Annotated in this window: 39 protein-coding genes and 1 pseudogene (1 of these 40 only partly in view); 26 read left to right on the plus strand and 14 right to left on the minus strand. The window is 45.7% G+C overall.

Annotated features, from left to right (window positions below; genetic code table 11):
* Positions 1-157: 157 nt before the first annotated feature.
* Together msrQ and msrP are read right to left on the minus strand one after the other, a co-directional pair.
* Complete coding sequence (gene msrQ / locus KFE26_RS12355; protein ID WP_212600560.1) at positions 158-820, minus strand: protein-methionine-sulfoxide reductase heme-binding subunit MsrQ; 663 nt, start codon at positions 818-820, stop codon at positions 158-160.
* Between the two features lie 46 nt (positions 821-866).
* Positions 867-1,901 (minus strand): protein-methionine-sulfoxide reductase catalytic subunit MsrP, encoded by a 1,035-nt coding sequence (gene msrP, locus KFE26_RS12360; RefSeq protein WP_212600561.1) that lies wholly within the window; start codon positions 1,899-1,901, stop codon positions 867-869.
* A 253-nt stretch (positions 1,902-2,154) separates the two neighbouring features.
* Here msrP and rmuC point away from each other — a divergent pair, with 253 nt between their 5' ends.
* From rmuC to KFE26_RS12410, 10 genes are all read left to right on the plus strand, one after another.
* Complete coding sequence (gene rmuC, locus KFE26_RS12365; protein ID WP_212600562.1) at positions 2,155-3,729, plus strand: DNA recombination protein RmuC; 1,575 nt, start codon at positions 2,155-2,157, stop codon at positions 3,727-3,729.
* An 81-nt stretch (positions 3,730-3,810) separates the two neighbouring features.
* Positions 3,811-5,736 carry a transglycosylase SLT domain-containing protein gene (locus KFE26_RS12370; protein ID WP_212600563.1) on the plus strand — a complete coding sequence of 642 codons (1,926 nt, stop codon included), beginning with the start codon at positions 3,811-3,813 and terminating at the stop codon, positions 5,734-5,736.
* A gap of 239 nt (positions 5,737-5,975) precedes the next feature.
* On the plus strand, positions 5,976-6,680 hold the full coding sequence (locus KFE26_RS12375) for an EAL domain-containing protein (RefSeq protein WP_212600564.1): 705 nt from the start codon (positions 5,976-5,978) through the stop codon (positions 6,678-6,680).
* Between the two features lie 185 nt (positions 6,681-6,865).
* Complete coding sequence (locus KFE26_RS12380) at positions 6,866-7,777, plus strand: AAA family ATPase (protein ID WP_028760026.1); 912 nt, start codon at positions 6,866-6,868, stop codon at positions 7,775-7,777.
* A 71-nt stretch (positions 7,778-7,848) separates the two neighbouring features.
* Positions 7,849-8,955 (plus strand): DUF58 domain-containing protein, encoded by a 1,107-nt coding sequence (locus tag KFE26_RS12385; protein ID WP_212600565.1) that lies wholly within the window; start codon positions 7,849-7,851, stop codon positions 8,953-8,955.
* Complete coding sequence (locus KFE26_RS12390; RefSeq protein WP_212600566.1) at positions 8,952-11,111, plus strand: DUF3488 and transglutaminase-like domain-containing protein; 2,160 nt, start codon at positions 8,952-8,954, stop codon at positions 11,109-11,111. Before KFE26_RS12385 ends, KFE26_RS12390 begins: the two co-directional genes overlap by 4 nt.
* 155 nt (positions 11,112-11,266) lie before the next feature.
* The gene (gene recC, locus KFE26_RS12395) at positions 11,267-15,067 is read left to right on the plus strand and encodes an exodeoxyribonuclease V subunit gamma (protein ID WP_212600567.1); all 3,801 of its coding nucleotides are present in this window, start codon (positions 11,267-11,269) and stop codon (positions 15,065-15,067) included.
* The gene (gene recB / locus KFE26_RS12400; protein WP_212600568.1) at positions 15,064-18,852 is read left to right on the plus strand and encodes an exodeoxyribonuclease V subunit beta; all 3,789 of its coding nucleotides are present in this window, start codon (positions 15,064-15,066) and stop codon (positions 18,850-18,852) included. The genes recC and recB overlap by 4 nt, the downstream gene beginning before the upstream one ends.
* Positions 18,849-21,065 carry an exodeoxyribonuclease V subunit alpha gene (gene recD / locus KFE26_RS12405; protein WP_212600569.1) on the plus strand — a complete coding sequence of 739 codons (2,217 nt, stop codon included), beginning with the start codon at positions 18,849-18,851 and terminating at the stop codon, positions 21,063-21,065. Before recB ends, recD begins: the two co-directional genes overlap by 4 nt.
* Before the next feature lie 91 nt (positions 21,066-21,156).
* Complete coding sequence (locus KFE26_RS12410) at positions 21,157-21,552, plus strand: hypothetical protein (protein ID WP_249195710.1); 396 nt, start codon at positions 21,157-21,159, stop codon at positions 21,550-21,552.
* 164 nt (positions 21,553-21,716) lie between these two features.
* Here the strand turns inward: KFE26_RS12410 and KFE26_RS12415 are convergent, their stop codons facing one another.
* A complete protein-coding gene (locus KFE26_RS12415; protein WP_212600570.1) occupies positions 21,717-22,187 on the minus strand; it encodes a GNAT family N-acetyltransferase in 471 nt (156 codons plus the stop codon).
* Between the two features lie 321 nt (positions 22,188-22,508).
* On the opposite strand from KFE26_RS12415, the gene KFE26_RS12420 reads away from it, so the two are divergent.
* Positions 22,509-23,522: a D-alanine--D-alanine ligase gene (locus KFE26_RS12420; RefSeq protein ID WP_212600571.1), complete on the plus strand. Its 1,014-nt coding sequence runs from the start codon at positions 22,509-22,511 to the stop codon at positions 23,520-23,522.
* Positions 23,523-23,728: 206 nt separating this feature from the next.
* Here the strand turns inward: KFE26_RS12420 and KFE26_RS12425 are convergent, their stop codons facing one another.
* The 4 genes from KFE26_RS12425 to KFE26_RS12440 all read right to left on the minus strand — a co-directional run bounded on the left by KFE26_RS12425 (position 23,729) and on the right by KFE26_RS12440 (position 30,536).
* The gene (locus KFE26_RS12425; protein WP_212600572.1) at positions 23,729-25,993 is read right to left on the minus strand and encodes an EAL domain-containing protein; all 2,265 of its coding nucleotides are present in this window, start codon (positions 25,991-25,993) and stop codon (positions 23,729-23,731) included.
* A gap of 148 nt (positions 25,994-26,141) precedes the next feature.
* Positions 26,142-27,356 carry an RsmB/NOP family class I SAM-dependent RNA methyltransferase gene (locus KFE26_RS12430; RefSeq protein WP_212600573.1) on the minus strand — a complete coding sequence of 405 codons (1,215 nt, stop codon included), beginning with the start codon at positions 27,354-27,356 and terminating at the stop codon, positions 26,142-26,144.
* A gap of 144 nt (positions 27,357-27,500) precedes the next feature.
* A complete protein-coding gene (locus KFE26_RS12435) occupies positions 27,501-28,772 on the minus strand; it encodes a sugar MFS transporter (RefSeq protein WP_212600574.1) in 1,272 nt (423 codons plus the stop codon).
* Between the two features lie 141 nt (positions 28,773-28,913).
* Entirely contained in the window at positions 28,914-30,536 is a 1,623-nt protein-coding gene (locus tag KFE26_RS12440) for an alpha-glucosidase (protein WP_212600575.1), read from the minus strand.
* A 496-nt stretch (positions 30,537-31,032) separates the two neighbouring features.
* On the opposite strand from KFE26_RS12440, the gene KFE26_RS12445 reads away from it, so the two are divergent.
* From KFE26_RS12445 to KFE26_RS12465, 5 genes are all read left to right on the plus strand, one after another.
* Complete coding sequence (locus KFE26_RS12445; protein WP_212600576.1) at positions 31,033-33,855, plus strand: TonB-dependent receptor; 2,823 nt, start codon at positions 31,033-31,035, stop codon at positions 33,853-33,855.
* A 120-nt stretch (positions 33,856-33,975) separates the two neighbouring features.
* Entirely contained in the window at positions 33,976-36,225 is a 2,250-nt protein-coding gene (locus KFE26_RS12450; RefSeq protein ID WP_249195712.1) for a glycoside hydrolase family 13 protein, read from the plus strand.
* Positions 36,222-38,402, plus strand: coding sequence for an alpha-amylase family protein (locus tag KFE26_RS12455; protein ID WP_212600577.1), 2,181 nt, complete (start codon positions 36,222-36,224; stop codon positions 38,400-38,402). The genes KFE26_RS12450 and KFE26_RS12455 overlap by 4 nt, the downstream gene beginning before the upstream one ends.
* 143 nt (positions 38,403-38,545) lie before the next feature.
* Positions 38,546-38,929 (plus strand): VOC family protein, encoded by a 384-nt coding sequence (locus tag KFE26_RS12460; protein WP_212600578.1) that lies wholly within the window; start codon positions 38,546-38,548, stop codon positions 38,927-38,929.
* Between the two features lie 185 nt (positions 38,930-39,114).
* Positions 39,115-39,324, plus strand: coding sequence for a hypothetical protein (locus KFE26_RS12465; protein WP_212600579.1), 210 nt, complete (start codon positions 39,115-39,117; stop codon positions 39,322-39,324).
* Between the two features lie 139 nt (positions 39,325-39,463).
* Here KFE26_RS12465 and KFE26_RS12470 read toward each other — a convergent pair whose 3' ends face one another.
* The 3 genes from KFE26_RS12470 to def all read right to left on the minus strand — a co-directional run bounded on the left by KFE26_RS12470 (position 39,464) and on the right by def (position 41,884).
* A complete protein-coding gene (locus tag KFE26_RS12470; protein ID WP_212600580.1) occupies positions 39,464-40,090 on the minus strand; it encodes a LysE family translocator in 627 nt (208 codons plus the stop codon).
* Positions 40,091-40,316: 226 nt separating this feature from the next.
* Positions 40,317-41,162, minus strand: a complete 846-nt coding sequence (gene rhlP / locus KFE26_RS12475; protein ID WP_212600581.1) for a rhombotarget lipoprotein — start codon at positions 41,160-41,162, stop codon at positions 40,317-40,319.
* 230 nt (positions 41,163-41,392) lie between these two features.
* Positions 41,393-41,884 (minus strand): peptide deformylase, encoded by a 492-nt coding sequence (gene def / locus KFE26_RS12480; protein ID WP_212600582.1) that lies wholly within the window; start codon positions 41,882-41,884, stop codon positions 41,393-41,395.
* Positions 41,885-42,428: 544 nt separating this feature from the next.
* On the opposite strand from def, the gene KFE26_RS12485 reads away from it, so the two are divergent.
* Both KFE26_RS12485 and KFE26_RS12490 read left to right on the plus strand, forming a co-directional pair.
* Positions 42,429-42,857 (plus strand): MGMT family protein, encoded by a 429-nt coding sequence (locus tag KFE26_RS12485; RefSeq protein WP_212600583.1) that lies wholly within the window; start codon positions 42,429-42,431, stop codon positions 42,855-42,857.
* Positions 42,858-43,072: 215 nt separating this feature from the next.
* Positions 43,073-43,864, plus strand: a complete 792-nt coding sequence (locus tag KFE26_RS12490) for a DUF3108 domain-containing protein (RefSeq protein ID WP_212600584.1) — start codon at positions 43,073-43,075, stop codon at positions 43,862-43,864.
* Between the two features lie 306 nt (positions 43,865-44,170).
* Here KFE26_RS12490 and KFE26_RS12495 read toward each other — a convergent pair whose 3' ends face one another.
* Positions 44,171-44,950, minus strand: a complete 780-nt coding sequence (locus KFE26_RS12495; protein WP_212600585.1) for a class II glutamine amidotransferase — start codon at positions 44,948-44,950, stop codon at positions 44,171-44,173.
* A gap of 244 nt (positions 44,951-45,194) precedes the next feature.
* Here KFE26_RS12495 and fadE point away from each other — a divergent pair, with 244 nt between their 5' ends.
* Positions 45,195-47,642 carry an acyl-CoA dehydrogenase FadE gene (fadE, locus tag KFE26_RS12500; RefSeq protein ID WP_028760048.1) on the plus strand — a complete coding sequence of 816 codons (2,448 nt, stop codon included), beginning with the start codon at positions 45,195-45,197 and terminating at the stop codon, positions 47,640-47,642.
* Positions 47,643-47,757: 115 nt separating this feature from the next.
* Here the strand turns inward: fadE and KFE26_RS12505 are convergent, their stop codons facing one another.
* On the minus strand, positions 47,758-49,737 hold the full coding sequence (locus tag KFE26_RS12505) for a sodium:proton antiporter (RefSeq protein WP_212600586.1): 1,980 nt from the start codon (positions 49,735-49,737) through the stop codon (positions 47,758-47,760).
* A gap of 508 nt (positions 49,738-50,245) precedes the next feature.
* Entirely contained in the window at positions 50,246-50,665 is a 420-nt protein-coding gene (locus tag KFE26_RS12510; RefSeq protein ID WP_212600587.1) for a PRC-barrel domain-containing protein, read from the minus strand.
* A gap of 285 nt (positions 50,666-50,950) precedes the next feature.
* Between KFE26_RS12510 and KFE26_RS12515 the strand changes: the two genes are divergently transcribed.
* The 7 genes from KFE26_RS12515 to KFE26_RS12545 all read left to right on the plus strand — a co-directional run bounded on the left by KFE26_RS12515 (position 50,951) and on the right by KFE26_RS12545 (position 55,375).
* Complete coding sequence (locus tag KFE26_RS12515; protein WP_081729035.1) at positions 50,951-51,112, plus strand: DUF3309 family protein; 162 nt, start codon at positions 50,951-50,953, stop codon at positions 51,110-51,112.
* Between the two features lie 38 nt (positions 51,113-51,150).
* The gene (locus KFE26_RS12520) at positions 51,151-51,492 is read left to right on the plus strand and encodes a BON domain-containing protein (protein WP_028760077.1); all 342 of its coding nucleotides are present in this window, start codon (positions 51,151-51,153) and stop codon (positions 51,490-51,492) included.
* Positions 51,493-51,596: 104 nt separating this feature from the next.
* Complete coding sequence (locus tag KFE26_RS12525; protein WP_105252418.1) at positions 51,597-52,295, plus strand: Crp/Fnr family transcriptional regulator; 699 nt, start codon at positions 51,597-51,599, stop codon at positions 52,293-52,295.
* Between the two features lie 122 nt (positions 52,296-52,417).
* The gene (locus KFE26_RS12530; protein ID WP_212600588.1) at positions 52,418-53,185 is read left to right on the plus strand and encodes a Crp/Fnr family transcriptional regulator; all 768 of its coding nucleotides are present in this window, start codon (positions 52,418-52,420) and stop codon (positions 53,183-53,185) included.
* A gap of 381 nt (positions 53,186-53,566) precedes the next feature.
* Complete coding sequence (locus KFE26_RS12535; RefSeq protein ID WP_249195714.1) at positions 53,567-53,743, plus strand: hypothetical protein; 177 nt, start codon at positions 53,567-53,569, stop codon at positions 53,741-53,743.
* 346 nt (positions 53,744-54,089) lie between these two features.
* Entirely contained in the window at positions 54,090-54,512 is a 423-nt protein-coding gene (locus tag KFE26_RS12540; RefSeq protein WP_028760080.1) for a DUF4398 domain-containing protein, read from the plus strand.
* Positions 54,512-55,375: an OmpA family protein gene (locus tag KFE26_RS12545; RefSeq protein WP_212600589.1), complete on the plus strand. Its 864-nt coding sequence runs from the start codon at positions 54,512-54,514 to the stop codon at positions 55,373-55,375. The genes KFE26_RS12540 and KFE26_RS12545 overlap by 1 nt, the downstream gene beginning before the upstream one ends.
* A gap of 849 nt (positions 55,376-56,224) precedes the next feature.
* Here the strand turns inward: KFE26_RS12545 and ltrA are convergent.
* Positions 56,225-57,671, minus strand: a pseudogene (gene ltrA / locus KFE26_RS24320) (group II intron reverse transcriptase/maturase); it runs 25 nt beyond the window's last position.

Below are 57,671 nucleotides of genomic sequence, written 5' to 3' on the forward strand. Positions count from 1 at the left end.
CCTGCCTACTGACCCCGAAAAAGTAGCTGAGCAAGACTATTTATTCAGCGAAAAATGCCGGATCTTCATTCGGCATTTTTGTTTTTATACTTTAGATCTCACGTTAGGCACAAAGAAACATAAATCAAGCCAGTGATTTACTGCTCGCGCCATACGTCTAAACCGACTTTATCGAAGCTTTATCTTGTGTCAGCTTATGCTCGGTTTTGTTCGCCACTTTACGGCTGAAATGACGTTTAAACCAAGGCGTGCGCCACAGCAGCATCACACTAAAACCTACGATATACAGACTCGGCTCGATGATTTCCGATTTTACCGACCAGTAAAAATGGATTGGCGCTAATATCGCGACTAAATACACCCCATTATGCAAGGTTTGCCAACGACGTCCCATCTTGCGCATCAAGGCTTTAAACGAAGTTATCGCCAAAGCGGTGACGATAAGATAAGCCACTGCGCCGACTAAAATGTACGGCCGTTTTACCACTTCACTAAACAGTAATTCCCAAGCAAATAACAGATCTAAACTAAAAAACGCCAAGATATGCAAGGTGGCATAGGCAAACACATATAACCCCACTAAACGGCGGGTCTGCATCAACAACCCTTGCTTGGTCAACTTGGCAATCGGTGAGATCAGTAAGGTCGCCGCTAGCGCATTTAATGCGCCTATGCCTGTGTAGTGAATAATGTGCTGCACGGGATCGCCACCCGCACGGCCAAGCACCACAGTGAGCACAAGGTAGACGATGGGCACTAAACCCAACAAATGAAATAACGCCTTTAGCCAAAACAAGTGCTTAGCGGTTAATCTCAACATACCTTGTCCCCGCTTAATGGCGAATATCCAAACAACAAACCAATCATCAATAGTATTTCCTCAGATCCATGCCGTCATACAGTGAAGCCACAAACTCGCCGTAACCGTTGAACGGCTGGGTATCGATTCGGGTTGCTGAAAACAATCCCCCCTCGCCGATACGACGCTCTGTGGCTTGCGACCAGCGTGGATGATCCACCGCCGGATTAACGTTGGCATAAAATCCATACTCGTGTGAGGCAAGCTGATTCCAGCTGGTCGGCGGTTGTTTATCCATAACGCGAATTCGCACGATTGATTTAATGCTCTTAAAGCCGTATTTCCACGGCACCACTAAGCGAATGGGCGCGCCGTTCTGCGGTGGCAAGGTTTTACCGTACAAACCCACCGACATTAAGGTTAAATCGTTCATAGCTTCGGCTATCGTGAGGCCTTCAACATAGGGATAATGAATACCTCCCCCCATTAATCGGCTCTTCTGCCCCGGCATTTGCTCGGGATCAAAAGCGGTTTCGAAGGCGACATACTTGCCCTTACTGGTGACGCCAACCTTTTTTAATAACGCCGCCAGCGGGAACCCCACCCAAGGGATCACCATAGACCAAGCTTCAACACAGCGCAGGCGATAGTTACGCTCCTCAAGCGGGAACATTTTAGTCAGATCATTAAAATCTAAGGTCATGGGCCGTTCAACTTCACCTTCGATACGCAATTGCCAAGGATCAACTTTAAAGCCTTGGGCATTATTGAAGGGATCTTGCTTATCCGTACCAAATTCGTAGAAATTATTATGCTGCGTCACTTTATCAAACGGGGTTAACACATCGGCGGCACCGTACTGCTTATTGGATTTAAACGTCAGTGGCGTAGTGATAAATGAGGACTTAGGTTGATCGCCAAATAGATCGAATAATCCAGCCTGCACATAACCGGGCACGCTGGCACCGATAGCACCGAGTCCCATGGCTTTTACAATTTGCCGACGCGAGCGAAATACCGCTTCGGGCGTCACTTGGTTGTCTTGCATGTGCCACTGCGCTTTTTTAAGAATACCTGGGGTAAAACGGGAATGTTTAGCCAATTGACACCTCTACCATCCAATGATTAAAGCCACCGAGTCGCGATAAAAACCTTCTCTGGCGCTCGTCTGTATCGCTCACTCTTATATAGACAGGTAAAAGCCAGAAAAACTTTCCACCCGTGAATAAATTCACCTTAAACGTATAAGACTTGCTCATTCAAGCATTAAGCGCAGATATAGTTGATTAAAGGGCTTGAAGCCTGTTGGGGGGCATGCGAACCTAAGCGCCAAAGCTAAAGGAGTGCTATTGATCATGCCATTTTCTCAATCTTTTTCTGTCGCCGAAATCATCGGCCTTCTCGCCATTGCCTTCTTAGGCCTGTTGATCGGTGCTCTGCTCAATCAAAAACTCACCCGCCAACGCTGGCAACTACACAAAGACCAACTTGAGCAAGAAATGCGTCAAGTCAATGAAGATGCAGAATTATCCTTAGCACAACAGCAAATTTTGGTCGATGACAAAGAAGCGCAATTACGTCAATACCAGCAACGCCTTGAGCTCAAAATTGAACAACTGGGCAAAGCCGAGGCCTTAGCCGAACGCGTTCCCACCTTGGAGCAGCAATTAAATGATAGCCAGCGCCGTCAGTTAGAGATCCAATTAGCCCTGTCGAAATCCAATGCCATGCAGCAAACCATTCAAGCCAAGGCCGATGCCCAGCAAGAATCGCTGCAGGATAAAATTGCCAGCTTAGAATCGGCCGAAGTGCGTTTGCAAACCCAATTTGAAAACCTCGCAAACCGTATTTTTGAAGAACGTAGCGAAAACTTTAAGCACCAAAATGCCAGCCAACTCGAAGGCGTGCTTGGGCCATTGAAGCAACAGCTAGAAGGATTCAGACAGCAAATTCGTGAATCCTACACCCACGAACAATCCGAACGCAGCGCCCTCAAACATCAGCTTGAGCACTTAAGGGAGCTCAATCTGAAGATGAGCCAAGATGCCATCAACCTGACCAAAGCGCTCAAGGGCGATAACAAACAGCAAGGTAACTGGGGTGAAGTGATCCTCGATCGCGTACTGCAGGAAAGCGGCCTACGTGAAGGCCATGAGTACCATACTCAGCAAGATCTCAAGGATGATAGCGGTAAACGCTTTAAGCCGGATGTGATTGTGCATCTGCCAGAAAATAAAGATGTGGTCATCGATGCTAAGATGTCGTTGGTTAGTTATGAGCGCTACTTCAACAGTGAAGATCCGGCACTGCGCCAACAGGCCATTAACGAGCATGTCATTTCAATTCGCAGTCACATTAAAGGCTTAAGTCAAAAGGATTATCAACATCTGCATGGCCTTAAGAGTCTCGATTATGTGTTGATGTTTATTCCTATCGAACCGGCATTTTTACTGGCATTGGAGCATGATCCTAGCCTAGTCAATTTTGCCCTTGAGCAGAATATCATGCTTGTTAGTCCAACGAATTTGTTGGTAGCCCTGCGCACAATTAACAATATTTGGCGCTACGAATATCAAAATCAACACGCACAAACCATTGCAAAACAAGCGGGTCGAATTTACGACAAGTTATGTGGTTATATTGAAGATATGGAAAAACTCGGCCGCGCCTTAGATAATGCAGAAAAAACCTATCACAGCGCAATGAACAAGCTGTCATCGGGCAAAGGCAATCTAGTGCGTCAAGCCCATTTAATGCAGCAGCTCGGGGTCGATACCAGCAAACAACTGGATAAAATGCTGCTAGAAAAAGCGCTCAATGAAGCCCAGGACGATAACGACACTCAGGATGACGACGCTGAACTTAATCTGTCGCATACCCGCGAGCCTAAGGACACAGAACTCGAGCCTGTCGAGTGCGATGATAGATAACAAGAATTGAACACCCATTAATTACCTCAAATCGATACGGACATGTCGATTGATACCTTGATGCCCGGAGGCAAACGCTCCATGTGCAAAGCAGTTATAAATGTGGTTATATCCAGTGCAATATTGCTCGCAGGCGCATTGAATGCCCCTGCTGCACTTGCGTTAACATCAACGCAGAAAACCTTTCTTGAGGCCGAAAAAGCCCTGAAGAAGCAAGATTATGCAACCTATAAACCCCTACGGGCAAAACTAGGTAATTATCCGCTCGCGATTTATTTAGATCATGATATCGACATAGGTGCTCTTAATGCCTTACAGGGTTATGCAGCTAAAGCCTTGATTGAAAAATATGAAACCACACCCATGTACAATAGGTTACGGTCTAAATATTTAAACAATGCTGGTAGCCAAAAACGCTGGAATGATTATCTTGCGATCACCCCAGAAGCGCCTACAGACATCCGCCTGCAGTGTTATTACTATGAGGCGAAACTCGCCAAGGGCGATCTAAAAATGGCTTATGCGGCCGCACAATCACTTTGGGTATTTGGGGGTTCGCGCCCAAAGGAATGTGATCCTCTTTTCAACACATGGACCAAAGCCGGTAAACGCACTCAAGATGTCGTATGGGCGCGAATGATGCTGAGTTTCGAGGCTGGCGAAACGAGTTTACTGAGTTTTTTATCCCAAAAAATCACCACTCATAGTAACGAAGCTAAGCGTTTAGTCGCCGTCTATAAAGATCCCAATAGCCTGCGCCATACCGAAAAGTTTAAAGATAAAAATCCCATTGTCGGTGACATTGTTGCCGCAGGATTAAAACGCCTTGCCCGTAAGGATCTCGACCAAGCCATTAATTTGTATGAACGGTATCAAAAGGCCCATCGTTTTACCCCAGAACAAGCGCAGCAACTCGATAAATACCTTGTTCGCCGCATTTTAATTGAACAAGATGATAACTATAAAAACTATGTCGACAATGTGCTCACTGAGCTGAAAAATGACGACCTATTTGAGCGCCGTTTAAGATGGGCTATCCGCGATCACGACATGCGCAGTATTGCCCGTTACTTGAACCTACTCCAACCAGAAACCTTGGCAAAGGAACGTTGGCAATACTGGCTTTATCGCACCAATGCCAAAGAAGCGCCTGAAAGCGCCATAAAAGCGCTCGCGACAATCAGTAATGAACGTAATTTTTACGGTTTTGCTGCTGCGCAGTTCTTAAATAAACCGGTATCACTCAATCAAAGCCCTGAGCCTGTTGTTGATGCCAATAGCCAAAAGTTAACCGATGATCTCGGCTTTGTCAGAGTACAAGAGTTAATGGCACTCGACCGTTATTTCGATGCTCGCTATGAATGGATGTCGCTACTAAAACGCAGTGACAATACGATGCGAGCACGCTATGGACGCTATGCCCATGAACAGGGCTGGTACGATTTTGGTGTTGAAGCCAGTATTCAAGGTAAGTTGTGGGATGATATTCCTCTACGCTTCCCTATGGCACACCAAGCCGGTTTTGAGCACGCCAGCAAAAAGCATAGGGTTAACATCGATGAGATCCGTGCGATTAGCCGCCGCGAAAGTGCATTCTATCTTTATGCGACCTCGGGCGTAGGTGCCCGTGGCCTAATGCAAATTATGCCTGCCACGGCCAAAGCTACCGCCAAAAAACACGGGGCCAGATATAGCGATCCAAAGGATCTCTACAGCGCAGAGCTTAACCTCAATCTTGGTAGCGCTTACTATGCCCAGCTGTTGAAAGAGTTTAACCAAAACCGCATCCTCGCCACGGCGGCCTATAACGCGGGTCCCTCTCGCGTGCGTCGCTGGTTATCAAACTCTGATGGCAAACTCGATGCCATGGGCTTTATCGAGGCGATTCCCTTTACTGAAACCCGTGAATATGTTCAAGCCGTCCTCAGCTATCGATTGATTTATGAGGCGCAAAAGCAAAAAGCACAGCCATTATTCAGCGAAGCTGAGCTTAAGTTTGCTTACTAACTCGCGACATGAAAAGGAACTCGATACTCAGCAGCATCGAGTTCCTACTTTTCAGCATACCCTAGGGTAACGCTCATGCTTTAACCACCAAAAATTCTAAATGATATTCTCTAAATTCAAATAATTAGCAAAGCGAATAATTATTCAGCAATCACGCCGTTTTATCGAAAACTTGTTTGCACTGAAGGGCGTTAAATGCGAATAATTAGTATTAAAGCATTAAGAATCCCATTACACCCATGATTAACCTTAGTTCGTTAACCCTTAGCTGCGAATACCAACCCTTTGTCAATCCTCATACTTTAGCCATCGACGGCTATGAAGCCTTAGCACGCTTTTACTTGCCTAATGGTGATGCGGTTGCACCTAATATTGTGTTCGAGCAATTGCATGAATCCACAGAAATACTCGCTGCAGTTGAATATCAAGCCAAGGCATTTCAACTCATCCATGCGCCGAGTCAGCAGCGAATTTTTATCAATGTTGATCCCCACGCCGTCGATGGACCACATACCGCCAAGCTCATTCGTTTGCTGTCCCACTATGAACGCGTCACGGTCGAGATCATCGAAAACACCTGCATTAACGATGCCCAGCTGGCCAGTCAATTATTCACTCAATTTAAACAAGCTAAGATACATGTGGCGCTGGATGATATTGGTGCGCCCCACTCCATGCTCAGTGTCGATCTGATGATGAATGTGGATTATCTTAAGTTTGACCGCCATTGGTTAACACACATAACACACCCCGAGGGAGTCCAATTATTAATTGCATTGGTCAACTTTGCCAAAAAGACCCACAAACAGTGCATTTTAGAAGGCATAGAAACTGAAGCTCACTTAGCCTTTGCGCGAGATATCGGTGTCGACTTTGTCCAAGGCTTTTTGTTTAAATCCTGGTTTATTCGCCCCACCAGCAGCCAAGCACTGTGCCTTACGTAAGATCAGGCTAAAACGGTTTACATTCGCGCCACCAGCCCACTCAAGACCAAACCTAATACTGTCGAGTAATTGATTTAGCACTAGAAATGCCACTGGATATACGGGCGATGATCCGCCATAGTGATAACGCACATCAGCTTGCAAATGCACCTTAAGCACACTTCCAAATGTATTAGGAGTCGCCCGTGGCACAATCTGGGATCAGCGAATTACTACAACAACTCGAACAAGTATTGCTGGGCAAGCCTAGGCAAATTCGTCTCGCTTTAGCCTGTATTCTCGCCCGTGGGCACCTGTTGATTGAAGACTTACCCGGTATGGGTAAAACCAGTATTTCCCATGGTATAGCCCAAAGCTTAGGTTTGAGCTATCAGCGGATCCAATTCACCAGTGACATGCTGCCTGCCGACATTCTCGGCGTATCGATTTTTGATAAACATCAAGCACAATTTATCTTTCATCCTGGACCAATTTTTAAGCAGATGATTTTGGCCGATGAAATTAATCGCGCCAGCCCTAAGACACAAAGCGCTTTACTCGAAGCGATGGCCGAACAACAAATTTCCGTCGATGGCATCACCCACAGATTGCCCAATCCTTTCTTTGTAATCGCGACTCAAAATCCCACCGATCAATCCGGTACATTTTCGCTACCAGAATCGCAGCTCGACAGGTTTATGATGCGTCTTTCTATTGGTTATCCAAGCCACGATGCTGAACTCGCTATGCTTAAGAGCAATCATAACCACTTAACCTTAGATCAATTGCCCCAATGCCTGACACCGATGGCCTTAATGCAACTGCAAGAGCAGTGCGACAAGGTCAGCGCTTCCGATGCCTTACTCAATTATATTCTGGCCTTAGTGAGTTTTTCCCGTAGCCAAAGTGATAGCGTGGGGTTATCACCGCGTGCCACCAAAGCGCTATTACAAGCAGCTAAGGCATGGGCCTTTTTAGAAGGTCGACATTATTTAGTCCCCGAAGATGTGCAAGCGGTATTTTGTTGTGTAGCGGAGCATAGACTCAGAACCAGTAGCCAATTACAGGGTGAAGCCCTATCTGAGCGAATTCTCGCCAGCGTTAACCCTATTATGTAGCAAGATACTGTAATGAGGAGATATCGCTAAAGTATGCAGTTAACCCATTAAACTAAGGAAATAACTCAGAAGTGAAACGACTGATACTCCCGACTTTCATTCCGACGTTAGTCCCGATTTGGCAACGTTGGTTAGCAAGACGCTTGCCACCGAGTCCCGAAATAACCTTAAGCCATCGCAGCATTTTTATTCTGCCGAGCGGTTTTGGGTTAGTTTGGCTTGGTCTGGTTTTACTCTTATACTTATTCGGCACTAACTATCAAAACAACTTAGTCATTGGCCTCAGCATCTTACTCCTAAGCCTCTTTAATACCTGCATTCTATACAGTTACAAAAATCTGGCCGGCTTACATTTACGGGCCACGACGCCGCCCGAAGTCTATGCGGGCGAAACCTTAACCTTTCCCGTCCTCATCAGCACTCACCATAGTGGCCATAACATACAACTTAACTATCCGAATAATCGCACTTATACGGTGCAGAACCTGGGTACAGATGAACAACAAGCGCTCGTGCCCTTCGAATATCATCAGCGGGGTCATGTGTCACCGGGTCGGCTCAAAATTGAATCCTTCTATCCCTTAGGACTTTGCCGCGCGTGGTCGCATGTGGATTTAGCCATTAGTCACTTAGTCTTTGCCCAGCCGATTGAAGCGCCGCTACAGCTTGAGGCTGATCATACTCAGTCGGAGCAAGATCCCCTGTTACTCGCGGGTAAACATGTATCGGGGATTGATGAGTTCAAAGGCCTTAAACCCCATGTGCTCGGCGAATCCCTCAAGCAAGTGGCATGGAAACAATGGGCACAGGGTCGCGGCATGCTGACTAAAGAATTCCAGCAGCCCCAAGGTGATCCCGTCTGGTTAAGGCTCAGACCCGATGCCAAACGCCTCGAAACCCAATTGAGTCAGCTAAGCTGGCAAGTCAATAAACTCACGCAACTTGAGCAGTATTTTGGCTTACATCTGCAAAACCCAATGGGAGACGATGTCTTGATCGCGCCCGCGATAGGCAATCACCATAGGATCGCCTGTCAAAAAGCCATTGCCTTATATCCACAATTAGCGCCTTCAGCGGCGAAGCCCCCATATCAGTCATCAGCCGCTAATCACCCACAAAAAACGAATCAAGCTCCCCGCAAGCAGCATCATATCCCTACTTCGAGGGAGCAAGTATGAAGTTAGCGGCCAATAGCATGACACCGCAAATCGGCGACAATATTAGCCGCCAGACACTTTTTTGGTTATTGATCACCAATATTGCGGTATTAAGCCCACTATTTGATAAAACCACGCCTTGGACTTTGGGCATTTGCGCTATCTGTTTACTGTGGCGTGTGGGGATTTATGTCGGCAAAGTGGCAAAGCCACCGCGTTTTTTGGTCACCAGTCTTGCAATCGGCGCCGCAACCACACTGGCACTCGTCTCAAAGGAAATCGGCTTACTCAATGCGCTAGTGAATCTGCTGCTGTTAGGTTATGCCTTAAAATACATTGAAATGCGTAATCAAAGGGATGTGCGCGTTGTCGTCCTCGCGGGCTATTTTATTATCGCGCTGACCTTTATCGACCATCAATCCCTGCTTAATACCGCGCACTTGCTCGTGGTGACACTGATCAATACCTGCGTACTCGTGACTTTGTATCAAGATAAGCAATCCTTAAAACACACGGCTTGGCAAGGTGGCAAATTTTTACTCCAGAGCCTTCCCCTCGCGCTGCTGCTATTTTTAGTGTTACCGCGTCTTGCACCGCTCTGGTTAGTGCCCAACATGAAAGAAGCCCAAACGGGCTTGTCCGATAGTCTGGCGATTGGTGATATAGGTAAGCTCACCCGTTCGACTGAACTTGCCTTTAGGGCGAGTTTTACCAATGCAACGCCCATTAATGCCGAGTTATATTGGCGCGCCCTCGTGATGGAGCACTATGATGGTGTCACTTGGCGCCAAGACGCGGGGATTAAACAGTTGCAAAAAGATGCGCTGCTGTTTCCTCCCTCACGGCCCAGTCCAGCATTGATGGTCAATAATCCTGATCCCATGAGCAATAGTCCTGCTTCGATAAGCAGCGAAGATCAAGAGATGGCATCAGGTGCGCAAGATAAGCATAGTATTCGTTACCAAGTGATTGCTGAGCCGAGCCACCAGCCGTGGTTATTTGGCCTCGATGTCGCCTACAGCCAAGATGATAGTGTGGTCAATATGCCAGATTATCGGCTGTTAGCACTGCGCAATGTCGATCAGCGAATGAGTTATCAAGTAGAGTCTTGGCCTAAGGCGAAGATGGATCTTAGGCTCTCTGCGCGGCAAAGGCAGATTAACCTCGAACTACCAAGTAACAGTAATCCACGAACTTGGGCGCTGGCCGAGCAATTCAAGACTCAGTATCCCGAGCCTAAGCCACGATTGTGGGCCATGATGCGCCACTTCAATACCGAGCCTTTTTTCTACACACTCACGCCTCCCCCCCTTGGGCCGCAACAAGTAGATGATTTTCTATTTGAAAACAAAGCCGGATTTTGTGTGCACTATGCCGCAGCCTTCATTGTTATGGCGCGGGCCACAGGCTTACCCGCACGTATGGTCACAGGCTATCAGGGCGGAGAGTTTAATCCGCAAGCGGGTTACTACAGCGTGTATCAATATATGGCCCATGCATGGGCAGAGGTTTGGCTCGAAGGTGAAGGTTGGGTGCGTTTCGACCCGACCGCTATGGTGGCGCCCGATCGTATCGAACAAGGATTCGACGCTCAATTTGATCCCGCACTGAGTTACCTGCAGGAAAGCCCTTTTAGTAGCTTACACTTTAAATCCATGCCTTGGCTCAATGAGTTAAGACAACGTTTTGCCAGCATAGATTATTACTGGAGCGTTTGGGTATTGGGTTTCAATCAAGATAGGCAGAATCAAGTGCTCAGCGGCATCTTAGGTGATGTAACTAACACTAAAATCGCGGTTTTTATGGGGCTGTGTATCAGCCTTATCGTGCTCTATATCGCCTACAGTGCGGGGCTATTACATTTTAGCACTCAGGGCGATCCTATCAGCGCCCGCTATCAACAGATCTGCAATCGCCTCGCCCGCCATGGTATTAAGCGTAATGACAGTGATGGGCCAAACCAATTTGCGCAGCAGATTATCGAGCAATACCAACACAGTGCACCACAGCTTTGCACGCTGATGCACACCTTGACCCAAAGTTATGTGGCGCTGAAATATCAAGATTTACCGGCTGATGACTATCAAGCGCATTTAACCGCATTTAAAGCGGCGGCGAAGCAACTGAATTGGTTATTGCTCAGGGCAAAGGTGAAAAAGAAGTTCACGCTAGCCTAGCATTTGTAAGCTGAGCATTAGCCGGCCAAGTTTCACCAGTTTAAGGCTCAGTAAACGCCTAAAATTGCGAGTTAATTCCACAGAAGCAGCAATAGTGTTGAATCTTATAAATCAAACACATAGAATTGTTTTACTGTCACTATGCCGAGTTGCACATGCTAAAGTTAATCCAGTCCAATCAGATGGAAGTGCTCTGCGCCCATTTAGCCGCTTACCTGACCCAACCCCTTGCCTTTGCACGTCTACTGAGTAATGAGCATATTTTGGTGCAGAGCCCTGGCATGTCGACTTGGCTGCGCCTCGAAATCGCCAAACAAAATGGGATTGCCGCCGCATTGGAATTTCCGCTGCCATCGAGCTTTACTTGGCAGTTGTGCCATGACTTATTACCCGATGTGCCTAAGGACAACGCCTTCACTAAAGCGGCGATGACGTGGAAGCTGATGCAACTTTTACCGCGCATGTTGCAAAATGACGCCTTTGGGCCATTGAGACACTATCTAGGCCATGTGCAAGGTAATAGCCTAGACAATATGCTAGACAGCACGTCAACCATAAATACCGCCGATACGAGTGAACATCTCAACACCAGTGCTCTGACGGCTGACGACATTAAGCTGTACCAACTCTGTGGCCGTATCGCCGATATCTTCGACCAATACTTAGTGTATCGCCCCGATTGGATTTTAGCGTGGGAGCAAAACGAGCATCCCGAATCACTCACCAAGCCGCTGAATGAAGACCAACGCTGGCAACCCATTTTATGGCGCGCACTGATTGCCTTTAACCGCGATGAGCTCCATCAAAGCCATTACCACAGGGCCAACCTGCACAGCGACTTAATTACCGCGCTGAATAATCCCGACACGTCACTCGCTAAATTGCCGCAACGCTTATTTGTGTTTGGCATTTCCTCGATGGCGCCGCAAACCCTCGAAGTGCTTTACCATCTGGCAGGCCGTATCGATGTGATCGTGCTTGGCTTAAGCCCGTGTCAGCACTATTGGGGCGACATTGTTGATCCCCGTAATCGTGCCCGCATGGCGGTGCAATATGCGGGTAAACGCCAATTAGCCGAACTGTGGGAAGATAAACTAGAAGTGGGTAACCCGCTGCTTGCCAATAACGGCAAGATGGGCCGTGAATTACTCGATATGCTGCTTGAGCTCCCCGCCGAACACTGCGACTTTGGCGATGATGTGTATTGTGAGCCCTGTGACGATCCCAACTCGCCACACAGTCATGCCAGCATGCTCCACGGCGTGCAATACGATATTTTAGAGATGCAAACCTTAGACAGAGTGCTAGGGCCAGATGCCGAGCTGTACCAAAATGTCGAGAACAGACGCCTACTAAAGCGCGACGATGAATCCATTCGAGTCAAGAGTTGTCACAGCCCACTGCGGGAAGTCGAAACACTGCACGATCACTTGCTTGAGTTACTCAGCAATAATGTCGACCTGACACCCAAAGACATAGTGGTCATGATGCCCGATGTCGCCGCCTACGCCCCCTATATCGATGCAGTCTTCTCGGCGAAGCAAGGCCTGCATTACATTCCCTACGCCATTGCCGACCGCGGTGCAGCGCAGGAATCACCGCTCATTAATAGCTTTTTAAATTTACTTGGGATTAATCAAAGTCGTTTTGGTCTGACCGACATTTTGAGCATACTCGAAGTGCCCGCCATTTTGCGCCGTTTCCAGCTCGATGACGATGAATTGCAACTGATCCGCCGCTGGTTAGATGAAGCGGGCGTGCGCTGGGGTCGCGATGAACAAAGCCGCCTTAAACAAGGTGTGCCAGCGTTTGAGCAAAACTCCTGGGCCTTTGGTATTAAAAGGCTGATTTTAGGTTACGCCTTGAGTGACGATGCGCCGCTCTACCAAGACCATCTTGTCGTCACTGGCATCGAAGGCCAATCGGCGCAGGCGTTAGGTAAGCTACTCAATTTTATTGAAGTGCTCGATGAAACGGCGCAAATACTCGCCCAGCCACAAGTGGGCGCCCTGCGTTTAGCGGAATTAACTGAGCTACTAGATGCCTTCTACGACACCGATGAAGACGAGCGCGAACAATTACAGGAAATCCGCGATGCCATTGCCGCCCTAGAGCAAGAGTTACTGTCAGCGGGCAGGCCCTTGGATACAAGAACGTTGGATACAAACCCGTTAGCGCCGCTAGCCCAAGAGAACATAAGCGGACTGAGCCTCAGTATTGAAGTGCTGCAACAGTGGTTTAATCAACGCTTAACCGAATCTCGGGTCGGCCAGCGTTATCTTGCGGGGAGCGTGAACTTTTGTACCTTAATGCCGATGCGCTCGATTCCTTTTAAGGTCGTGTGTTTACTCGGTATGAATGATGGGGTTTATCCTAGGGTTCAACATCCCGTTGGCTTTGATTTAATGGCGCATTTCGGTGCCCGTAAAGGCGATCGCTCCCGCCGCCTCGATGACAGATATTTGTTTTTAGAAGCCTTATTATCGGCGCGGGAACAACTGTATATCAGCTATATTGGCCGCAGCGAACGGGATAACTCTGAGCGTATCGCCTCTATGCTCGTCTCTGAGCTGATTGAATATTGTCAGCTGTGCTATTTACCTGAAGCCCTATTGATTCAATCGCAAAACGCTGCAAGCGTAATTGAACCTGAGGATGCCGAAAAAGCCCTCTATAACGCGATTGTCAGCCACCAGCCACTGCAACCCTTTGATCCCAAGTTGTATCAAGCCACAGTAAAACGTGATGACAAAGATGGCTCAAGCATAGGCCAAAGTTACAGCCTGCAATGGTGTCCACCCAATACGGACACTGCTGGCACACATGCGGGCCGCTTTATCGGCGTGCAAACTCGCATCATGCTCGAAGCGGATGAACAAGACTCAGTGCCAGATACAGAGGCACAGCCAGCTTCTGAGCACGAACAACAGCAAAGTAAGAAAGTGGATGTGTCAGCCCTGATCCGTTTCTTTCGAAATCCAGCGCAGTACTTCTTCAACCGTACATTAAAAGTCGATCTCAGCCTTAATATTCAGGCCGATGATAATGACGAGCCCTTTAGCTTGAATGCCCTAGAGCGCTATATGTTACAGGCCAAGTTACTCGATGATGCCATAGGCCAAGGCCTAACTGAGCCCGATATCGAGCTGATTAAACGCCTCAAAGCCAGTGGCACTTTGCCCATGCAGCCCTTCGATGATTTGCTACTGCGCCAATATCAGCATGATATTAAACCTTTGATTGGCAGAACCTTGTTCCTCAAGGGAGAACAAGCCAGCAGTCACGCCGATATTAAACTCGTGATTGACTTGCCCATCACGGCGGGTAAATCCCAGCAAGTGTTACTGCAAGGCCGTATCGATGATATTAGCCCTAAGGGGTTAGTGAATTACCGTCCTGGTAGCGCCCACGGTCGCGATGTGCTGAGGTTGTACCTTCGCCACCTGTGTTTAATGGCAATGGGCCACACACATGCAAGCTATCTACTCGACATGGGGCACTTCCACGCCTTAGCGCCAATCACAGCTGAGCGCGCCCATGCGTTACTGGCCGATTTGTTGGTGTTGTTTTACCAAGGCCAACAACACCCACTGTGTTTTATGCCGCGCACGTCACTGGCCTACGTCAGCTGCGAGGGTGAGCACGATGAGCGTTTGCAGCAAGCGTTACCCGAATGGTTAGATGAGCAGAGTCAATTGGGTGAAACTGCTTTTGGAGAAGGAAATGAACCCCATTACCAGCGATTATTTAGTTTCCCGCGGGATTTCTCTGAGGATAGCTTTGGCGCATTAGCCGAGCGTATCTATCGCCCTATGGTGAGTTTATATCTCAAAGACACACTGGCTCAGCTTGAGGAATTTGCGCTTAACGATGGCATGAGCCAAGGCCCTGCTAATGAAACACAGGCTCTCGCACCACATTTGAACCGCAATAGCGCACAGGGAGAGCAAGCATGAGTGAACAGATGCCGTTGAACACGCAAGCCTTACAGTCTGCACCACAAGCGCTTGATCCTCTCACTCTGCCCTTTGGCGGTAGTCGTCTTATTGAGGCCAGCGCTGGCACAGGTAAAACCTACACGATTTCAGGTCTTTACTTACGCTTATTGCTTGGTGATAGCATTCCTGCGCCGCTGACCTGTGAGCAAATTCTCGTGGTTACCTTCACCAATGCGGCCACCGAAGAGTTAAGAGATCGTATTCGCCGGCGTATTCAAGTCGCCTTTAAGTGCTTCTTAGGGCTAACGATTGCCGATCCCTTTGTGCAGGCGCTGTATGACAACACCCCAGAGAGTGATCGCGCCATTGCCCTGAGGCGATTCGATCTCGCCCTTAAATCCCTCGACGAAGCGGCGATTTTTACCATTCACGGTTTCTGTCAGCGAATTTTATCGGATCTCGCCTTTGAGTCTTCCTTGCTGTTCGAATCGGACTTTACCTTGGACGACAGCGAATTTTTGCACCATGCCGTGCGGGATTTTTGGCGTGAGGCCTGTTATCCGCTGCCCGATTACTTAGCGCAAATCATTGCCAAGGAATTTGGCGAGCCCGATGGTTTAGTCAAACAGTTGCGACCGCTCCTTGGCGCCAGTCAAGCAAAGCCTCTGAAACCCGCGCTTAAGTTTGATGCCTTAGCCCTGTCACTACGCCAAAGTTTAGAGCGCTTTAAATTAGCTTGGCCACGGGGGCGCGATGGCTTATTGGTATTGCTACACAGTTTGCCACTCAACGGCACCCGCTTTGGCAAAGCAACGGATAAGTACCCCAAGCTCGCCGCCATGTTCGATGCGCTGGATAACTGGCTCACCTTCGGGCATGGGTTGCCTCCACTGAAAGAGTTAGAAGCCTTATCGCTGTCTGAGTTAAAACTCAACAAGGGCGGCGTGATCCCAAGTGTGAGCGAAGCGCCGCTGATGGATCATATGGAGCAACTCGCCACATTGATTGCCGCCATTAAACCAGCATTTTTATATAGCGCGAAACTCGGCATAAGCGAGCGATTTGCCCAGCAAAAACAACAAAAAAATGTGCTGACCCCAGATGACTTACTCACGACATTAGCGAGAGCGTTAAACGCCAATAATGAAACCTTGCCCAAAGCCGTGGCAACACGCTTTCCCGTCGCGCTTATTGATGAATTCCAAGATACCGATCCGCTGCAATTTGCGATCTTCTCTGGCATCTACCAAGACCGCTACTCATTTGAGCAGCAAGGCAAAAACGATACAGAAAATAAGCTCAGCCTGTTGATGATTGGCGATCCTAAGCAAGCCATTTATGCCTTTCGCGGCGCCGATATCCATACCTATATTGAGGCCCGTCATCATACGCAGGCCCACTATCATCTGGATACCAACTACCGCTCAAGCGCAAACATGGTCGCTGGGGTTAACCATCTGTTTAGCCAGCATCACGATCCTTTTATCAGTCAGTCGATCCCCTTTGATAGCGTGAAAACGCCCAGCAGTGCTAAAGGGAAAATCCTCACTGAAAAAACCGCCAATCCAGCCGCCTTAAGATTAAGACTCTTAAGCGAAAGTGCAGAAAACGGCCTCAATAAAACCACGGCAAGACACTTGCTCGCCGAAGACGCGGCGGCACAAATTACCCGTTTACTGACAGATGCGGCCAATGGCGAATGCCACAGCCCTAAAGGGCCTTTGATCGCCAAAGACATCGCCATCTTAGTGCGGGATCGCAACGAAGCGGCAGTGATGAAAACCGCATTAAGTAAACGCCACATAGGCGCGGTGTTTTTAAGTCGCGACAGTGTGTTCGATACCCTTGAAGCGCGGGAAATGGCGTTAATTTTGCGATCTCTAGCGAACCCTAAAGATGAACTGGCACTGCGCAGCGCCCTAGCCACGGCATTATTGGGCTATAGCGCCGAGCAAATCCATGCCTTTAACCAAGATGAAGAGCACAGACAGCTGTTATTAGAGCAATTTTTTAACTTGCACCAAGTGTGGCAGAAACGCGGCATCATGCCCGCGCTACTAAGCCTTGCCAATAGCACTAAACTGATTGACCGTTTACTGCACACCGCCAGTGCAGAGGTCGATGCTCAAGAGCAAGATGCCACAAACGGTGAGCGTCGCCTGACGGATTTTCGCCACCTTGCCGAGCTATTACAACAAAAAGCCACCGAACTTGATGGTATGAGTGCCCTACTCAATTGGTATGAACAGCAACTGATTGATAACACAGGCACCGATGAACAGCAGCTACGCCTTGAGAGCGAGCAGAATCTAGTACAGATCGTCACTATCCATAAGAGTAAGGGCCTTGAGTATCCCGTGTGTTTTGTGCCCTTTGTCAGCCTAGCCCGTGATAATCGCCGCCGCCCGACGCCTATGCTGTACCACAGAACTAACGATGCAGGTGAGCAAGAGCTAGTGTGGGATATCGAAGGCACGGATGACGGTTGGGAGCGCGCAAAACAAGAAACCTTGGCCGAAGACTTACGCCTATTATATGTGGCGCTCACTCGCCCTGTGTATTTGTGTTACTTGTATATCGCCAACCACAGTCGTCAGCTTAAAAATGGCCTTAAAAGTCAGCTGCATGAAACCGCCATCGGCTATCTGCTCTGCATAGGCGACTCAGAATGTGACTTTGCCCGTATCTGCAATGCAACGCAGCTACTCGCTCAAGATGTGGAAGCCATAAGTCTTGATAAGGTGCCCAATGACATAGACGAGCGCCCATTGCCCTCAAGCCAAGACATAGCGCAAATACTTAGCGCGAAAACCTTAACCCGCCAATACTGCACGCCGTGGCGAGTCGGCAGTTATTCAGGTCTCGTTAAAAATACCAGCCATGGTAAAACCACGCCGGGTGCCGACGATGAAATATTAGGTACGCTTGAATATATGGCTGCGCAAACACTCTCTATTCCTGATGAGGCAAGTCATGATCTGCAGGATGACATGCTCAATCGCTTTAACTTTGAGCGCGGCGCCAATGCTGGTAGCTTTATGCATTTAGTGTTAGAAGAGATTGATTTTACGCAGGCAGAAATCGACTTACCGCTGCAATTGCCTAAAGCCATGTTGCAATACGGTATCGCGCCCGAATGGCAAACAGTATTACATACTTGGTATTTGGATGTGCTGCATGCACCGCTTTGCGCGATACCGCACGCCTTAGAGTCGCAAGTCACGGGGCATGTAAGCGCCGTCAAACCTGCTCATCCAGATCTGTGCTTAGCCAAGTTATCGCCACAGAATACCTTAGTCGAAATGGAGTTTTATTTACCCTTAAGCGAACTTAAAGATACTGAACTCAATACGCTACTGCAGCAATTTGGCTATGAGTCGACACTTAAGTTTGATGATCTCAAGGGCATGCTCAAAGGCTTTATCGATTTAACCTTTGAATACCAAGGTCAATATTATATCGCCGACTATAAGTCGAATCATTTAGGCGACAACATCAATGCCTATCATCAGAGCGCGCTGCAAAGCGCAATAACCGATCACAGGTACGATTTGCAGTACATTCTCTATTCATTGGCGCTACACAGGTATTTGAGTTTACGCCTGCCAAGTTATGACTACGACAGCCACATCGGCGGTTGTTATTACTTGTTCTTACGGGGGATGTCGGCTCAATATCCCGGCTATGGTATTTATTACGACAAGCCGCCGAAGGCACTTATTCTCGCGCTAGATTCACTTTTTAATGACAATTTATTTCACAGCAAGTTGGCTCGTGCAATCGATACAGGAGTCACGGCATGATGCGCTCAACCCAAGGGCTAAATGCACATTCACTCACAGCGGCGAAATGGATAGATCATGGCGCAATTCAGCTTACAGCGCCGCTGCCAGAGCTGTTAAAACAGTGGGAGCAAGAACGACTGCTCATGCCACTAGATCGGCATTTCGCACTCGAAATGAGTCACTTGCATCCAACCGATAGCCAACATCCCTTGTTTATTTTGCTGTGTGCGCTATTAAGCCAGCAATTATCTTCACAGCACAGTTGCCTAGTGCTTGCCCATATTGTGCCACTTAATCCCATGGCCGAACAAAATAGCCATTGTAAAATCACCTTAAGCCTGGAAGCACTCACTGAGACCTTACAAACCTTTGATGCCGTCGGCCAAGCGGGCAGTAACAAACCGCTTATTTTTGATAATGGCAGACTCTATTTACAACGTTATCATCAATTTGAAACCTCAGTGGCCGCCTCATTAATCCGCTTGTCCGGAAGCGTATCTAAGCACTTATCTGAAGAAGCAAGCCACCAAAAGCAACCGCAAATCGCTAAGTTGAGGTCACTGCTAGATCAACTGTTCCCTGCCAATGTGCTCGCGCCCCATGCACTCACTACCAATGTACTAACTAACAGTGAAGACACAGCACCCATTGATTGGCAAAAGGTCGCCACGGCCACAGCGCTGGGTAAAAAACTGTCGGTGATCACTGGCGGCCCAGGGACGGGCAAAACCACTACTGTGACTAAGCTTTTATTATTGCTACAAATGGAATCACAGCAGGAAATCCGTTTAGTCGCGCCAACGGGAAAAGCGGCGGCTCGCTTAAGCGAATCAATCAAAGCCTCAAAAGCGCGTCTGGCGAAGGAACTCAGCGCCCATGCTAATGTTATTGATGAAGCTCGCAATAGAAATAGCCAAGACTTTTTAACGGCTCTGGGCCGCATTCCAGAGGAGGCATCAACCTTACACAGGCTGCTTGGGGTGATCCCCAATTCGCCGCACTTTCGCCACCATCAAGGTAATCCGCTTAGGCTCGACTTATTGATTGTCGACGAAGCCTCTATGGTCGATTTGCCCATGATGTATAAACTGCTCAGCGCACTGCCTGAGCACGCCAGTTTGATTTTACTCGGCGATCAAGACCAACTCGCCTCGGTTGAGGCGGGCGCTGTGCTCGCCGATATTTGTGCGGGCCTTAAAATACCAGTAGATCCCAATAACCTTGCTCAGAACAACATAGCGTCAAACAGCCCTGCTCTGTGGCAAATGCGCTATTCCAAGGAACAAGCCGAGCGTCTGAGTGCTTTAACGGGTTTTGAGTTAACGCCCTATATCAGCGACGCCCCTAAACTTGGCGATAGCTTATGTATGCTAATGCACAGCCACAGATTTAAAGACGATGCAGGGATTGGACTGCTCGCCAGTGCCGTCAATCGCGCAGATCTTCAAAGTATTTTGCAGGTATGGCAACAGGGACCTGCAGAATTGAGCTGGTTAGAACACAGTATGGTCGTAAGCCAAACCCAAGCCAAAGTGAGCGAGCCTGCTAATAATATGGGACTCAGTTCACTTCTGGAGCAAGCCTGCCAGCAATATGGCGCTTATCTCGGTGCCTTGAATAGCCATGCAAGTAACAATGATGCAAGTAATAGTGATGTAGGCACACGTCCAAGCACAGCAGACATCATTGAACGCTTTAACCAGTACCGTATTCTATGTGCTATGCGCTCGGGCGATTATGGGGTTGAAGGCATCAATCAGTATGTGACTCAAGCACTGGCAAATGCCAAGCTGATTAAACCACTACAGGAGTTTTATCTGGGTCGGCCGATTATCATCCAAAGCAATGACTACAACTTAGGCCTGTTTAACGGTGATATCGGATTGATTTTGCAGGATGAAGATAAACCCGAACGTTTAATGGCGCACTTTATCAAGGCCGATGGCAGCCTGTTAAAAGTCTTGCCAGCCCGTTTGCCCAGCCATGAAACCTGTTACGCCATGACAGTACACAAGAGCCAAGGCAGCGAATTTAGCCGTGTGGCCTTAGTATTGCCGCCGAGCCCCAGCCTAGCCCAGTGGCAACTGCTGACCAAAGAGTTGGTCTACACCGCCATCACCCGCGCTAAAGTCCACTTTACCTGCTTAGGCACCCAGCACGTATTCGAGCGGGCCAGTAGCCAAGCAACCCAACGCGCATCGGGTCTTGCCGACCGCCTTTGGGGTGAATGAAGCTTTGTGGTCAATGGGGAACACTTTAAGAACTACATTTTAAGATATGACTTTTAGATTTACTCTAACCATGAAACTAAGGATTTAAACATTGATTAAAAAGGACATTATTACACTTAAGGATCTACAAGCCGTTATTGCCTTGTTTGACGCCATAGCACCAGATGCCGCTTTACCTAAGCGTTATTATGAAAAAACCCGCTATATCCAGTGGTCAGAATTTAAAGACATGCAGGTATACGCACTCGACTTTGAGCCCTATTTAACGATTAACCAGCGTTGTAATATGACGTATTTTGGCATACATCAAAGTACGCGACGTTTATACCTAGCACACTGTAATGATGCTGGCCACGCACCGCGCTGGGAAGCGAGACCAGTGACCTTAGCGCAACTGATGGATGTCGAGTTAATGGTGAATTTACATAAAAATCATGCCTATAACTTAGGGCTAAACATCTGTTTTGATCTGAACTACTTACTCTGAGCTTTTGTATTAATGTACAAATTCACATGACTAAATATCTGCTGTGGGCTAGGCAATATCAGTTGCTAAAATCAATTTGAAATTATCAATGTCACCCGCAACGTTTTTCCGGTACCCGAAGGCACAAGGACAACGGATCTGTTTATGCTCGCTCGAGCCAAGAATTAGCCGTTTGGTTCGCTCAAAACTAAGCTGTAGCGAAAGGATGTTTTGGTAAACCCTATACTTTCATAGTATTGCTGTGTGGCAATGCGCTGCATCGATGTAGTGAGTTCGAGTAACTGGCAATTCTCTTGCTTTCCCCTCTCTTTCGCAAAGGCGATCAACTGAGAACCAACGCCCTGACCCCGCATGTCGGCATCCACCACAATTGCGGTTATACGACAGATACGACTCAAGGCGGGGAAATAATCAAAGAACATTAAGGCCATCACAGCGACAACTTGCAGGTCACCCTGCGCATTATGTTGCTCATACACCAGTAATTCATCACTGCGGCGCAGAGAATCATGCTGATATTGGCTTAACGTCTGGGCTAAAGCGGCATAGGGCAAAGAATAACCGAGTTGCTCAAGTAATACCTGCACACTATCTGTATCCTGTAAGCGGGCTAACCGAATGTTTTTATTCACCATGAGATACCATGCTGTAATGCGCCTAAAGTAAGTGTCACTCGTACTGGGTTGCACAGTTTAGATGACGGTGACGAAGCAATAGTCCAACGACATTGCCATCTCACGCCACAAAAATCAAAATAAACCCGACAAAGGCACAACCCCATATTTGCAATGCGATGTAATGCGTTAAAATTCACCACTTAATAGCCATCAGTCAGCAAAACCTTGCACTCATAGGGGCAAGAAAACTAAGATGACAGCGGCTGTACTATAGGATGATATTCGTATTGCCACAGGCCGATGTCATCCGATTTTGCTCACTTTGAGGAATCACTCACAATGTCTAAGATCAACCTGCTTTTGCTGTGCGGCGGCGGAAGTGCCGAACACGATATTTCACTCATGTCGGCCAATTATTTTGAAACCTCACTGGCAAAATCCGAGCAGTTTTGTGTATTGCGTGTCGAACTGGATAAATTTGGTCAATACCGCACCGCTGCGGGTGATGATTGTGAACTGACCAATAGCCGCGAAATTCGCTTCCGCGATGAGAGCAAAGCCCCATGGCCGGTCGATTACGTCATTCCCTGCATTCATGGCTATCCCGGCGAAACAGGTGACATTCAATCCTATTTTAATTTGATCCAACTGCCCTATTTTGGCTGTGAATCCGAGGCTAGCAGTAACTGCTTTAATAAGATCACCGCTAAAATGTGGTTCTCTGCCTTAGGTATTCCGAATACCCCGTATATTTTCCTAAACCAATTCGATGATGCAGCAATAGAGCAAACCCAAGCCGCATTAGCACTATGGGGATCCATCTTCGTCAAAGCGGCCTCACAGGGTTCCTCTGTTGGTTGTTATAAAGTCGATGACAGCGATAAAGTCGCTGGCGTGCTTAAAGATGCTTTCGGCTATGCGCCCTATGTTATCGTTGAAAAAACCATTAAAGCCCGTGAGTTAGAAGTCGCAGTATACGAGTACAACGGTGAAGTGGTGGCGACAGTACCAGGTGAAATCATCTGTGATACCAACACCTTCTACACCTTCGATGAGAAATACGCCAAAAACAGTAAAGCACGCACCGATGTGGTGGCGCAGAATGTGTCGGCTGAGATCAGTGAACAAATCCGCGCCTATGCAATCAAGGCATTTAAAGGAATGAAGCTGCGTCACTTATCGCGCATCGACTTTTTCTTAACCGCGGATAATGAAATTTTACTAAATGAAATCAATACCTTCCCAGGTTCTACGCCGATTTCTATGTTCCCCAAAATGCTGCAAAATCACGGTCATGATTTTACTGAATACTTGAGTCTAGTGATTAACAGCCAGATAACCGCTAAATCTTAGCGCTCGCCACCTGACTCAATATGAACGCAGAGACTCAGTGCAGCACCTTTTTTCAGTAATAAAAAGAGCGCCTCGGCGCTCTTTTTATTTATTATGTTTCAATGTGTTATATCTAAAACTTGAATTATTACCTTACATCTAAACCCAATATTAAAATCAGACTGTCACTGATTAAGCCGCCCTCACATCTAGGTCAAACATCAAGGTCAAACGTCAAACCCCTTATGCAGCTCAGCTTGCTTTGCCAACAGGGCAAAGAATGCAGCTTTGGGCATAGGCTTATAAAATAAATATCCTTGAATTTCTTGAATATGATTCGCCATTACAAATTTTAGCTGGGACTCAGTTTCTACCCCTTCTGCCGTCACAGTTAAATCTAACGCATGGCTTAAACGCACTATGGCCTCCACCAACGCTTCGTGGCGTTTGCCTTCATCTAATCTGTCGATAAAGCTCTTATCGATTTTAATTTGATCGATAGGAAAATTAGCTAAATAAGATAGAGATGAGTAACCCGTCCCGAAATCATCTAAGGAAATTTTAATCCCTTTAACTCGCAAACCATTAAGTACATCAATAAGATACGTATGCTGCTTCATCAATAAAGATTCAGTGATCTCAAGGGTTAATCTATCATAAGGGAAATCTGTCACCTCAAGTTGCTCGGTAATCGCAGCAAAGGATTCCACAAAGGCATCTTGTAGTTCATGGGACCAAAACTCAAAAGTCGAGACATTCACCGATAAATTAATGGGCCAATTTCGTTCCTGCATTTCTAAAATAGTCTGCATAGCACCAAGGCGAACATCTCGACCAATATCAACGATTAAACCACTGTTCTCAGCGATGGGAATAAATTCATCGGGTGGAATAAACGTTCCCTCATGCTGCCAGCGCAGCAGCACTTCAGCACGGACAATCAAGCCTGTGGTCGCATTGACTATGGGTTGGTAATAAAGCTCGAAGGTATGTTGATCTAATGCCTGCTTAAGCTGATTATGAAGGCTAGCAACACGCTCGGCATTTAGCTGCATTTGTTCAGTAAAAAAATGATATCGATTGCGACCATTTGCCTTAGAAATATACATGGCCTGATCGGCACAATTTAACAACTGTTCAAGATCGAGGGCATCTTCAGGAAAACGTGCAATCCCTATACTTACCGAGCTATAAACGCCTTTTCCATCGGCTAGCACATAATGTTTTGCCACATTTTTGTTAATTGTATCTGCAATTTGTGCCAATTCTTTCTGGTTAACAACCCCAGGTAATAACAAGGCAAACTCATCCCCTCCTAAGCGTGCAAACACCATAGTGTCATCAACACACTCGCTGATCTGTTTAACCACTTGCACTAACAGCGCATCACCTTTGTCATGGCCATGGGTGTCGTTAACTTGCTTAAAGTTATCTAAATCCATCAACATAAAACTAAAGCCGGGTGTCAAACTGTCGGAGGTAATTAACGCTTGGATCTGCTTGAATAACGCATTGCGGTTAGCAAGTCCGGTAAGAGAGTCATTATTGGCCTGATACTTAATCAGCTGCGCCGCTTTCTTACGTTCACTAATGTCTGAAAATAGCCATGCAAAACAGGGTTGCTGATCATTGGACTCTCGGAAGGTCGTGACGATAAGGTCAAGATAAAACTCCTCGCCATTTCCCCTAAGACCCACCAACTCACCCTGCCACATTCTGTCCTGAGTTAAATGCTCAAATAACCCCACTAATTCATTAGATTGGGATGATGCTAAAAAAATCTTAGGATGAAAGTTAGCAATATCAGTATCTTGAGGGATAACTATATGTCTGAAAGCGGGATTAGCATAGAGAACTGCATCGTCAGAATTGGAAATAACCAGAGCAAGGGGTAAACGGTCAAAAATTTTCACAGCTAAATGCTGAAACTCCATTGCACGACTGCGTTCAATGGCTAAACTCGCCAGTCTTGCCGCCTCAGAAATGAGCTCTAAATCCTGCTCTGTTGGGGATTTTATCGTGTCATAATACATGGCAAATGTGCCTAGCACTTTGCCATGAGTATCTTTGATAGGTTCTGACCAACAAGATTTAAGACCTGCACGTAATGGCAGTTCTTTATAATTAACCCAGTAAGGATGTTGAGCGATATCTTCAACGATGACACGCTGCGCATAATAGGCTGCCGTGCCACAAGAACCCACATTGGGGCCAATTTCGACACCATTAATGGCTTGATTGTAACTGTCGGGTAAATTGGGGGCGGCACCTAATAACAGACGTTTACCGTCAGCACTGAGCAGTAACACAGACCCTCTGGTTCCTACTTTTTGAGCTTCGATTTTTAAGACTAAGGCGTGCAAGATTTCATGTAGCGGTGCGCCATTGAGCAGCATAGAAAGAATACTGCTATAACAAGCTATGCTGACATTGTGGGCGAGTTTAACGTCTGCATGATCGAGCAGATCTGGAAGGTTAACGCCGTACGCCATAATTTCCTTAAGAGCAAAGTTGCAATATAAATACTGATTAACAATGTTAAATATTTATAACTTATAAGAAATTCTAGGCACTAATGTTAATTAAGTAAACCCTTTACCTGCGCGGTAAAAGGTTTACTTTAGTCTAAAAAGCAATGCTTTATTCTTGAATACGTTCAAGTTTGGCAAGGTAAAAGCCATCAAAGCCGCTATCGGCTGGGCTGATACTTTCATCCTCAATCAGGCGAAAGTTGGGGTTCTCGGCTAAAAACGCATCCACTTGACCGCGGTTCTCGCAAGGGAAGATAGAACAAGTCGCATAGACGACTATGCCACCGACTTTGACCATGCGGCTGTAACTGTTCAAAATGTGTTTTTGCAGTTCCATTAACACGGGTAAACGCTCTACGGTATCACGCCATTTTGCATCGGGATTACGCTTTAATACACCCAAACCAGAGCAAGGCACATCAAGCAATACCCTATCGGCACTGAGCTTTAAGCGTTTAATGGTTTTACTGCTGGCGATAACACGGGTTTCGACATTGTGTGCCCCATTACGACGGGCACGCTCCTTAAGTTTGTCGAGTTTCCATTGCTCCACATCCATGGCCAACAAGCGTCCTTTACCCTGCATTTGTGCAGCTATATGTAAAGTTTTGCCGCCAGCACCCGCGCAAGCATCAATAACTTTCATCCCCGGCTTGGCATCAAGCGCCGCAGCTACGCGCTGAGAGCCCGCATCCTGCTGCTCGAATAAGCCATCTTTAAAGCTTTGGGTACGGAACAAGGCTGAATCGGAGGTCACTTCAAGGGCGGAATCAACCCCATCAACACAGAGCGTGCTCACAAACTCAGCGGCAAGTTTAGCGGCCAGTTCATCACGAGTCACCTTAAGGCTATTAGCGCGTAAAAAACGTTTCGGCGCTGTACTTAACGCGGCGCGCTCTTTTTCCCAAGACTCACCTAGTTGCTCACGGCCCATAACATCGAGCCACTCAGGGCAACCGTCCCACAACACAGGCTTAGTTTTCGCTTGCTCGGTGCGCTCAGCTAAACGCGCCTCATCAACTTGCAACGAATATTGCATTTTAGGCAATTCAAGCCCATGGAATAAATGCCAGGCATTAAGCAATTTAGAGCCAAAACGCTCCATCTCATCTGGGCTGATTTCCGCCAGATAACAATATAGATTTAAACGACGTAGGATATCACCCGTCGTCAATGCGATACGCGCCTGCTCGGCGGGTACTAATTGCAACCCAGAAAAATGCTGAGAATAGGCCCGATCTAAGGGTTTTCCTTGGCTCAGCACCATAGTTAAGATACTGATCACTAATTCGTTCGAGCTGGCAGAAAGCGGAGAATTCAACATTTAAAAGGTCACCATGAATGATAAAACCGGAGGATCATAGGAGGTCAGGCCTTAATACGCAAGCGCGCTGGCGCCGAGTTAAGGTTAAAGCCATAAAAAAAAGCGATCCTAAGATCGCTTTTTTGCCACAGTCAGTTTAACCCATTACATTTTTGAGCCTTTAGCCCCGTAGAACAGGATAAAACCATAACAAATCACGGGCAGAATAAAGGCGAGCTGAACGCCAAGATTATCCGCTAACATGCCTTGGAATAAAGGCAAAATCGCGCCGCCCACAATCGCCAAACACAGAATGCCACTGCCCTGTGAAGTGTGTGGACCTAAATCACGAAGCGCTAAGCTGAAGATCGTTGGGAACATAATCGAGTTAAATAATCCCACCCCAAGGATTGCCCACATGGCAATGCTGCCACTGGTTGTCATCGCTGCAACCACAAGTAGCGCCGCCATAAAAGCATTAAATGCAAGCACTGAGCCTGCTGGTACTTTTTGCATCACCACAGAGCCAATGAAACGTCCCACCATAGCGCCGCCCCAATAATAGGCGATGTAATGGGCGGCTTCGGCTTCTGGCATACCCGCTATATGGCTTTCACCTAAGAAGCTAACTAAAAAGCTACCGATAGACACTTCTGCGCCGACATACACGAAAATACCCACAGCACCGAGCACTAAGTGCTTGCTTTGTAAGGCACTGGTTTTACCTAGATGGGTCTGAACTTCACCTTGAACACTTTCATCATGCTCACGGATCACAGGTAAATCTAACTTCGCAAAAATCAGCGCTAAAATTGCCAAGGCGCCAGAAAGTAACAGGTATGGCAGTTTAACCACTTCTGCTTCAGCGCTCGCTTGGGCTAAATCGCCTGATACTGAACTGACAACAGAAAGAATTAACATAGCACCAAAAAACGGTGCAACCGTTGTGCCTAAGGCGTTGAACGCTTGCGTTAAGTTCAAACGACTCGACGCAGTTTCGCGACTGCCTAAGGCATTGACATAAGGATTGGCTGCCACTTGCAGGATTGTGATGCCTGATGCCAAAACAAATAATGCACCGAGGAACAAGTTGTAAGTAGCGAGGGCCGCCGCAGGATAAAACAGCGCACAACCAATACTTGCAATCACGAGACCAGTAACAATTCCCTTTTGATAACCCAGCTTTTTCACTAAGTTACCCGCAGGGATTGAGACTAGAAAATAAGCACCGAAGAAACAAAACTGGATCAACATAGCTTGAGTATAATTCAGTGAAAACACAGCTTTAAGATGCGGGATCAGAATATCGTTCAAGCAAGTGATGAAACCCCACATAAAAAACAGTGAAGTCAATGAGATCAAGGCAAAACGATAACTGCCCGACCCATTTTCGCCAGTGCTGCTCGTGTAGCTACCGGTATTAATTGATGACGCCATAGTTATTCTCTCTGTATGTTTTTATTATCAGGAACTAATTAAGGTTACATTCCCCATGGTGCCCGTGGGCGGGTTTATATCAAACTGTGGGCTTGGGATCCCGTATCTATAACACTTCAACCGAATAAAAATGAATCATTTTCACTTTAACACTGCATAAAAGCTGGTAAATGCCGAAAACTTCAGCTGATTGTGTTCTATTTGTGCGGTTTTAAGGCCATGTCCCGTCAGCGACTCACTGATTTCAAATGCAGAGAAATCAAACTCGACCTCGGTATCACCTAAATTGAATCCCACAAACACTTTGATATCGCCTAAGGTGCGAACAAAGGCCAAAATGGGCTCCTTTGTATCAACAAATTTAATATCACCTTCAACTAACACTGGGTGTAACTTACGCCAAGCCAGAAAACGTCGATAACCATTGAGCATAGAATCAGCATCAGATTCTTGTACATCCACAGCTAACGCTTGGTGCGCAGGTGGAATTGGCAGCCAAGGAGAAACATCACTAAAGCCAATAAAGTCAGCGCCTTGCTGCCACGGCATTGGCGTACGGCAACCATCACGCCCCTTAAACATAGGCCAAAATGTTTTGCCAAAGGGATCTTGCAGCTCATGGTATTCAATTGGCGCCTCGGTTAGACCGAGTTCTTCACCTTGATAACTACATATACTGCCGCGCAGCGAACTTAGCATGGCATTGAGCATTTTGACCATGTCTGAATTCAGCTTACCTTGCCCCCAACGACTCGCTACACGCTGCACATCATGATTGCCGATAGCCCAACATGGCCAGCCATCACCTATGCTCGCTTCCAAAGCCTCTACGGTTTGGCGAATATAACTTGCGCTGTAATCATCAGTAAGCAACTCAAAACTGTATGCCATATGCAGGCGATCTTCGCCCTTAGTGTAGGCAGCCATTACAGCCAAAGAATCTTCGGCAGAGACTTCGCCTAAGGTCACCGCTCCTGGATAGCGATTGATGAGCTTTCGTAAATCTTCAATAAAAGCGATGGTTTGCGGACGGTCATTATTGTAGTAATGGTATTGATAAGCGTAAGGGTTATCTTCACTGAAACCACGGCCCTGACGTTTATCCTTAGGCTTTGGCGGATTATCCCTGAGCAGTTCATCGTGATAACAGAAGGTAATGGCATCTAAGCGGAAGCCATCTACCCCCTTTTTAAGCCAAAATTCAACGTTATCCAGCACAGCTTGGCGCACTTCGGGATGATGGAAATTAATATCGGGCTGACTACGCAGGAAGTTATGTAAATAGTATTGCTGTCTGCGCGGTTCCCACTCCCAAGCACAACCGCCAAAAATCGCGAGCCAGTTGTTAGGCGCTGTACCGTCTTCCTTAGGATCGGCCCACACATACCAATCCGCCTTGGGATTCGAACGGTTCTCGCGGCTCTCAATAAACCACGCATGTTGGTCCGAGGTATGACTTAATACTTGATCAATAATGACCTTAATACCTAAACCGTGGGCTTTTTCAATCAATTCATCGAAATCATGCATAGTGCCAAAAAGAGGGTCAACTTCGCGGTAATCACTGATGTCGTAGCCAAAATCTGCCATAGGAGATTTAAAGAAAGGTGAAATCCAGATGGCATCGACATTGAGACTCGCAATGTAATCCAGCTTTATGATAATGCCGCGTAAATCCCCGACGCCGTCACCATTAGTATCTAAAAGGCTACGCGGATAAATTTGGTAAATCACTGCACCACGCCACCACGTTAACTCACTCATTGTTGCCCCTTTTATCATTATTCTACAGCGAACTTTCCCTGACACACTCAAGCAAACAGTTATCGTTTTGTTACTGCAGAGTAAAGTCATCGCGGCTTCTTTTGTGTTACCGAGCATACGTGAAGAGGGAAATAAGGTTCAATACACCTGCATACGTATGCAGAAGATGCAGCCAATAGTCACATGACATCACAATGAAATTTACTTTTTATTAACAGTCACTTGATTGCAAAATAAAATCATTTTATTCCCTGAGTTCACCCTCTATCACAGTCTATTCTTAACTCTGCTAGGTATTGAATACGTATGCACTCTGTTGTTCAGCTAAGAAACTCGGGAGTAGTATCTTCACCGTTGCATAACAATTTGGTCATAAACGCAGCACTTATGCAGTCAATTAAGCGCCCATATACCAAAAAAAGGCCGCAAAAATAACGCGGTGATAACGATAAAACGCTCTACAAAGCGATAAAGCGACTCCAAGGGGAAGAGAGATATGATGCGATTTAAACCCAGTTTGCTAACCTTAGCGCTCATCGCCGCAGGTGCCAGTATGCACTCCTATGCGGCAGATGAAGTGACCACAGATAAGGAAGCAAAAGCAAAAGAAGCTGCTATTGAGGTTATTGAAGTTAAAGGCTTTAGAACCAGTGTCATCAAATCACTAAATGATAAACGCTTTGGAGATACCGTCTCTGAATCGATTTCAGCAGATGATCTTGGCGCCCTTCCCGATCAGTCAATCGCTGATGCACTGACTCGCTTACCAGGCGTGACCGCAGTGCGCACTGGTGGACAAGCAAGCGGCCTCAATATTCGAGGTCTTGATGGTGATTTCGTCTTTGCAACACTTAATGGACACGAACAAGTGACAACGGGCGGTAAACGCGCGATTGAGTTTGACCAATATCCATCCGAATTAATTAGTCAAGCCGCCGTCTATAAAACACCAAAAGCCTCGCTGATTGAAGGTGGCGTCGCCGGTACGGTAGAATTAAAAACCGCAGATCCCTTAAAAAGCGACAAAGACCAATCATTTAATATCAATGCTCGCGGCAGTTTTAATGACAGAGCGGATGAGATTTCCGATGCCGATCAATATGGCAACCGTCTTAGCTTTGCCTATCAAGGCAAATTCCTTGAAGATACACTCGGTGTGGCGCTAGGCTATGCCCATTTGTACCAACCTTATGTTGCCAGTCAATTCATTGGTTTACGTTTCAATGACGGTAAACAAGATGTCAATGGCGATAATATTTTAGAATCAAACAGTGAAGGTTTTGAACTGCAGCAAAAAGGTGGTGATGATACTCGCGATGGTTATATGGCGGCTATCCATTGGCAACCTACAGACAATCTTAGTGTGAAAAGTGATTTATTCCATTCAAAATTCACTTCCGAAAACTTTGCTAGAGGCTTCCGAGTCAAGTCATTAAAAAATGGTACTTTCAGTGATCCCGTTGTCGAAAATGGCTCTATTACTGGTGGAACCATATCAACCACTGGCAATGATAACTTTGCTGTTTTTGTGATTAACGATAACGACTCAAAATATTCAGAACTGACATCAGGCTCAGTCAATATTGAGTGGAATAATGGCGGCGCCTTGACTATCGCAGGTGATGTGAGCTATTCAAAAGCCGATGGCGAGTTCGTCAACGGTGGTACGCGTGCCGTTCTATATGATGATATAGGTAATGAAGTACGCTCAGCAGAATCAATCACCTATAGACTACATGGATTGAATCCTGCGGATGTCAGTTTTTCACACGACTATACAGATACGGCGACTTTGGGTTTAAAAGAAGTGGGTATGTGGCCATACGATCAACAAAACGATCTTGTCGCCTACAAGTTAGACTTTAACTATGTGTTAGATTCTGGTTTCTTAACTTCAGTTGATTTTGGTCTGCGCTACTCAGAACGTGAGTTTAATGCGCAACGTTCACAAGCAGGTTATGGTTTTGAATTTGGTAAAAACCCAACTAACCAGCCCGTGCTTCAAATGAACACTGACATGACAAATGTCGTCAACTTTGGCGGTGAATTATCTGGTTACCCTAGCTTCCTTTCCGTTGATTTTAACAAAGCCATTGAGCTGATTAACGCACAGTTAGCGGCAACAGGACAATCCCCTTTCACCCCGACAGCCAATTGGTCTAATAACTGGACCATGATCCAAAGCGGTTCGGTCAATGAAGATGTATTAGCTGGCTATGTCCAAGGTAATCTCGAGTTTGACTTAGGCGATATGAAAGTCACGGGTAACGTGGGCGTGCGTGTTGTTCAAACAGATCAAAGCAGTAAAGGTCTACAACAAGTTGGCTATGGCCTAGGTGAAGCGATTACTGATGAACTTGGCGTGATCAGTACCGATTATATCCGTAACGAGATAGGTAAAACCTATACCGATTATTTACCGTCACTCAACTTAACTTTCCACCTCACTGAAAATGATCAACTGCGCTTTGCTGCAGCCTCTGTGATGTCACGTCCTCCAATCGACAAGCTAAAGTCAGGCATGGGATCTTGGTATGACGATTCTGCTACACCGGGATACAAAAAGTACAATGCTTGGGGTAACACCAGTCCTCTACTCGATCCGTTCTATGCAGATCAATACGACTTATCTTACGAGCACTATTTTGAAGATTCTGAAGGTGCGGTTGTCGTAGCCTTGTTCTACAAAGATATTAAATCCTTTATCAACAACTTTACAATCCAACCATTTGATTTTGAAGGTAATGGATTTATCGTCCCCGATACTATTATCGATAATGGTGTTGAATTCCCAGTAGTAAAAGATGAAGGTCAATATCAAACTGCAATCAACAACGACAATGGCGGCTACATTCGTGGTGTTGAGTTAGGTTATACCCAAATATTTGATTTCCTACCCTCGCCACTCAGCGGTCTTGGCTTCACTGGCAGCTACTCGTATTCAGACAGTGAAGTGGAATTTACCACAGATTTAAGTGGTTCAAACTTAACCATTCCATTACCAGGGTTATCAGAAAGCGTACTCAACACCACCTTGTTCTATACTCTGGATGGTTTCGATACTCGCGTCAGCATGAGATATCGTAGTAGCTATGTTTCAGAACAAGTGGCAGTTGAATCACAACTTGCTTTCTTCGATGCCGAAACAATTGTGGATTATCAAGCTTCATACGCACTGGAAAATGGACTTAAGTTCTTATTCCAAATTAATAACTTAACCGATGAGCCGAACAAAACCTATTTTGGTGAAGAACATCAAACAGGAACAATCCAATACTTCGGTAGACAGTACTTCCTAGGGTTAAGTTACTCTTTATAAACTACCCCAAATAAAGCCTGCTTCAATTAAGAAGCAGGCTTTTGCTTATGCAGATTTCAGCATTTCTAACATTCATCATGCCAGCACGTTTTACTTCTTTCTCTTTAAAAGGCTTACATTATGATCCGTCAAAACCTAATGATTGCGCTTTATTTATGCTTGGTTTGCTCTTCATTTAATACGGCCTATGCAAACACCTTTGAGCCAGATATATCGACGGACGTTAAGCTTGAACCCGCTTTTTGGTGGGCGGGAATGCACAATCCTGAGTTACAGCTGATGCTGTATAGCCGCAAACTTCCAAGCTTACCGCAACAGATTAAAGTTGATATACAAGGAAAAGGCATCACACTCAAAAGCCTTGAGCATACTGATAACCCTCACTATTTGTTTATCAATTTAGATCTGAGTCAAGCTGCGCCGCAAACCTTTGAACTAGTGATTTCAAGCACTGACTCTGCTTCAAAAGCCAATAAACCTCTTTATCGCCTGCCCTATACGTTGCAAGGGCGCGCTAAAGGTAGCCGTGAGCGCCAAGGATTTAGCAATAAGGATGTGATTTACCTTATCACGCCGGACCGATTCGCCAATGGCGACACGAGTAATGACAATCAAGCCGATATGTTAGAGCAAGTCGCGGCTAACTCTCCTAGCAATTCCAGCAACCCCTATTATCCCGATGCTCGCCATGGCGGCGATATCGCAGGGATCAGCCAGCACTTAGATTATCTGGCAAAACTTGGCGTGACTCAGTTATGGATCAATCCACTGCTTGAGAATAATCAAGCCCAGTATTCATACCACGGTTACTCAATTACCAATTTATACCGCGTCGATCCCCGCTTTGGCAGCAACGAGGATTATAAAGCCTTAGTCGCTAAGGCTAACAAACTTGGCCTAGGGGTGATTAAAGATGTTGTGGTGAATCATATCGGCTCTAACCATTGGTGGCTCAACGATTTACCCAGCCATGACTGGCTGAACGATGCCACAAAAACGCAGCTAAAGAATCAAGAATCCAAGCCTAATTTGACTCAGTCTGCCGATGCTAAATCCAGCGCTATCACATCCAGCGTTACCAGCCCCCGTTTCACCAGCCATAGGCGCACTACAGTGCAAGATCCCTACGCGGCAGCGCAAGATCATATTGATTTTGTCGACGGCTGGTTTACCGACACTATGCCAGATCTAAATCAAAGCAATCCAAAACTGGCAACCTATCTTATCCAAAACAGTATTTGGTGGGTCGAGTACGCAGGACTTTCGGGGATACGTGAAGATACTTACTCCTACGCCGACAAAGGGTTTCTCGCTAAATGGTCTAAGGCCGTAATGGCTGAGTACCCAAATTTTAATATTGTTGGCGAAGAATGGACCGCAAACCCCATCACAGTGTCCTATTGGCAAAAGGGCAAAATCAATGCCGATGGCTATACCTCAGATTTACCCAGTTTGATGGACTTCCCGCTATATGAAAAATTGATTGCCAGCCTTAATGAGCCAGAAAGCTGGGATACGGGTTTTATCAAGCTTTACGAGATTTTAGCCAACGATGTTGTGTATGCAGAACCTAGTAAGCTAGTGCTATTTGAAGGCAATCACGACACCAATCGTATCTTCAGTTTAGTTAAAGAAAATATAGACTTATACAAGATGGCCCTCACCTATGTGCTGACCGCCAAACGCATTCCACAGCTGTTCTACGGTACAGAAGTGTTGATGACAAGCCCAACCGAGGGCCGTCACGATGGCGTTGTACGCAGTGATTTTCCCGGCGGGTTTGCCAACAATGCCACGAATGCCTTTACCGGCCAAGGACTGAGTGAACCTCAACGACAAGCGCAGCAATTTATCCGTACCCTACTGAATTACCGTAAACAATCCCCTGCGCTGCAATCGGGCGATTTACTGCACTTTGTGCCGCAGGATGGCATCTATGTGCAATTTCGCTGCTTATTAAATGATCCATTATCAGCTGAACAGAAAGCCGAAGCACTTAAGTCACTAACTCAACACAATTCTCAAACCCAACACAATGCCTGTACTCAGCCCTTAGCCGATAAAGTCATGGTGATTTACAATAAAAATGACAAAGCAGTCACGCTAGATGTAAACCGCTTTGCCAGTGTACTTGGCGATAACCGCGCCGCTACAGATATCATCAGTGGCAACACAGTTTCACTCAATCAAGCGCTAGCATTGCCCCACGCAGGGGTCACTATACTTGAGTTTAAAGCAAGACCGCAGCTAAATACTGGCTTACCTAGCCGTCAGACCTCTAATCACATGAGTTACTCAGCTAGCGATTTAACTCAGGCTCAAACAACTCACCCAATCAAAAACTCAACCCTAAAAGGAATTCAGTCTTGAGCTTTTTATCGCCTATCTATTCCCGAGTGACTCAGTGCCCTGAAGAGGCTAAATTTCCCATAGTGGCTTTACTTATAACCAAAGCGGCAAAAACCCAGCAGCGCCGACAGTCATCACTCAGCTTATGTTTAAACGCTCTATTCAGTGCCTCTTTATTAACTGCCTCGCTTTTTAGCTTCTCGCCCAATGCAAATACATCGACGCAGGCGCTTGATAATGAGTTACTGCCAAAGTCTGAGAGTGAGGTTATGACGTTTAAACCTGTGGTGTATCAAATCTTTACTCGCCTTTATGGCAATAAAAATCCAACCAACAAACCTTGGGGCACGATTGCCGACAATGGCGTCGGCAAGTTTAATGATATCGACGATATTGCACTCAATAGTATCAAGGACCTAGGCGTTACCCATGTGTGGTACACTGGCGTTCCCCACCATGCATTGATTGGTGATTACAGCGCGATTGGCGTGAGTGCAGATGATCCCGATGTGGTAAAAGGCCGTGCGGGCTCACCCTACGCAGTCAAAGATTACTACAACGTCAACCCAGATCTGGCGGTCAATCCCGCCAACCGTTTAGCCGAGTTCGAAGCGCTCATTGCCCGTACCCATCACCACGGCTTAAAGGTGATTATCGATATAGTGCCAAACCATGTGGCGCGCCATTATCAATCCGTGAGTAAACCCCAAGGCGTGCGCGATTTTGGCGAAGATGATGATACAGGCATGGAATACGCCAAAAACAACAACTTCTATTATGTCGTTGATAAAGTTGATGTTAATAATGGCTTCGAGAGGAAAAAGGGAAAAGCGCATGCCTTTGAAGTGCCAAGCTTACCCGCAAATCTTAAACCGCTGGGCGGAGAAGCTCACCCATTAAGTGAAGGCAAATTCAACGAATTTCCCGCAAAATGGACTGGCAATGGCTCACGCTTAGCCAAGCCTGATGCCAATGATTGGTACGAAACAGTCAAAATCAATTACGGCGTACGCCCCGATGGCACGTATGACTTCCCTCGCCTGCCAGCCAATTTCGCCACTTTAACGCAGGCGCAGCATTACGCTTTTTGGCAACAACACTTAGCCGAGCTCCCAAGCTCTTGGATTAAATTCAATCAAATTGCGCAGTACTGGCTAGCGAAAGGGGTCGATGGCTTTCGCTATGATATGGCCGAAATGGTACCAGTGGAGTTTTGGAGCTATCTCAACAGCCAGATAAAACACACAAATCCCGATGCCTTTATCTTGGCCGAGGTCTATAACCCCAAGCTGTATCGAGATTATATCCAACTTGGCAAAATGGATTATCTGTACGATAAGGTCGATCTTTACGACACCCTAAAAGCCGTGATGGCGGGTAAAACCAGCACAGCTAATATCGCGGCAGATCAGGAAAAAGTGCAGGATATTGAATCTCACATGCTGCACTTTTTAGAAAACCACGACGAGCAACGTATTGGTAATGCAGCATTTTTAGCAGCGCTACACACAAATAAGCCCACGGCAACCCAAGCCGTTAATCCACACTATGCCCTACCCGCTATGGTAGTGTCGGCAACAATAGGTACTTCACCGACGTTAGTGTATTTTGGCCAAGAAGTGGGAGAAGCCGCCATCGACAACCCAGGATTTGGTCATGCATCACGCACCAGTATTTTTGACTATGTTGGCGTCCCCGCCCATCAGCGCTGGATGAACAATGGCAAGTTTGATGGTGGACAATCAACCCTAAAGGAAGTCACTTTGCGGGCTTATTATCAAAAATTACTGAACCTAAGCACAGGTAAAAATGTACCTGCGCTCTTAGGAGAGTATTACTCGCTCGATGCCGCCAACCGCAGCGCACAAACCGCCACAATGGATACTCATGGCAGTGCAACGGGTTATGATGACAGCACTTTTGCCTTTGTGCGCTTTGAGCGCTTTGAGGAAGATACGACCAATAAAACGAGCCAAAAACTGATTATTGTGAATAACTTTAATCAAACTCAAGCAAAGCCATTATCCCTTAAGTTACCAAAGCCACTTATCGACCAATGGCAATTAACGGATGGTACCTATTCACTTAAGGATTTGCTGGAAGACAATAAAGCACAGTTGGTTGTCAAACTAGGTGAAGGACAAGTTCAGATGCAACTTGCACCGCTGTCTTCAGCCATATTCGAGCTGGAAGATTAAACGAGCAAAAAGCCTAGGTGAGCTAAAAAGTGAAATCGACCGATAGCGTCACGCTAAACTGTGACGCTATCTTTTTTTAACCGTTATACTCTCAAACCTTTCTATCTTATTTGATCAACCATTAAAAATCACAAAGGAAAGCAATGTTACTCGGCATTCACCATGCAGCGATTATTTGCAGCGACTATCAAAAGTCCAAACACTTTTATGTAACCATTCTTGGCCTTACCGTGCTTGCAGAGCATTTCCGAGAGGCACGTAAGTCCTATAAACTTGATTTACAACTGGCCGATAAGAGTCAAATTGAGTTATTTTCATTCGATAATCCACCCAAACGACCAAGCTATCCCGAAGCCTGTGGACTTAGGCATCTCGCCTTTCGCGTAGCATCAATTGAAACCGCCATCGAACATCTTCATAGCCATCACATTACCGTTGAACCCGTCCGCATTAACGAATACACAGGCAGAAAATTCACCTTCTTTAGCGATCCCGACGGCTTACCCTTAGAGTTATATGAGCTATAGCACGAGTAAAATAAGGCAACATCGCAGCAATAAGATGAATAAAGCTTAATTACGCTACGGGATAGTCAGCATTAGACTCAATAAAACGACGCAGCCGTTTAACCAATAGTTTAAGTAATCGATTGACCAGTTTGACGCTGTGATAAGGTCAAAGCCTACCTAGGCTAACCATTTAGGAACTCAAGATGTTTGATAATCCAGCATTATTACTATGGAGTTTAGTCTTTAGCCTCTTTGGTCTTGGCTTTTTCACCTATGGCAAACGCCAAGCGGCCCCCATCCCTCTTGTCGTTGGGATAACCCTGATGATCTACCCTTATTTTGTCAGCAACCTAATCTTACTCGTCTGCATCGGCATAGCACTCATCGCGCTACCGTATTTTGTGAAGTTATAACGGGAGTCAGTGCCATCACTCATAATAAAAAATCATTGTTCGTAATCAAAAGCGATCTTTGTCATAGCTAGATTGAAAAGCTCATATCTATCAGAGCAAAGAGGACTTATGTCTTACTCGACAAAATGACCTTATTCCACTATCTATCACTGGTCATGACTTTACTGGCCAAGCCAATAAGCAACACACCTGATATCCCCTCTAAGGCTCTCGAATAACGCAGGGAATTGGGGCGACTAAATACCCTGCTTCCTGCCGACGCATAAAGGACGTTACACAAGGTCGCTAACAAACTGAAAATAAGACCAAGGGTTAACAGCTGAATTGACGTTGAACCCGCTAACGGGTCAATAAACTGCGGCAAAAAAGAGAGGAAAAATAAAGCGACTTTAGGATTAAGTACACTAACGACAATGCCTTGGAAAACTACGTTGCCGTTTGGTTTGCTATTGTTATCAACCATAATTTTATTATTGCCACGCCACATTGATATTAACGCTTGAATGCCTAAATACACTAGATACGCGGCCCCTAACCACTTCACAATACTAAAAGCCAACGCTGAACTGAGAATGATGGCAGATAATCCCAAGCTAGCAGCAAGCGTGTGAACAAAATAACCCACACCTAAACCCATCGCAGCTTTAAGCCCACTGATCATTTTCCCTTTCATTGTGTTAGATACAATGTAGATGACATCGGGTCCAGGGATAAGATTGATAGCAAGGCAAGCAACTGCAAACAGTAATAGTGAATTTAAATCCATTTAATTTTTCTCCTTGTTAAACGCGTAATCTATCGCGCCGCTTAAGTGGTGTCCGACGCAATACCGCAGCCTCTGTAAACCACTTTAAAAAAAAATCAAAACGTTAACTACAAGTAAATTGGTAACCAGAACCTGTGCTCAACTTTATATACTTTTTGCTCACGTCTTGATTCAAAGCAAACTTCAATTTGCTCATCCTTAACGATCTTAATTTGCGCTTAATTTTTTATTCACGGCAAATCGTTAAACGGCGCATCGCAAAAATGCCCAATAGTGAAAGTATTAATAAAGATAAGCTGCCACCGCCGCTGTAACCTTGTTTATGTTCTATGGTGGCGACGTGCTCTTCCTTAACCCGAGTTTTAAAACGGGCAAGCTCGTCATCTAAATTGACTATCATGTCGTTCACCGCAAGATCAAAGCCCTCGTAGGATTTCTCTCTTAGGGTTGTCGTCACGCCAACAGCGGTTGAACTCTCAGTTAACTGATTAATACCTGGCGCCCTAAATAACATCTTCTGGCTACGCATATCGAAAACGGCTGTATCAACAAAGGTTTGAATCGCATTTTCATTGCCAGGGATTAAATACATGCCCACAATCGTCCAATAAAGAATGGCGGATTTGTTCTCGTGGCTTTGCATCAATTGATCGTAAGAAACCAATGCCATCACATCAACATCATGCAGGCGAGCAACCTGCTGCAAGGTTTCAAAACCTTTACCATTTTTAAGATAGGTACTTGGGATCACTTCGATACGATCGATATAGTCATATTTAACAAAGGATTTTTTCACCTTATCAAGTAATGCCATCTGAGTTCGGCTATCAATTGCATCGGCTTGCCAATGGGACGAAGGCAAGAAAGCGATGCCGACGGTAATAGGTAAACGCAGCACAGGTAAGGATGGCTGCTGGGCTTGGCGACTCTTCTCATCAGGGTATAAATATTCAACTAAGCTACTTGATACCGCATTTTTCTCAGTAGTATTACCATTAAAAAATGCACTACAACCACTCAGTGAAAGCATGGCGAATGAGGCTATACCACAGGCTATTACCTTAAGTTTCATTTGTTTCCCTACCGTATCCATACACTTGCTGTTAATGATGAAAACTGAACCCACAACTAATGCAGATTTTGGGTTACCTTATCCACTCATCAGAGTAAAAACAAGCTGTTATGTTCACATATCACAGCATTAATCTTCTTTGATTAGATTTTAAAAACAAAAAAGCCGCACTATAAATGCGGCTAGTCAATAGGTACAACCATTCTCTAAAATACAACTTAAGTCAAAAGTTAAGCGTATTTACGCACTTTTTTAAGGGCGATTTGTTGTTTTAGCATGGATAAATGTTCGATAAATACTTTGCCATGCAAATGGTCGATTTCGTGCTGCAACACTATGGCTAAAAACTCATCGGTTTCGATTTCGATAGCTTTGCCCGTTCTGTCTAAGGCGGTCACTTTAACCTTTTCAAAACGTGACACTTTAGCGCGGTAACCTGGGATAGACAGACAACCTTCTTCACCGACGAACTCACCTGACTTTTCAACAATCTCAGGATTAATCAGCACTAAAGGCTGGTCGCGACCGTCAGATAAATCGATCACGATAATGGCATCTGTACTGCCGACTTGAGTTGCTGCTAAACCGATACCATCGTCCGTTTGATACATGGTTTCGATTAAATCATCGATAAATCCCTGAACAGCTTCAATATCTTTTACAGGTTGCGCTTTACGTTTAAGGCGCTCATCGGGAATAGTTAGAATATCGAGTACAGCCATGCCAGTTATCTTCTCTCATCGAGTCAAAAAAATTGGCGCTATTATGGACTATTTGACCATTTACACAATATTTAAGCTAAAAACAGTTTAAATATTTTGTTAGTAATCGAGCTAGCCGATAAAAATATCGAGAAGTGCTTAATCCTTTAAATGCCAAATACCCTCACATCTTCCGCTAAGCCACGCTTTACCGTTACACTAGCGTGAGCTCATCAAGCAAAAGTTTTTGAGCGTGATTCTTTGTGAGTCATACCAATCGTATTAAATATCTGTTCATTCAGCGAGAATTCAACGCGCTTTAGACAAGGCGAAGGCTGAAGGCATAGTGGTGCTCTGTCGAAAGCCTTAAACGCAGTATAAAGCGTTTTGAAACCCGCCCTTTGGGAGCCTCACAGGTATCCCACTCCGGTGTTGCATTGACTTAAAAGAGAATAACGATTTCTGCGTCAATGCGCCTGAGATTTAAATACCTGTGAGGCTTTGAACTGATTAGATATTTAATGTGATAGGTATCAATACCATTAAGCTGAGGGTTAACAATTCAATGGCATCGTTCCCTAAAGACAAATCACCACTGTATCAATACCTTGAACAAGATAAACAGAGTGTAGCGAGAAAACAGCCCCAAGCAGTGGACTTGTCTCCTATGGCGAAAATCTGGCATATCGTCGCCATGATCCCGCAGGGTAAAGTCAGCAGCTATGGCAAAATTGCCGATTATGCAGGATTACCGGGACGAGCGCGTTATGTGTCAAAAGCACTGAAAGCAGCTCCCGAACATTTGTCACTCCCTTGGCATAGGGTACTCAATAGTCAAGGCAAAATATCCTTCGAGAAAAATTCAACCTTCTTTCAAGAACAGATGGAATTATTAAGAATTGAAGGGATAACAGTGAACTGCGGCAAAATTAATTTGTCTGAATACGAGTGGCGCCCGGATCTGGTGACTTTAGTCATGGCAATGCCATTTTAGTTTAATATATTGATCCATAAACTATTTACATCTCTATTTACAGAAACGTCGTCCTCGGCTATAACCTGCTTACAGTCGATCCAATAATTGATTTATGCTCAACTGATTGACCCAGAACTGTGTAAGTAAGCATGCTACTCGACACTTTTTTATCAACCACTACCGACCGTTCTGTAGTGATACAAGGTGAAAACCTGCGACCCAAGGAGCATTCTTTGCGTACCATTCCCACATTATTAGTGAGTTTTACCGTCCTCACTCAAAGTATGTTTGCCATGGCAGCGCCAACGCCGCTAACACCGCAGACGGCCGAATACCAAGTCAACTATGGAGACATTGAATTAGGAAAAGCCAAATACACGCTACCCAATGCCGAAGATGGCGTGTTTAAGTATCGTTTTGATAGCGATCTCAGCCTATTATTGTTAACCGATGTGCGTCACATCTTGAGTGAATTTACTCAAAATGATACGCAGCTCAGTCCTTTGCGTTACTTACAACAACGCCAAGGTGTCGGGCCTAATTACACGGAGCAAACCGCATTCGCCAAAGCTCAAGGCTTTATTCATACCCGTTACAAAGATGAAAAAGGCAAGTTTCCCTATGATGATAAAATCTTTGATCCTCTTATGGTGCAGTTGCAATTTAGGCTAGATATGATGGCGGGCAAAGAAGTGCTCGACTATAAGATGGTCAAGGACAACGAAGTCGATGAATACAAGTTTCATGTGATCGGTAAAGAACGAATGAACATCGACAGCGGCAGTTACGACACAGTCAAAATTGAAGTCGTGCGTGACAATAAAAAACGTCAAACCTTCTTCTGGATGGCGCCTGACTTAGCGTATTTGCCCGTGCGGTTAACTCACTTTGAAAAAGGCAGTAAGCAGCTCGATATTAAGTTACTTAAATATCACTTCGATGAAGTGCCGCACCAAGAAACCATACCTGCAGACATTGCAGAGAAACCGCTAGTGCCTAAACTGCTCGGCACGACTGAAGGTTAATCGGTAAGGCATTGAGTTAAGATGTATAAACTTAACCCAATGATACAAAGCCTTAGCTTCACAATACTGAACTAAAGCCAAACTCATATCGAATAAAGCCCAACCGAACTAATATCTAACCGAACTATATTTAACTGAACTTAGGGCCTACCTCTAAGTTCAGTTAATGTTCATCGCTAATGGTTCATCACTGATTGCTAGAAAGTATGTTAGATACTGACTCGAACTTTTTAATAAAGTGACCTGAACAAAACAAAGTCAACCGTAAATCCGCTTGCCCTCATTATTTAGCTCAGTGGTATCACATCAGAGATCGATTAACAGCTCACCCAATCTGAACAGCTTCCAGTTACCCGGCTGCATAACGCGCCACTGTTCATTCTCGGTCAATGGGCGAGTCGCAATCACAGTCACCACATCATGGGCGGTAGTTTCCTTATCAAAATCAATCACCACATCGGTATCAATAAGTTTCGCTTTACCAAACGGCGCGCGGCGAGTGATGTAACATAAGTTATTACTGCAATAGCTCATTAAATGCTCGCCATCGCTCAATATCATGTTGAACACACCTAAGGCACGGATTTGCTCGGCCAACGTCGCGACAAAATGGAACACAGCCAACATATCTTCAGGTTTAGTACCGCCAAACTTCTGGGCGACTTGTTCCAAAATCCAGCAGAAAGCAAGTTCGCTATCGGTATCGCCTACGGGTTGATAGCGCGAGACATGAAACTTGGGCAGATAGTCCGTCAATTGCCCATTATGGGCATAGGTCCAATAACGTCCCCATAATTCGCGGGTAAAAGGATGAGTATTCTCTAAAGACACACAGCCGCGATTAGCCTGCCGAATATGGCTTATCACCACTTCACTTTTAATCGGGTAGGATTTGATCAATTTTGCAATATGCGATTCGCTACTCGGGCAAGCATCTTTAAAAGTACGGCTGCCTTTGCCCTCGTAAAACGTAATACCCCAGCCGTCCACGTGGGGACCGGTTACACCACCACGTTGTGCTAATCCCGTAAAACTAAACACAATATCGGTCGGCACATTGGCGCTCATCGCCAGTAACTCGCACATATTTCTCGCCTATCATCAATCAAAAAAACTACTTATTGGCATTGTAACTAGTTGATGACATTTGTGGAATGATCAAAGCTGACAAATAATTTAAACAATTGTTTGAAAAATACTTGTATTAAAATTCTCTTAGGTTTAACTTTTATGCGACACAGGTCTGACCACAAACTATAATTGTGATCGCAATCAATAAAACACTCTATGACCTGTGGTTGGCACTCGGTCATATTTAAGGAGAATTACAGTGACTACCCTACTTTGGATCATCGCCATGATCTTAGTGCTAGGAGCCCTAGCTTACCTTCGGGTATCTTTGCTCACTGCCACTATTACAGCCGCTGTTGTGATGACAGCAGGATGGACACTCGATGTTGTCGGCCCTATCTCTTGGATCGTTTTCCTCGTGATCGCGCTGCCGTTAAATATCAGTGCATTTAGACAAAATGTGATCAGTCGTCCACTGATGAAGGTATATCGCGGCATCATGCCGGAAATGTCTTCAACAGAGAAAGAAGCGATTGAAGCCGGCACCACTTGGTGGGAAGCGGATCTGTTTGCGGGTAACCCGAACTGGAAAAAACTCCATAACTACCCAGTTGCGCGTTTAAGTGCAGACGAACAGGCCTTCCTCGATGGCCCTGTTGAAGAAGTGTGCCGCATGGTGAATCAACACCAAGTGTCACATCAACTTGCCGATCTGCCTGCCGACGTATGGCAATATCTGAAAGATCACGGTTTCTTCGCCATGATCATTAAGAAAAAATACGGCGGTTTAGAATATTCAGCTTATGCCCAATCTCGCGTGTTACAAAAACTGGCGGGCTTAAGTAGTGAATTGGCTTCAACTGTTGGCGTACCTAACTCTTTAGGCCCTGGAGAGCTGCTGCAACATTACGGCACGCCAGAACAACAAAACCATTATTTACCGCGTTTAGCCAAAGGGTTAGAAGTCCCTTGTTTCGCTCTGACCAGCCCAGAAGCCGGTAGCGATGCAGGCTCGATTCCTGACTTTGGTATTGTGTGTAAAGGCCAATGGGAAGGTGAAGAAGTTCTGGGGATGAAGCTGACCTGGAACAAGCGTTACATCACCTTAGCGCCTGTCGCGACAGTATTAGGCTTAGCCTTTAAACTGCGCGATCCAGAGCATCTACTTGGTGATAAAGAAGAACTCGGCATTACTTGTGCTTTGATCCCTACCGATGTGGAAGGAGTAGAAACGGGTCGTCGTCACTTCCCGCTCAACTGCATGTTCCAAAACGGTCCGACTCGCGGCAACGAAGTATTCGTACCATTAAGCTTCATCATTGGCGGCCCGAAAATGGCTGGTCAAGGTTGGCGCATGCTGGTGGAATGTTTGTCAGTGGGCCGTGGTATCACACTGCCATCAAACTCAGCTGGCGGCGTGAAAACCGCAGCGCTGGCAACAGGGGCCTATGCTCGCATTCGTCGTCAGTTCAAATTGCCTATCGGCAAGCTTGAAGGTATCGAAGAGCCAATGGCACGCATCGGCGGTAACGCCTATCTGATGGATGCGGTAACCACGTTGACCACTACAGGTATCGACCTAGGTGAAAAACCGTCGGTTATCTCTGCGATTGTGAAATATCACCTGACCGATAGAATGCAGAAATGCGTTATCGATGCCATGGATATTCACGGCGGTAAAGGCGTGTGTCTTGGCCCCAATAACTATTTAGGCCGTGGCTACCAAGCTGCGCCTATCGCAATTACTGTTGAAGGTGCAAACATCCTTACCCGTTCTATGATCATCTACGGCCAAGGCGCGATTCGTTGCCATCCGTATGTACTCGCAGAAATGGAGTCAGCGTTTGATACTGAATCGGGTCAAGGTTTAGCTAACTTCGATGCGGCAATCTTTGGTCACATTGGTTTCGCGACCAGTAACTTCATCCGTAGCTTCTGGTTAGGTCTGACATCAAGCCGTTTCTCTAACGCGCCTTATTCAGATAAAACTAAACGTTATTATCAACAGATGAACCGTTTCAGTGCCAACCTTGCCCTGCTTTCTGACTTAGCCATGGCAACTTTGGGCGGTAACCTAAAACGTAAAGAACGTATCTCTGCCCGTTTAGGTGACTTACTGAGCCAACTGTATCTGGCATCAGCCACGCTGAAACGCTATGAAGATGAAGGCCGTCAAACCGACGACTTGCCATTAGTACAATGGGCAGTTGAAGATGCGCTATACAAGCTACAAGCTTCTTTAGACGATTTACTGGATAACTTCCCTATGGGCCTTGGCGGCGCATTACGTGTGGTGATGTTCCCATTCGGTCGTCCACTGAAACGCCCAAGCGATGTGTTAGATCATAAAGTCGCGAAGATCATGCAAACACCGTGTGAAAGCCGTAACCGTTTAGGTAAAGGCCAGTTCTGGACTAACTCTGAGCACAATGCTGTGGGTATCCAAGAACAAACACTACTCGACATCATCGCGTCTGAACCGCTGCATGACAAAGTCTGTAAAGCGAGTGGTAAACGTCTACCATTTATGTGGTTAGATAAAGTTGCCGCAGAAGGTAAAGCCTTAGGAGTGTTAAGCGATGCCGAAGTGCAATTACTGGAAAGAGCAGAAATTGGTCGTATGAAATCAATCAACGTTGATGACTTTGACCCAGCAGAACTTCGTCCAGAAGTGGTTTCAACCACTTCACAGGAACGTGCTGCGTAATACTCACTAAGATTTAAACCACAAAAAGGAGGCTAATTAGCCTCCTTTTTTAATGCCTATAACCAATCACACGACTCAAGTCATTAAGCAGCATTAAACGCAATAGCAGCCTAGGTTAATTCTTCACTAAGGTCTCATCTACAGCTTGTAGTGGATCAGCGGTATTATCTTCAGTAGCCACCTCAGCTTGAGCCTTTTCAAGCTTTAATCGCTCGGCCTCCTCTTCCGCTTTTTCCTTTGCTAAAGCAGATTCTGCTGCTTTTTCTTGGGCTTCCCGCTCTGCAATTGCTTGCTGCACTTTGGCTTCTTCTAAGGCTTCAATTGGCAATAGACTGATAAGCTCAATGCCATTCGGAAATACGGTATCATTACCCGAAACAACGACGACCTTACCTTCTTTTGTCAGGTAAATCAGTGGTATTGCCGTCTCACCGTAACGTTTACGAAAATGTTCAAAACTGAAGTTTTCGGTTAAATTCGTTACTTTCAGTTGAGCGCCTTTCGCCATTAGGCTGGCTATCTTGGCATAAGACACTGCATCACCAAACAAACATAAACGTTGCTTATAACTTTCAGAGAGCTGGTGGCGCGCACTGCCAACTTCGGTATTATTAAGACCCAAAACTTTTTTAGCACCAAAAAAGTCTTGGAAATGAAAGCTCACTAACGGGTTTAACTGTCGGTAAGGTGAAATAATCAACACGCGGCCAATTCCAGTTAAATCCATATAAGTTTCAGCATGTTCCGAAACAGGATTACCAAAATACACTGGAATATTATCCATACGCGCAAGCCTAATGTTGTCCCAGTTATTATCAGCCAGTAGCACTTTGACATCTTTGGCTTTTAAAATTTTCGCTAACTCTCTGGAAAATTTAGAGGCACCAAAGATCAATAAACCTTGGGCAGAATCGGCTTTAACTCCAAGAAATCGTGCCCAACGTCCCGCCGTTAAACTTTGGACCACCACAGTGCCGATAATAATTAAGAACACTAAGGGCACAATTGCATCTGCGCCCTGCACATTGTTGGCTTCTAACTTGATTGCAAATAAAGAAGATACCGCCGCGGCCACAATACCTCGAGGGGCAATCCAGCATAAAAACCACTTATCCGCTTTCGACAGAGATGTGCCTATACCAGAAGCCCAAATACTCAGCGGTCGTGCCAATAACATGGTCACCGCTAAAACACCCAGTCCACCCCAACCTAAGCCGAGCATGGCATTAGAATCTAATCGCGCCGCCAGTAAAATAAACAGTGCAGAAATTAACAGTACGGTTAATGTTTCTTTAAATTCAAGGATTTCAGCAATATCCACACCACGCATATTCGCAAGCCAAATGCCCATAACCGTCACAGTCAATAAACCCGATTCTTCTTGTAATAGGTTCGAGCCGACAAAGATACCCAGCATTAAGGTCAAAACGGCGGTATTACGCAGATAGTGTGGCAATAGGTTGTGTCTTAAGATTTGTCCCGTTAGATAACCCGCCACTGCGCCAAGTCCTAATCCGAGGGACAACATAGAGCCTAAGGCATAGAGCACATGCGTCGTTTGATCGCTGGCAACGGTTATGTATTCAAAGACTAACACTGCGAGCAGCGCGCCTATTGGGTCAATCACTATACCTTCCCAACGCAAAATACTCGCCAGCTGGGATTTAGGACGCACACTTCTGAGCATTGGCACGATAACCGTAGGCCCAGTCACTACCACTAGCGCCCCAAAGAGCAATGCAATTTCCCAACTAAAATCCAGTAAATAAAAGGTGGCCGTACTGATACAGGCCCAAGTGATCACGGTACCGATAGTCACAAGATGCGTCACCATACGACCATGATCTTTGATTTCTTTGAAGTTAAGAGTCAAAGCCCCTTCAAATAAAATCACGGCGACCCCGAGGGAAATAATCGGAAAAAGCAAATCACCAAAAATCGCATCAGGATTGAGGAATCCAAGCCCAGGGCCTAAAGTGAGCCCACATAGCAACAAGGGTAAAATCGCTGGTAACCGAAGTTTCCAGCCAAGCCATTGACAAAATAACGATAGCACTCCAATTAGCGCTAGCATGCCAGTAATGTGTTCAACCATATAAATCCTTTAGATAACTGAGCTAAATACTAATGAGCTTAGCTTTAATGACGCAGATGACAACAGCATGAACAGTAAGCTGAAATGATCTATTCGATATATCCACTGTTAAATATGATTCTTCCCTCATCACCTATGGAGAAAAATCAAGAAAACGGAGCAATCTAGCGACATCAAGTAAAATAAGCTGTAGTACAAATCCGAAAACATCAGATTTACCTTAAATAGGGATTTAAACTTAAAATAGAAAAACAAAAAAGCCTTATCTTTCGACAAGGCTTTAATCATTTGATGAAGCGAAAACATTGATCAGCGATACACGCTGGTGACTTTCGATAATACGCTAGCTCAAACTTTTATCGTTATTAGGTGTCAACCATGACGATAAGCAAATCCCTAACAACTAAAATGCGTGTGGGCCCTACTCACTTGATAGACACAACCACACTTATACATATTTACCGAATCCAAATAATAACGCAGGGGATAAATCCCCTGCTTAACACCATTAATCCCTACGGCTACCGTAGTAATCGTGCAGTTCGTTTTCCCATTCAACATCTTTCATATTGGGCCAATGGCCTTTGTCAAACCCCGGCGCCGTTTTGAGTCGCTCTAATGATATGTCCATGACAAAACATTTTTGCTCATGATTAAGTGTCAGCATCTTCCAAGGCACTGCAAACAGCTTTTCTCCAAAACCCAAATAAGTACTGAACGACAGTACCGCATACCCGACGTGGCCCGTTTCCACTTCAAGCATAATTTCTTTGATATCCCCTAAGGTTTCACCAGAATTATTAACAACATTATTGCCGATCAGTGTTTCAGCGCCCATCAGATATGGGCCGGGTCCTTGTGCCAATGATGGAGAAGCGAACTGTGGATTGTTGTAAATACCGTAAACATCGCGATCATGATAATTCATTTTGTTGACCTCTTTATTAGCGCAGCCCATGAAACTGGACAACGGAATAAGTGAAATACCAAACGTTGGTTTCGAATTGAACATGTCCGTCATTGGACATAAGTTAGAGTATGCATCTCTACAATCACTCGCTCTGTTCGGCATACCGCTTATCAGTTAATGCGAATATAAACACATCGACTCGTCAGATCCCTGTAAGTGCGCCACCGTACCGACATCCCATTTACTACGGCACAGACTCATGTTACCCAGTGCAAAATTGCCCCGGTATCAGGAAGATTAGCCATGTCAATTGCGACTATTTTATTGATTATTTTAATTTTGTTATTTCTCGGCATGCTCCCCACTTGGCCCCATAGCCGAAACTGGGGTTATCGTCCTGGTGGACTTATAGGCATAGTGCTACTGGTGCTGATTATATTGCTGTTAACGGGACGCGTTAGCTAATGCCCCCATTTTTACTCTTTATCAAAAAGGATAATCTGATGAGAACAATTAAAATGTTAAGTATCTTCCTGCTGGCTCTAGGCTTAGTCGCCGTGGCCAGTTGCAGTTCTGCATACAACAAAGAAGGTACTGGCGAGTATTTAGACGACAGTGTGGTCACCACCAAAGTGAAAGCTGCCATTTTAGGTGATAAAAACTTAAGTGTGGCCGAGATTAATGTTGAAACCTTTAAAGGCGTGGTCCAGCTCAGCGGGTTTGTTAAATCGCGTGAAGATATCAATACTGCGGTAAAACTAACAAGCAAAGTCCCCGGCGTTATTTCAGTCAAAAACGATATGCAACTAAAATCTGGCGCACCTTCACCGCAACTAAAAAACTAGTCATTTAATCTCCATCATTCCGCAGCCCCGTTCTGATGCTGCGGCTCTTCTTTTTGCAGCAGATTTTCTGGTGCCAAGTCAATGCCACCACAGGTTGAACCGCTATGCCCACTCAACACCAAGACACATTAGCCCCACAAATTCAGAACCGATTAATCCGTCATCTGCCAGTTGTGGAACAAGCGGATTTATTATCGCAAGCTGAATTAGTCCAACTTAACTTTGCCGACTTACTGTGCAAGCCTGGCGAGTCATATCAATATGTCTATTTTCCCTTAACGGCTTTTATTTCTTTGATTGCTAAACTCCCCAAACATCCTGCATTGGAAATGGGTTTGATTGGTTACGAAGGTATGCTTGGGGCGACGACTTTGCTGGGCACTCGGCAAGTGCCTTCAGAGGCGATAATCCAAGGTTCTGGTCAAGCTTGGCGGCTCCCCATTGAAACCTTTGAAGGCTTACTCGCTCAAAATACCAATCTGAAGCAAATAGTAGAGACTTATCTATACACTTTGTTATGCCAATTATCACAAAATGCAGTCTGTGCCCATTTTCACTCCATTGAGTCTCGGCTAGCACGTTGGTTGCTAATGAGTCACGACCGAATTCAAACTGATGAGTTATATCTAACCCATCAATTTTTAGCCGACATGCTGGGTGTTAGGCGAAGCAGTATTACCGAGGCCGCAGGCAATTTACAGACCCGAGGTAGCATTTCATATAATCGTGGGCGATTACATATTCTTGATCGGCAAGCCCTACTTGCCCGTTGCTGCAGTTGCTATCACTCAATGCGCACTTAAGTGCATATTTTCCACTCAACGATTCAAAAAACCTGCCATTATGTTCGCTACCGTACATAGCATAGGTGTTTCTCGCTGTAACCTGAGTTAGCGACATCACCAAACAAGGACACGCTATCATAATGGACACACTAAAACTGAAATCTGTATCAGAGCGACCGCCACCGGAAACTCACTTCCCGCCAGAATCCAATCGGTTGTTAGGTGAATTACCAGAGGAAGTTAAACAACGAATTTTCCCGCATCTGGAGCTAGTTCCATTAGAACTCGGACAAGTGGTCTGTGAAGCCGGCTCGAAACAGCGTTATGTGTATTTTCCGCTGGACTCGATTATTTCGCTGCTGTATGTGATGGAAAATGGATCATCCGCTGAAATTGCCGTCGTTGGCAATGATGGTATGGTCGGCGTTGCACTGTTTATGGGAGGAGAAAGCACCACGAGTCGCGCTGTAGTGCAAAGTGCTGGCGTTTCCTATCGATTGTTTGGTCAGCGGCTTAAAGACGAATTTAACCGTCATGGCGCCCTGCTCCATCTGTTACTACGTTACAGTCAGGTGCTACTGACCCAAATGGCTCAGACTGCGGTTTGCAATCGCCACCATAGTATTGAACAGCAACTGTGTCGTTGGTTGCTGCTTTCGATAGATAGGTTGCCCGATGATCGCGTGCTGATGACACAAGAATTGATTGCCAATATGCTCGGCGTACGCCGTGAAGGTGTCACTGATGCGGCAGGCAAACTGCAACGCATGGGAATTATCAATTACAGCCGAGGGAATATTGAAGTGGTCGATCGCGAGTTACTAGAACAAACCTGTTGTGAATGTTACACGGTCGTTAGACAGGAATCAGAACGGCTGATGCCCCCTCAACAAGCGCAGCAAACATAAACGTACTGTGGATACAAAAATACACATAACGGATGGCTAGACCACTCGTACAACAGCCATTCTATCGTTATCCCATATTCCACTTCAGTACTACAACCACACTGGTATTGCAAACCATAAACAAGAACAGGCAGTCATCAACGCCCGACACGCCAACATGGCGCAAACTGATGCTGCCTAATATCCGAAACATTACCTTTATAATCAATGTATTATTATTGATTATATCGGCCCACTCAGCAAACAAAAAACGTGCCGAGCGGCCAATATTGCCATCACTAATCCCATGCGCGCTAACGCACAGACGTTCAATATTTAGCAGGTCATGCTGAATGTACGGTTCATGCACTCTTGCACTACACCGGGTTACTTGAGGTTTATATGAAAAAATTCACAGAACAACATAAATCCATCGATAACGATGCACAGAATTCCGACACCAACAAAGCCAATCCTCCCGTCGTAGCCCGCAACCGTCAGATGATCAAAGCCACAGTTGCGGATAAAGCTAAACAAGACGTGGATACCAGTAAAAGCACACAAAATAAGCGAGGTTGAAGAACTTAAATCAAACAACAAGGAAGGTAACTGGACTGAAAAAGAGCCAAATCATCACTCGTTAGACTAGGACGTGACGAACAAACAGGGAAAAGTTTCATTGATTAAGTGCAAAAACTAAACCTTGCAGTAACACACTGCGTTTAGCTCAAGCCGATGCAATCCTTACTGTGTCGGCCCTCTTTAACTCAGAGGAGTAGATCATGAATTTCCGTGGCGTCAAATTACTCACTCATACCAACTGGCTCAAAAATGAGGCTATTCACCAGCATATTTAACTGTGCATGGTGGAATAACAAACCTAAAGACCACACTCTGGACACTGTTTCCGAGAAAGGAATTTCAAATGAACATCAATAAAAATCAACAACCACAGCAATATTCAATCGGTCTGCAGCGAGCCAAACACTTCTTATTAGCAGGTTGTATTGCAACAGCGCTCGTGGGCTGCAGTTCAACGCCATTGACTAAGACCGCAGAAATGGAACGAGCTGAACACACCATTGCCCGCGCTGAGCAAGCAAGAGTCGGCCAATATGCCTCAAATGAACTGGCACAGGCCAGACTTAAACTTCAATCTGCAAGCAGCGCATTACTCAATATGGACACTGTTAGCGCCGATCGTTACGCCATAGAGGCGAGCCTTGAGGCCGAATTGGCCCAAGCTCGCGCTGAGCTGGCACAAGCCAATAGCGTCAATAATGAAATGAAAAACAATATCAGCATACTGCAGCAAGAAATGTTACGCCGTTCAGGAGGAATTCAGTAATGAAAAAACTTATCGCTTCGTCGGGTCTGCCTTTACGTTTTAGTCATATACTGGCATATAGCCTACTCCTAACAACTGTAGCAGCTTGTAGCAGTACGCCTAAAATAGCTGAAGGCATCGGTGATATCCGTACAGAACTTAATAAACTGCAAGCGAATAATGAACTGGCAATTTTAGCCCCTGCTGCCATTAAACAAGCTGAAGAAGCCGTTCGCACTGCTGAACAACCGGTAAAAGATGAGCAACAATCACAGCACCTAGTGTTTGTTGCTGATAAGAAAGTCAATATTGCCTTAGCTCAAGCGCAGAGCCGCTTTGCCGAGGATCAACACAAAGTCCTCGCTAAAAAACGCGATGACGCCAGATTGGATGCTCGCACCACAGAGGCCAATCAAGCCCATCAAGATGCGCGCCTAGCCCGTGCTGATGCTGCAGATGCGCGTCAGGAAACAACCGAACTGCAAGCCCAGCTCACATTGCTGAATGCCCGTCAGTCAGAACGTGGTTGGGTCGTAACCTTAGGTGATGTTTTATTTGATACTGCCAAAGCGGATCTTAAGTCATCGACCAGTCAACATCTAACCAACCTAGCGAACTTTCTGAACAAGTATCCCGCGCGTGGTGCCATGATTGAAGGGTATACAGATAGCGTAGGCAGTGAGCAATACAATCTGGGTTTATCGCAGCAAAGAGCTGATAGTGTTAGCCATTTTTTACAAGGAAAAGGGATCCAATCCAATCGGCTCAGCAGCCTAGGTAAAGGTGAAAGCTCACCTGTTGCCAATAATGAGTCCGCCAGTGGCCGCCAGCAAAACCGTCGGGTTGAAGTCATCCTCACCGACACCGCACAGGCTCCACAGTAGCTATCTTAATCCTATTAAGATTTCAGCGTGATCCTTGCTGACATTTGAATCGAGTCTCATCACTAATAAGATGAACAGCGCAGAAATTAAGGAGATCAGTAAAAAGCAAAAAGCCCCATCTTTCGATGGGGCTTTTGCAATTTGGCGGAGCGGACGGGACTCGAACCCGCGACCCCCGGCGTGACAGGCCGTGCAGATATGGATCTTAGTGCGTTACCTATTTTACCTAAATTGTTGTCAATTGATTTAATTAGCATTATTCACATGACCATCGGACAGTCCATTAGTGACAATTAACGACAACTTGTTGGTCACGGTCACAAAAAACAGTCTTTTTACGGATCAATACTTGATCAATTTTGACAACTAAAAATAGTGTTAACTTCATGTTTAAAGCAAATATGTACTCACACGAAATTACACTCTGTAGCCAAAATGTTTTAAAGCAGCAAAAAAGATGAGTTTTCCATATCCTGCAGTGAAGAGTGTATTCGTGACCTTGTCTCCGAAATCGATAGAAATATAGAAATAAAGCTGTAGGAGTAGAACACCTCGATATAACCCATCAACCACGCAAACAACCTACTGATAAATTACTCAACTGGAAGCAAGAACTAGTCAACTCCAATTTGACACTTTTAGCACCCACTACAGTTTGTTTAATGTAGATATTGACTCCCAATTTGACACTTTTAGCACCCACTACAGTTTGTTTAATGTAGATATTGACTCGTTTTTGTCGGATAGACGGCACCTGTTACCAAGTACCGCCCTCCTAAGAACCGTACAGGCAACTTTCACTGCATACGGCTCAAGCCTCCGCTAAGGCGTGTTCTGTTACCCAGCACCCTACATAGCAGCTAAGACAGGATCGAACCAAGAGTTTCGACCTTCCTTTGCCTGTTTCCGCTTACTTAAGTAAGCTTCGTATTCGGGGTCGTAAGGTATGGCTGCGCTCCTGATTTTCACATGTCTCTTTATCAGCGTTTGAGCTATCTGAACCAGATTAAAATGGCAGTCCATGATGGCGATTTTCTGCCAACCGTGAAATTGCCATCCTCCTATGCGATTCATATAGTATTTACGCCTCACCCAGTCCTTACTTTTAGTTGGATGACGCCTAACAGCCCAATGCCATAACAACCAGAAAAGTTGATAGCCTACATAACCGAAAACTTGCTTTGCAACACTGTGGCGATAATAGTTCGCCCATCCTCTCAGTTTCGGATTCAGTATTTTAATTAAATCGTTAACGGGGATTGTTGGATGTTTTCTGATGAATTCACGTAGATTACTCAAAAATGATAGAACGTTGCGCTTGCTCGGTTTAATGAGCAGTTTGCCTTTGTACTTTCTAAGATAGAATCCCAGAAAGTCAAAACCATCATCGATATGAGTTATGTGCGTTTTCTCATCAGAGAGTGTTAAGCCTCTTTCCTGTAGAAAACCAATTAGTTGCGGCTTGATTTCATTAACGAGCACTTCCTTCGAAGAACCTGTGATAACAAAATCGTCTGCATATCCGATAACGTTGACCCTATTACCTGTTTTACAGGCAATAGACTTAACCAATTGTTCTAACCCAGCCAGCGTGAGCAACATCAGCGTTGGGGAGATTATCCCGCCTTGCGGTGTTCCTTCTGCTGTTTTGTAGAACAATCCTTTATCAACATAACCACATCCAAGCCATTGTTTCAGCATTCGCTTATCTAATTGAATGTTGTCGCTGAGCAATTGATGACCTATCTTATCGAAACAAGCTTTGATGTCACCCTCAAGAACCATTGGCTAGAGCGCTTCATACATAAACATTTGAAGCACTGTGCAATTGCATCTGCTGCGCTTCGGTTAGGTCGAAAGCCATAGCTATTGAGGTCGGCCACCGTTTCCGAAATAGGCTCCAAGGCGAGAAGATGAAGCACTTGCTGCGTTCTATCTATCATGCAGGGTATGCCTAAAGGTCTGAGTTTGCCGTTTTTCTTGGGGATGTAGATACGCCTGAGCGGTTTGGCATGATAGCCTTTCCGGCTCAGTTGATTCATCGCAGTCATACAACGAGCATCACTATTCCAAATAATGCCGTCGATCCCTGGTGTTTTGCTGCCTTTATTTTGAGAAACTCTTTTAACAGCAAGCAATTTTGCTGATGTAGAGTGGGTTAATATCCACTGCAATGCTTTCGCCTTGCTGTGTTTACCTTCTCGGGTTGCTTTTGCAATGCGCATTTGAAGCTTTAATACATGTTGCTTAACCGCCTTCCAGTTAATGGATTGCCATTGAGCATTGTCAGGAGGTG

Source organism: Shewanella sp. M16, from assembly GCF_018224605.1.
Classification (GTDB): domain Bacteria; phylum Pseudomonadota; class Gammaproteobacteria; order Enterobacterales; family Shewanellaceae; genus Shewanella; species Shewanella oncorhynchi.

Coding starts and splice junctions, on each gene's coding strand:
- KFE26_RS12510 (WP_212600587.1), bottom strand. CDS start 50,665: ATGAATTATCATGATCGCGATGTTTACGGTATTTACAACAATCCACAG.
- KFE26_RS12515 (WP_081729035.1), top strand. CDS start 50,951: ATGTCAATTGCGACTATTTTATTGATTATTTTAATTTTGTTATTTCTC.
- def (WP_212600582.1), bottom strand. CDS start 41,884: ATGGCTGTACTCGATATTCTAACTATTCCCGATGAGCGCCTTAAACGT.
- KFE26_RS12440 (WP_212600575.1), bottom strand. CDS start 30,536: ATGAGTGAGTTAACGTGGTGGCGTGGTGCAGTGATTTACCAAATTTAT.
- KFE26_RS12525 (WP_105252418.1), top strand. CDS start 51,597: ATGCCCACTCAACACCAAGACACATTAGCCCCACAAATTCAGAACCGA.
- KFE26_RS12465 (WP_212600579.1), top strand. CDS start 39,115: ATGTTTGATAATCCAGCATTATTACTATGGAGTTTAGTCTTTAGCCTC.
- KFE26_RS12495 (WP_212600585.1), bottom strand. CDS start 44,950: ATGTGCGAGTTACTGGCGATGAGCGCCAATGTGCCGACCGATATTGTG.
- KFE26_RS12415 (WP_212600570.1), bottom strand. CDS start 22,187: ATGGTGAATAAAAACATTCGGTTAGCCCGCTTACAGGATACAGATAGT.
- KFE26_RS12535 (WP_249195714.1), top strand. CDS start 53,567: ATGAAAAAATTCACAGAACAACATAAATCCATCGATAACGATGCACAG.
- KFE26_RS12540 (WP_028760080.1), top strand. CDS start 54,090: ATGAACATCAATAAAAATCAACAACCACAGCAATATTCAATCGGTCTG.
- KFE26_RS12420 (WP_212600571.1), top strand. CDS start 22,509: ATGTCTAAGATCAACCTGCTTTTGCTGTGCGGCGGCGGAAGTGCCGAA.
- rhlP (WP_212600581.1), bottom strand. CDS start 41,162: ATGAAACTTAAGGTAATAGCCTGTGGTATAGCCTCATTCGCCATGCTT.
- KFE26_RS12445 (WP_212600576.1), top strand. CDS start 31,033: ATGATGCGATTTAAACCCAGTTTGCTAACCTTAGCGCTCATCGCCGCA.
- KFE26_RS12545 (WP_212600589.1), top strand. CDS start 54,512: ATGAAAAAACTTATCGCTTCGTCGGGTCTGCCTTTACGTTTTAGTCAT.
- rmuC (WP_212600562.1), top strand. CDS start 2,155: ATGCCATTTTCTCAATCTTTTTCTGTCGCCGAAATCATCGGCCTTCTC.
- recB (WP_212600568.1), top strand. CDS start 15,064: ATGAGTGAACAGATGCCGTTGAACACGCAAGCCTTACAGTCTGCACCA.
- KFE26_RS12375 (WP_212600564.1), top strand. CDS start 5,976: ATGATTAACCTTAGTTCGTTAACCCTTAGCTGCGAATACCAACCCTTT.
- recD (WP_212600569.1), top strand. CDS start 18,849: ATGATGCGCTCAACCCAAGGGCTAAATGCACATTCACTCACAGCGGCG.
- KFE26_RS12390 (WP_212600566.1), top strand. CDS start 8,952: ATGAAGTTAGCGGCCAATAGCATGACACCGCAAATCGGCGACAATATT.
- KFE26_RS12470 (WP_212600580.1), bottom strand. CDS start 40,090: ATGGATTTAAATTCACTATTACTGTTTGCAGTTGCTTGCCTTGCTATC.
- KFE26_RS12450 (WP_249195712.1), top strand. CDS start 33,976: ATGATCCGTCAAAACCTAATGATTGCGCTTTATTTATGCTTGGTTTGC.
- KFE26_RS12425 (WP_212600572.1), bottom strand. CDS start 25,993: ATGGCGTACGGCGTTAACCTTCCAGATCTGCTCGATCATGCAGACGTT.
- recC (WP_212600567.1), top strand. CDS start 11,267: ATGCTAAAGTTAATCCAGTCCAATCAGATGGAAGTGCTCTGCGCCCAT.
- KFE26_RS12505 (WP_212600586.1), bottom strand. CDS start 49,737: ATGGTTGAACACATTACTGGCATGCTAGCGCTAATTGGAGTGCTATCG.
- KFE26_RS12460 (WP_212600578.1), top strand. CDS start 38,546: ATGTTACTCGGCATTCACCATGCAGCGATTATTTGCAGCGACTATCAA.
- KFE26_RS12485 (WP_212600583.1), top strand. CDS start 42,429: ATGGCATCGTTCCCTAAAGACAAATCACCACTGTATCAATACCTTGAA.
- KFE26_RS12370 (WP_212600563.1), top strand. CDS start 3,811: ATGTGCAAAGCAGTTATAAATGTGGTTATATCCAGTGCAATATTGCTC.
- KFE26_RS12520 (WP_028760077.1), top strand. CDS start 51,151: ATGAGAACAATTAAAATGTTAAGTATCTTCCTGCTGGCTCTAGGCTTA.
- KFE26_RS12430 (WP_212600573.1), bottom strand. CDS start 27,356: ATGTTGAATTCTCCGCTTTCTGCCAGCTCGAACGAATTAGTGATCAGT.
- KFE26_RS12435 (WP_212600574.1), bottom strand. CDS start 28,772: ATGGCGTCATCAATTAATACCGGTAGCTACACGAGCAGCACTGGCGAA.
- KFE26_RS12530 (WP_212600588.1), top strand. CDS start 52,418: ATGGACACACTAAAACTGAAATCTGTATCAGAGCGACCGCCACCGGAA.
- msrQ (WP_212600560.1), bottom strand. CDS start 820: ATGTTGAGATTAACCGCTAAGCACTTGTTTTGGCTAAAGGCGTTATTT.